The following is a 51718-nucleotide window of genomic DNA, read 5'->3' as shown; positions in this document are numbered from 1 at the left end:
GGTCAAGGACAAGAACTCGGGCGTGCGCCTGATGGGCTTTGGCCACCGCGTGTACAAGAACTACGATCCGCGTGCCAAGCTGATGCGCGAAACCTGCTATGAAGTGCTGAACGAACTGGGCCTGCACAACGACCCGCTGTTCAAGCTCGCCATGGAACTGGAAAAGATCGCGCTGGAAGACGAGTACTTCGTCAGCCGCAAGCTGTACCCGAACGTCGACTTCTACTCGGGCATCGTGCAACGCGCGCTCGGCATCCCGACGTCGCTGTTCACCTGCATCTTCGCCCTGGCACGCACTCCGGGCTGGATCTCGCAGTGGGAAGAAATGATCACCGATCCGGAATACAAGATCGGCCGTCCGCGCCAGCTGTTCAATGGCGCTCCGCGTCGCGACGCATCGGATATCCGCAGGCGCTGAGCGCAGTGTGTCGCTACCGGTGGGCCCGGAACGCGGGAAGCAGCGGCCGATGCGACACCTTGGTGTTCACGATGGGTCGCCGGCTGGCGACCCTAGCCCTCAGCATTCGAAGGAAGACGTCCGATGAGAATTAGCGTCCGCTTCTGCATAGGCATATCGCTCACGCTACTGAGCTCCATACCTATTGCCGCCCGGGCAGACGAGCAAGAGCCGGCAGCGACGACCGACGCTAATCCGCTGCCCGCGGCCGAGGCGAAGGCCCCACCCGCGCTACAACCAGCCAACGCAGTGACGCTGAGCGCCAACCCGGAGCCAGTCAACTTCGATGCAGGCGGCCTTGGCCCGATATACCTGACCGGCGTGCTGAGCGGTCTAGGCCAAGTGCAGAGCAACGCCCTGCCTTCAGATCGCAGCCGGCAGATCGATATTGGCAATGCCCAGGTATTCATCAACAAGCCGGATGGCTTGCTGCAGTTTTTTCTCCAGGCGGGGTACTACTCGATCCCCGTCCTCGGCATGCCTTATATCCGCACTTCGGATGCAACGCCGACGTTCTTCGGCCCCGTCGCACAGGGCTACCTGAAGATCGCGCCGACCGAGAACCTCTCAGTAGTGGTTGGCAAGCTGCCAACACTGATCGGCGCCGAGAGCACGTTCTCGTTCCAGAACATGAACGTCCAGCGCGGTCTGCTGTGGAATCAGGAAAACGCCGTGAACCGGGGGGTGCAGGTGAACTACGCCGCAGGGCCGCTAACGCTCGCGGCCTCGGTGAACGACGGCTTCTACTCGAAGCGATACAGCTGGGTGTCCATGTCGGCTAGCTATGCATTCGACAGCAATAACACGCTGGCCGTTGTCGCGGGCGGCAATACTAACCACACCCATGTATCCACCGCAGCGACACCTCTATTCCAGAACAACCAGCAAATCTACAACCTGATCTACACGCGCACTAACGGCCCATGGACCTTCCAGCCCTACCTGCAATACACCCGCGTGCCAGAGCTTCCGGAGTTCGGCGCCAACGCGTCCGCATCGACCTATGGCGGCGCGCTGCTGATGAGCTACGATTTTGGCTCCGACGCTGCCCCGGCGCCGCTGCGCAAGGCGGGCTTCAAACTGCCGGTGCGCCTGGAGTACATCAGCTCCACGGGTAGCGCCGCCGACGGCGCGCCCAACCTGCTGTATGGTCCTGGGAGCACGGCATGGTCGCTCACCGTGACGCCCACCTACCAATACAAGCGCTTCTTTGGCCGCGCCGAGTTCTCCTACGTCGGCGCGCGAAAGACCGCGCCTGGTCTGGCTTTCGGTTCGGACGGCAACAGCCGCTCGCAAGTGCGGGGGTTGCTCGAGGTCGGCTTGCTGTTGTAAGCCCGACTACGCGACGCACTTGTCGAATCCCGGGGGGAGAGTATTCACGACGCGCTTCGCGGTAGCTGCGCATCACGCAGTCCGGGGGAAAACCCGACAGCGGCGCTCTATTTCCGCCCAATATTAAGGTTGACGTTGCACCGACGCAATTGAATTAACCGAATGACAATAATTCCGAGATGGAATACCGATGGCATGCGCGGCCAGAGCGTCGGGATTACCGACTTTGGATCGGCGCTTCTTTCACGCACTTGGAAGTAGCGTGCTAGCAACTTTCAGATGCCGTGACTCCATCGAATCCAATCCTTCCCCTATTTACCAAAAGATATCGAAATGGAGATCGGACTTGCATTCGCCAGTCTGCAAGGGAGGGGGGTGAGTCATCTTGGAAGCCGTGTAGCGCTTCTTGCAATGAAAGAAATGAATAATTGCTATTTTAGAAAAAATAATAAAAGTTTTTATACAACTATTTACACATCATTGTCATAAAGCTGCCTCATCATGCGCCGTCCATAGCCGTACCGGGTCATGCCTGATCCCTCCGGCATGGCCCCTTCCGAAAGCAAGAAACGACTTGCTAAGCAGAAATTGAAATGACAATGAAAAAGACTCTCCTTGCATTGACAGCAGCCGCCGCGGCTTGGTCCGCGTCCGGCGCCGTATTCGCGCAATCGTCCAGCGTGACGCTCTATGGCATTGCCGATGCCGGTATCAGCTACCAAAGCCATGTGCAAGGCCCGAACGGGGGCGGCGCACTGTATGGCGTAACGTCGGGTGGCCTTTCCGGTTCGCGCTGGGGCATTCGCGGCGTGGAGGATCTCGGCAACAACCTGAAGGGCATCTTCGTGCTGGAGAGCGGCATCAATCTCGACACCGGCACGTCCGCCCAGGGTAACCGCCTGTTCGGCCGCCAAGCTTACGTCGGTCTGCAGAACGACCTTGGCGCCGTCACATTGGGCCGCCAGCAGAACACGTTGTACGACCTGTTCGCCGCCTATGACCCGATGATGGCCGGCAACAGCTACTCGCTCAATTCTGTCGACACCAATGGCTTCAACGGCCGCGCCGACAACGCTGTCAAGTACACCGGCAAATTCGGTGGCCTGATCGCAACCGGCTTCTACAGCTTCGGCCGCGATAGCAACGTCGTCAACGGCAGCGAAGTGCCGGGCAGCTTCCGGGTCGGCAAGAACTTCGGCGGTGGCGTGGCCTACGCCACCGGCCCGGTCTCGGTGGGTGTCGCTTACGACCAATACCAGGGCAGCACCGTTGCCACATCCGGCGCCGCGGCCAAGCGTGCCGCCATTGGCGCGTCGTATGCGCTCGGCGCCGCGAAGCTGTTCGCCGGCTACCGCTGGCTGCGCGATGAACTCAGCAGCGCGACCACCGTCCGTCATGACAATCTGTACTGGCTTGGCGCGCTGTACAACATCACGCCTTCGTTCAGCCTGACCGGCGCTGCTTACTACACCGATGCGCGCAACGACAGCAACGATTCGTGGATGTTCGTGCTGAATGCCGACTATGCCCTGTCCAAGCGTACCGATGCTTATCTGCTGCTCGGCTACGTGAACAACAAGGGACAGGCCACCTACGGCGTCACCAATGCGATGAATACGCTGCCCGGCCAGAACCAGACCGGCGCAATGGTTGGCGTGCGCCACCGCTTCTAATATCACTCGTGATAATGGCCAGCGCGCTGTCTGGGCGCGCTGGAGACAAGTCATATCGACCTTGCCTTGTTCACTAGGTGCAGGGACGCTTGGCCGGCAGATATGCCGGCCTTTTTTTTCGCGCCCTCACATCGCCAGCACGGCGATTCACTCCTGTGCGGGCGGGCTCCCGCTTCCATCAGGAAACTGGCCGCTTCCGGGGCAATCCCCCGGCGCGCAGCGCCAGCCCTTCCCAGCAGGTTCCATCGTTCAGATTCCCCTTCCCGTCGTGACCGGGTCTTCGACGCGCCGACGTCTCGCGCGCATCGCTCACGGTTCCCCCGGGACTATTTAAATAGGACGTACAAAATGAAGCACATCACGCCCCCCTCCCCTCCCTTGCCGCTGCCCTGCTCGCCTCGACACTCGCTTACGCGGCACATGCCGCTGACGTCAGCAAATCGAGCCATTCCTTGACGCGCCAGGAGGTGAGAGCGAACCTGGAGGCTTGGCAGCGTGCGGGCCTCGCGCAAGCGTGGCGGCGAGACGCCACGCCGGACATCTACAGCGAGAAGTATCAGCAACGGCTCGCCAACTATGAACGCCTGAGAGCGATCGCCCGGTAGGCCACGAGTGACTGGCCGAAATCCCCAACGGTCTGCCGAGCGTCATTGCTCAAGGGCCATGCGGCGGCAACATGCCCTCGCAATTCAATATGACTCGGACGCCAGTTGTCTGGCGGGCTGCACGGTCTCGTGTCGATCACGCTGCGCATCGGCCGCGCTGCCGGGCCGGATCCTGAACCAGATCGAGTACATGGCCGGCAGGAACACCAGAGTCAAGATCGTCCCGGCAAGCGTCCCGCCTATCAGCGTGTAGGCGAGCGCGCCCCAGAACACCGAATGGGTCAGCGGAATGAAGGCCAGGATGGCAGCCAACGCGGTAAGGATCACCGGCCGCGCACGCTGGACCGTGGCTTCCACAACCGCCCTGAACGGATCCAACCCTTCGTCTTTGTTGTGCTGAATCTGCCCGATCAGGATCAGCGTGTTGCGCATCAAGATGCCCGACAACGCAATCAGGCCAACCAGCGCGTTGATGCCGAACGGTTGCCCGAACAGAATCAGCGTTGGCACCACGCCAATCAGGCCGAGGGGGCTGGTCAGGAACACCATGACCATCGCCGGAATCGACCGCACCTGGAAGATGAGAATCAGCAGGGTGACTGCCAGCATGATCGGGAACAGCGGCAGCATGGCCTTCGTGGCCTTGCCCGATTCTTCAATGGAACCCGCTTGTTCAATGCGGTATCCGTTGGGCAGTTTCTCGATGATTGGCTGAAGCTGCGCGCTGACGGATGTCGAAACGTCGGGCGGTTGCAGGCCATCGGCAATATCGCCTCGCACCGTGATCGTCGGCATGCGATCGCGCCGCCGAATGATGGGCTCTTCCATGCGCACATCGATCTTGCCCACCTGCGAGAGCGGAATGCGTTGCCCGTTGGCGCCTGCCAGCGTGAAGTCGCCGATCTTGGCCGGATCCAGTCGGATGTCGCCGGCCGAGCGGGCGGTCACCTGCACCGTGCGGATGTCCTCGCGCACCGCCGTCACCGGAATGCCGTTGAGCAGGAATTGCAGTTGTTGCGCGACGGCGCTGGAGGTCAGCCCCACGGCCTGCAAGCGGTCCTGCTGCAAGGTGAAGTGCAGCGTCGGTACGCGCATCCCCCAATCGGTGTTGACCGTGCGCATCATCGGGCTGGCGTCCATGACTTGCCGAACATCGGCCGCGATGCGGCGCAACGTCTGCGCATCGGGGCCGGTCACGCGATAGGCAACCGGGAACGGAGAGTACGGACCGAACACGAGCTGCGTGACCCGTACGCGCGCCTCGGGGGCGAGGCCGTCGGCAATCGCCTGGCGCAGGCGCTGCTTCAATGCGTCACGCTCTTCCTGGCTGTCGGTGCGGATCACGATCTTGGCGAACGACGGATCCGGTAGTTCCGGCCCCATCGCCAGATAAAAGCGCGGCGCACCCTGGCCAACGTAAGCCGTCACAATCTTGGCTTCCTTCTGTTTGGCCAGCCAAGCTTCCAGCTTTGCGGTGGCCGCGCTGGTCTGGCTGATCGATGTTCCATAGGGCATCTGCACCTCGACCAGCACTTCAGGCCGATCCGAAATTGGGAAGAACTGCTTCTTGACCACCGCCATACCGAGGATGGCCAAGGCAAAGAGCCCGACGACCAAACCCGCGACCAGCCATTTGCGCGCAATCACACGCCCAAGCAGCGCACGGAAGCGGTTGTAACGCAGGGTGTCGTAAATCGCATCGTGGCCGCCTTCGACCTTCTTGAAGTCAGGCAGCATCTTTACGCCTAGGTAAGGCGTGAACACCACCGCGACCACCCAGGACGTGATCAGCGCAATGCCGACGATCCAGAACATGTTGCTGGTGTATTCGCCCGCGGTGGATCGCGCAAAGCCATTGGGCATGAAGCCGACGGCGGTCACCAGCGTGCCCGACAGCATGGGCGCCGCAGTGTGGCTCCATGCATATGCCGAAGCGGCGACGCGGCTGTAGCCCTCTTCCATCTTCACCACCATCATTTCAATGGCGATGATGGCGTCGTCCACCAGCAAGCCGAGCGCCAGAATCAAGGATCCAAGTGTGATGCGGTCGAAGTTCTTGCCTGTCGCAGCCATCACCACAAAGACGACCGCCAGTGTCAACGGCACGGCCGCGGCCACCACCAGGCCCGCGCGCCAGCCCATGCTGACGAAGCTCACCAGCATGACCACCAGCAGCGCGGCGAAGAACTTGAGCATGAACTCATCGACGGCAGCGGCGATGTTGACTGCCTGGTCGGTCACCTTGGTCAAGCTCATGCCGAGCGGCATGTCAGCGTTGATGGCGCCCACCTCCTTGTCGAGCGCCTTGCCCAGGTCCCGCCCGTTCCAGCCTTCGCGCATGACGATGCCCAGCAGCAAGGCAGGCTGGCCACCATTGCGCACCATGAACGTGGCAGGATCCTCGTATCCGCGCTTGACCGTGGCAATGTCCGACAGCTTCAACGTTCGGCCCTGCGATACAACCGGCGTATCCCGAATCTTCTGCAGCTCGTCGAACGCGCCGTCCAGACGGATGAATACCTGCGGCCCTTTCGTTTCCACCGAGCCGGCTGCCGTCAGGGCATTCTGGCTGTTGATCGCGGTAAAAACCTCTTGCGGACTCACGCCCAGCGTCGCCAGCCGCTCATGGGAAAACTCGACATAGATGCGCTCCGACTGCTCGCCGATGATGTTGACCTTCTTCACGCCGGGCAAGTGCAGCAAGCGCTGACGCAGCGTCTCCGCATCTCGCACGAGCGCACGTTGCGGTTCGCCCTGCGCCTTGAGCGCAAACAACGCAAAGGTCACGTCCGCATACTCGTCGTTGACCATCGGCCCGATCACGCCGGGCGGGAGGTTGGCCACCTCGTCGCTGACTTTCTTGCGCGCTTGGTAAAACTCCTCCTGTACTTCCGACGGCGGCGTGCTGTCGAGCAGGGTCAACGTGGTGAACGCCAGGCCCGGCCGCGTGTACGTTTCCGTGCGGTCATACCAGCGCAGTTCCTGCATGCGCTTTTCGATCTTCTCGGCCACCTGGTCTTGCATTTCCTGCGCCGTCGCGCCGGGCCACGCGGTGATGATGGTCATCACCTTGACCGTAAAAGCCGGGTCTTCCGCGCGGCCCAGCTTGAAGAAGGAAATGAGACCCGCCAGAGAGATCAGGCAGATAAGGAACAACGTGATGGCGCGCTCGCGCACGGCGAGCGCCGATAGATTGAAACGACCTTGGCTCACAGGCGCACCCCCGCGATGGCAGTGCTGGCACCTTGCCCTGCCACACGGACTTGCTGTCCTTCACGCAGCAGTTGTGCGCCAAGCGCGACGATCCGCTCCCCTTGCTTGACTTGGCCAGCAACCCGAGCGCTTTCGTCACCGAGGCGCACGATGGTGACGGATCGCCACGACACCTTCGCCGGATCACCCTGGATGACCCACACACCCGGGCCCTTGCCGGCATCGAACACGGCACCAAGCGGCACCTGCAGATCGCCTTGCACGGTGGTGAGCCGATCGGGAATCTGGATCGTCACGGTGGCGCCCAGCGGCGCATTGGCCAGTTCCCCATCCAGCACATAGCGCGCTTCGAACGTGCGGGTAAGCCGATCGGCAGCATCCGACAGTTGCCGCAGCTTGGCAGGTGCACCGGCGCTTTCCTTACCGAAAAGCGTGGCTTGTGCGACAGAGTCGATCGCCGGGCGCAACGTTTCCGGCAACTGGACCACCGCTTCACGGCGGCCAGCGTGGGCCAGCCGTACGACGGCTTGCCCTGCGTTGACGACCTGGCCGGGCTCGGCCAGCGTCTCCATGACCACGCCTTCACCATCGGCAACAAGCTCTGCGTAACGGCTGGCGTTACGCGCAACATCGGCCTGCGCTTCGGCGGCGCTCAGCTGGGCTTTGGCGGCATCCGCCGCAGCCTTGGCTTGGTCATAGGCTGAGGCGGAAATGGCGCCAGTTCCGCGCAGATCGCGGTAGCGGGCTTCGTCTTGCGCCGCCTGGTGCGCGCGCGCTCGCGCGGCGCTCACCGCTTCTTGCTGTGCGTGCGCGGCGAGCTTCAGATCGACAGGGTCGATGCGCATGAGCGGTTGCCCGCGCTTGACTGCCTGCCCGGCATCCACAAGCCGCTCCAACACCTTGCCGGGCACGCGGAACCCGAGATCACTCTGCACCCGGGCAGCGACGACCCCTGTGAATGAACGCGACGCGGAATCGACGGGCTGAACGAACGCGGCACGCACCAACGGTGCCTCGGTACGCGGATCGGCAGGGGCCTTTTCGCCGCAAGCGCTCAAAGCGAGCGGCAGCGCACCAATAACGATAGAGGTAACAAAGCAACGAGAAAGCATGAAAGCCCCATCGACAAGATCATCTGGGCTTTCATTCTGGTTCTTGTGACCATTTTAGTCAATGGTCACAATCAAAAAAACTGCGCGTCAGGGGGAAAGACTCCGAAGCACGAGGCTGGAGAGCAGTCCGGGCGCACTTTCCGTGTAATCAAAGCTGTACTGCAAAAGCAACGGATTCATGTACGGGCGCATGACCAGATAGATGGCCGTCGTGGCCTCGTCCAACGGCGTCTTGCGCTCGAAGTCTCCAGTCTGCCGGCCCTCCTGCAGCACATCGCGCAGCAACTCCTGGATGCGGTCCTCATAGGCGATCACCGCTTGCCAGCGTTCCGTCGCTGCCGAGGCCGCGATCTCGTACAGCTTGCGGTCGTGGGAAAACAACCGAAGGCTGGCCTCAGTCAAGGCTTTGAATATGCGCCGGAGCTTCTCCGGCGGGGAGTCGGCCTCGGCCAGGGCGGCATTCACGTCGGCCTCGATGTCGCGCAGGCAGTTGGCGCAGATCATCTCGCCAATGGCCTGCTTGGACTCGAAGAACTTGTAGATGTAAGCCTTGGAAAAACCGATGGCCTTGGCCAGATCGGAAACGGCGGTCTTCTCGTAGCCGTAGCGGCTGAAGTGCTCGGTGGCGGCGGCAACGATCTGGTCTCGCACGTCATGGTCCGCCGGGCCACGGGCGGAAACGGGGTAGGGGGCGGTCTTCATAGGCTCCAGCTTACGCGAGTCGCGATAGTTGAACAACGTGTGACCATTTTGTACTATAGTCACAAAAACCCGCTGGAAGACATCCATGTTGCCAAAACACTCCCTTATGGCCCTCTTCGCTGCCAGCCTGGCGACCGGTTGTGCCGTCGGCCCCGATTATGTGAAGCCCGATGTGCCGGTTCCCCGGCAATTCCAGGGCCAGACAGCAGTGGAGCAGCGGACAGCCAATGCCGGAGCCGATCTGCCCGCGTGGTGGGCTGGCTTTGGCGATCCGCAACTCACGCGGTACGTGCAGCTCGCGCTGGAACAAAACCTGGACCTTGCACAGGCCTTCGCCCGCGTCACGCAAGCCCGCGCGGGGCTTGGTGCTGCCAATGCCGCGTTGCTGCCCTCCGGCAATGTCACGGGCCAGGCCGCGCGTGCATACCAGTCCGTCGAAACCCCTTTGGGCCGCGTCTTGAATTCGCGGCCCGGATTCGACCGCAACGGCAACGCTTTTGAGGCCGATGTCAGCGCAAGCTGGGAGTTGGACGTATTCGGCGGCCTGCGCCGCGGCCGCGAGGGGGCACTTGCCGACTACCAGGCCTCCCAAGCGGGCGCAGTCGCCACACGGCTGGCCGTGGCCGCACAGACTGCCGATATCTACATCACCATCCGCGGCTTACAGACGCGCTTGAAAGTGGCCCGCCACCAGGCACAGACGCAAGAAGAATTGCTCTCCACCATCAACCTGCTGTACGGCAAGGGACTGGCGGCCGAGCTTCAAGTCCGGCAGGCCGAAGGCGCACTCGCTCAGGTTCGCGCTTCCATCCCTCCGCTTGAGGCTGGCCTCGATGCGGCGATGAACGCGCTGGATGTGATGCTCGGCTCGCTGCCGGGCACGCACCGGGCGGAGCTTGCGCAAGGCGGCGACATCCCGGCCGCTCCGCAAATTGCGATCAGCGGATCGCCGGGCGAATTGCTGAGGCGCCGCCCCGACCTCATCGTCGCCGAGCGCCGCCTGGCAGCTTCCAACGCGCGCATCGGTGTCGCCATAGCTGAGTACTATCCGAAGTTCTCGCTCAGCGGCCTGCTCGGCAGCGCTACATCGGTGGGCGCCGGCAGCCTGTTCGGTAGCGGTGCCAGTCAATCTGCCGGCGTGCTCGGTCTGCGCTGGCGCCTGTTCGACTTCGGCCGTATCAACGCGCAGATCGATCAGGCCAAGGGGCAAGAGGCGGAGATGCTGGCCGCGTACCGGCTCGCCGTGCTGCGCGCCACGGAGGATGTGGAAGACGCCTTCTCTGCCCTCGTCAAGCGCGAGGAGCAAGCGGCCGTGCTCGCACAAGGCGTGGATTCGCTTGGCCGCGCGCGAAATGCATCGTTTGCTGCTTATCAAAAAGGCGTCGTCAGCCTGATTGAAGTCCTGCAAGCCGACGAAAGCCTGTTACGTACATCAGACGCGCGCGCGCAGGCGCAAACCGATTCAGCGCGCGCTGCCGTCGCGGCTTTCAAGGCCCTGGGCGGTGGGTGGCAGCCCGACGAATCGACCGCCGTTGCCAGCAAATAGTCACTCCGCGACTGAGGCTGCGCATTCACCACGGCTCATCGCTCGAACCTTTACCGCAGCACCGACCCACTCATACCGAAAATCTGCCATGTCTAGTTCCAAAGTTGTCGTCATTACAGGCGTGTCCTCGGGCATCGGCCGTGCCACCGCCGCGAAGTCTGCGCTGCGGGGCTGCCAGGTATTCGGCACCGTGCGCAGCCTAGCAAAAGCGCGGCCACTACCGGGCGTTGAGCTGGCCGAGATGGATATCCGCGCGAATCGCGGCTGGGGCGGCGTCGAATGGCCGGAACACTGAACTTCGGTCGTCCACAGATGGGTGCGCGAATGACTGTGAGCCAGGCCGTTGCCACCCTTGTAGACCTCGGCGGCCGAGAGCGCGAGCGGGTCGCCTCCTCTTGCGCAGCTTCAAATCGCTCTGCCTGCTGTGTGCTGCCAGGCGCGGGCCGGACCCGTATTGCTCCCCAACCGTCCCGCGCGCCGTTTCGTGCTTTTCCTTCTGCTACTTCAGCTCGATCGCCAGCGTGGCCGTGGCCGGGCTCTGCGACGACGTCATGCGCAATGTCGTCGGTGGCGCACACCAGAAGTTGTTGTTGCCGGTGTTGCTCGGATTAAGGATGCCCGTGGTCGCGGTCAATGCCTGGTCATAGGTCCACGCCCCGGCCGTGACCACGGCCGTCCCCACCACCGTGCCCACGGCGCTGCCCGGGTTCGTGCAACTGCCGTTCTGGCGGAACGTGCCGTTGTCGTACTTGATGGTGATGGTCTGGTTAGCGCTGAGGCTGTCCGTGCCGGTAATGGTCCAGCGGTTCTTGTTCTGCGTGAAGCGCGCCCGCGTGCCGGCAATGGCTTCACCGGCCGATACCGCGACCGACACCGTGGCCGCCGTGGCCGAGGTGGCGCCAGCCCGGTCCACCGCACGGTACGTGAACGTGGCGGTGCCCGTGGCCATCGACGCACTCGGCGTGAAGGTCACGATCCCGCCGTTGAACGTGGCGTCCGCGTTCAGACCGAGGTTGGCATTGCCGGTGACGATCACCGCCGAGGCCAGGTCCGTGGCGCCATCGGGATCGGTATCGTTGGCCAGCACATTGAAGCTGGACTGGATGCCGCGCAGTGCGCTCGTGCTGTCGGCATTGGCCACCGGCGGGTCATTGACCGGCGTGACGGTCACCGCCACGGACCCTTCGTTCGATACCTTGCCGGCGACGGTCACCTTGTAGCCGAAGCGATCGGACCCGTTGGCGTTCAGACGTGGCGTATAGGTGATGGAGCCATCGGCATTGGCCGCCGCCGTGCCCAACGTGGCCGGACTGGAGATGGCCACGGTTCCGCCCGTCACCGCGGTATCGTTGAGCAGCACCTTGATGATGGTGGCGCCCGAATCCTCGAGCACGGTCAGCGTATCGTTATTGGCCACTGGCAACGACGTACCGCCCCCGGCCACTGCACCGGTGCTGACCTGCATCTCGTTGAGGCCATGTCCGCTCGACAGCACCGTCACCTTCGACGGCGGCGACAGCAGTTCGGTGGCCACCATCTGGCCATTGGCATCGAACGGCGCATCGAAGCCTTCCGCCTTGAGCGTTTGCTGCACCACCTGGTCGCTCGATTTGGCCTTGACCGACATGGCCTGGGTATTCGGGTCGTACAGCGCCTCGGTGATGAACACCTGGTCGCCTAGCTGGGCGGGCATGTAGACCGTCGTGGATTGTCCGCCCGAACTGATCGCGTTGGCCTGGACGCAGACCTCGGTAGGAATCGTCGCCGGCCGGCTCTGCCCATAGTAGCGCGTGCCGCTATTCAGCATCTGGTTGGCCACCGCATTCGCCGGCGCGCTGTAAGGCGGCACGAAATTACCCTCGGCATCGACCGAAGGCGTACAGGGCGCGTCGAAGTACGCCAGTTGGGTGGAGACCGTGGCCGACGGTGGCGTGGCCGGCAGCCGTGCCTGCAGCGTCGGCATGGCCGTCGCGTAGACATCGACCTGCCGGTTCGTTGCCGTGCGCTGGTAGCTGGCGCGGTCCACCGTTGCCATGCCAGCGATGGCGCCCTCGAAGACGCGTCCGGCAATCGTGAAGTCAGTGGTTTCGTAGACGAAGCCGTTCGGCCCCTCGATGCGGAAGATGTTCGCGTTGCGCGTGCCGCCACCAGCGATGATGTAGTCCGCCATCGGGCTGCCAGTCACCGGGCCCACGCGCGCCGGATCGGCGATATAGCGCCGGCCGTTACCCGGATAGGCACTGGCCGCGCCCGTGTTCACGAGGATGTCGTGGAACGGGTCCTGTCCCGGCTGCAGGTCCGGGATCGGGGGCACTTCGAGGCCGCCGGCCGTTGCCGACGGCAGCAGGAATGGCCCGATGCGGCCCTTGAGCACTTCAGTAAACGCGCCCGGTGCAATACCGATATCCTCGGTCGAGAACAGCCGCTCGCCGGCCACCTGGTTCGGGAATTCGAATTTGCCGTACGGCGTGTAGAACGTATAGGTGCCGTCGAACGGGATCGGATTGAGGCGCAGGCGCAGCCGCGCAAACACCACCTGGTCACCGGGCACTACCGGCCCGCCGCCGAACGCCCCTTCGATCGCCAGCACCAGTTGCGCCACCGTGGTCTGGGCTGAGCCCGGAATCGGTGCGCGCCGATCCCCCGCGTTGGCCAGCCAGTAGAAGTGCTCGTCGGCAAAGTTGTTCGGGAACGTCTCGGGGCCGCTGCCACCGGGCACATCGGGCGGCAGCAGCACGCACCACCCTCCCGCCAGTTCGGCCGCGCTCTGGTTCTGGCAGAGATCCAGGGTTAGGCCGGTCTTGTCCTGATACCACTGCGGATATCCGTTGGCCCGGTCGATCGGGCCCATGCGGGCCAGTTCGGCGGATGCGCTTCCCGCGCCAAATGCGAGCGCGATGGAACACGCCATTGTGCTGAGTCGAGTCTTCATGCTGTACCTCCTCAAAAACCGCCCCGGGTAGTTGCCTGTCTGGTAACGGATCCTTGTGTCCGGCTGTCAGGGCCTCATGGCCCCAAGGTCCGAAGGTCCGATAACGCGCTGCTCGCCTGGCTGCTCATCGTCTCGTGCCAGTCGCCGGATGCCTTTGTCAGTCAATCCCCGTCTGCATCAAACGATGTCCTGCCGATTTCCTGCCACCCCCGCGCCGCGCTCAACGCATGCGCGTCAGCGGCGTGGGCGGGCTCTCGCCGCCGAGATTCGATCTCACGACCAGTCCCTCGCCCGGACCAGGCTGCGGCACACCAACGATCGTGATCGTGTAGTTGCCGCCGCCGTTGTTGGTAAACGTGTTGCCGACCGACGCGGGATCGAAGACCTTGCCGCTCGTGGTCTTGTAGGGCTGGAGCTTCAGCACCACCTTCGCGTTCGCCACCGAGGACACTGCCGTGATATCGAGCCGTTGCTTGGCCACGCGATACTCGGCCACGGTGATGCGCTCGACGTCGGCCGCCGGCGTGAAAGAGGCCGTGCCCGTGACCGGCTTCGACTTCGCGCCGGTGACGCTGTCGGTGGCCACCACCGTGTACGAGAGCACGTCGGCGGTGGTCTGCCCGATCGGCACCACGTGCGATACCTGCAGGCTCGCGCCTGCGCCCGAGGTCTGGAACGATTGCGTCGGTCCGCCGGTCTGTGTCCAGCTGTAGGTGAGCTTGTTCGGGCTGGTCGCGGGCACGGCCGTCAGCGTTGCCGTGGCGCCCGACGCCACCGATACCGGCGCGATCGGATTGATGAACGGCACGTTCTGCTGCGCCGGCGTCACCGTGACCACCACCGCCGACGTAGCGGTCTGCCCGCCGCAGCCGGTCACCGCCAGCGTGAACAGGTAGGTATTGCCGGCCGTGACCGCGGGTGCCGTGAAACTCGGGTTCAGCACGGTAGCCGATGGGCTCAGCGTGAAGCCCTTCGGTGGTATCCACAGGACCGTCAGCGAACCCGAGCCCGATGCCGTGCCCTTGAGGCTGCCGGTGGCGCCGGACAGCACGGTCATGCTCGCGCCCGCGTCGGCGGTCGGGGCGGTGCAGGTCGATGGGACACCGCCCGATCCGGGCCACGGATTGAGCGGGCCGCTGGCCACCACACCGGTGGCCGAGCTGTAGCCACCGCGCGCCAGAAACGGCATCGTGGCGAAGGCGATAGCCGGCGGTGCCATGCCGGGCAGGCCTTCCTGGAACAGATACTCGCCAATCGGCGCATGGCTTTGACCGGCCACGATGCCGCTCGGCTGCGGCACCGATGATGACGGCGTCCAGGCGCCCTCCACCACTGCACGAACCTCACGCGTGGCGGGCAGGAACGTGTTCTCGTCGAGCGGGCCGAAGCAGAAATTGACGCTGGCCACCTGGCCCGTGCAGGGCGGCCGGAAGCGCCAGCGCCCTTTCTGCGCGCCGGTCGGCGCACCCGGATCGACGCTGACGATGCCCCATTCACGCTCCGAGGTGCTGCCATCGGGCGCGACATCCACGCCGTACAGATGGATATTGCGCGACGGATCGGTCGTGAATCCCTCGAAGCGCGTGCGCACCGTGGCTTCCAGCGCGCCTGGCTCGGTGACGCCGCCGTTGCCCAGCAGCGTGACGTCGATCGCCACATAGGCCGGATCGGTGAACGGCGCCGTGTAGATCGCCACGTTGGCCACGAACGTGTGCGCCGCAATGTAGGTCGATCGGCTTGCATAGGGCCCATGCGGTCCGGCGTCAGACACCAGCGTCCCCGAGTACGTGACACTGTCGCCCACTTCGAACGGCGCCATGATGCGCGGATCGGGCGCGCGTCCGGGCTGCACCGCCGCCGGATCAGGCATCGTGAAGCTGGCGCTGTGCAGGCCGTCCGGATTCTTCGGGCGATTGCCTTCAGGACATGCCGGATCGCTTGCCTGCGCGGTGGGCGCCACGCGCGGCACGCACATCGGATAGCCCGTCACGCTGCGCACCGTGGGGCTCTCGGCATCGACGGCAAAGCGCGGATCGCCGGCCATCTTGCGGCCATAGCGACCCACGGGGTCATTGAGGCGGATGCGCGTGCCGGGCTGCGCGGCATCGAGCACGTTGCGCGGCACACCGTTGCCATCGCGCACGAGCTTGCCGCCCACGCGCAGCTCGCCGGTTGCGTAGTCGATGTAGTTGATCAGGCCGCTGCCCGCATTGAGCGAATGCTGGGCGATGTTGACCAGCCCGGCAATGTACGTTTCGCCGACCTGATTGCCGATCAGGTGCGCCTCGTAGGCGGCCAGCGGGGCCGGCACGTCGGCCAGCGCCAGACCGCTGGTGCCGGCCGCCAGGTAGGTGGCGGGCGCCAGCGTGAACAGCTCTTTCCACGTCAGCGCCGTGCCTGGCAGGATCACGATCGTATTGGCCGGGATCCCAGAAGGCCGGCTGGAACGCCTTGCGCACCAGCTGCGAATAGGTCGGCGCGTTGGCAGCAAAGCCCCCCAGCACGCTGTCCTTGGGCGAGATGGTCTGCGCGCGCAGGATCGTCTCGTCCAGCAGACGCTTGCCGAGGTCGATGAAGGCACGGCCTGCGCAGCTCATTTCCACGTTCGACATCGGCGGGCCCGATGCCTGCGACGCCAGCGACGACGACGAGAGCCGCACCGGCACGTTGCGCAGCACACTGCCTTCCAGCTTCCACACCAGCGGCTGCGGGTTGCGCATGCCGAACGGATCGCCGCCATTGAAGACGTTATTGGCGCGGCCGTCCCAGAAGTTGCGGAAGTTGAATACGGCGTTGATCACACTGGGCGCGTTGCGGCCGGTCACGCGCCGCACGTTTACGCCGCTCACGTCGAAACCGGTGCCGCCGTGCATCAGCGAATCGGAGATGTTGGTGCAGTCGTCTTTCCGGCCATTCGGCTTGATGTCGTCATACGTGGCGGCGAACACGCCCTGCGAGCCCACCACGTCGTTGTTGTCGGCAATGATCGTCCCGGCGTCATCGACATCGCCGTGCCGGACCAGCGGGAAATCGGCGGCACGCAGCTTGTAGTTCGGCCCTGCCTGTTTGGCGCTGCCGGTGTTGAACTGGTTGTCGCCGGCCAGCAACCCAGGGTTGATCTGGTTCGTGATGCGGTTGTCGGCCCCCGCCTGGAAGTGGCAGGACGCACACGCGGTCAGGTTGTCGCTGCCCACGCGCATGTCCCAGAACAGCGCCTTGCCGAGCTGGATGGCCGCCTTCCTGTCGCGCACGAACACTGCCAGCTCCTGTTCGGTGGGCCCTGGCACGGGCACCGTCTTCAACGAGCCCATCGGCCTGGCCGGGGGCAGAAATACGACCGGCGCCGCGGCAATCAGCCGGCCCGCATGCAGCGCCACCAGCGCGGCAGCCGATCCGGCAAGCCCGGCGATGATCCACCGGCTGGTTGTGGCCAGCCGCTTGCGCTGCTTGCGCTCCCCGTTTTGATCCATGGTCCCCTCCCGTCCGAATCGAATCGCCTGGTGCCGCTGCACATCGTTCCGTGTGCATGCGGCGTCCGGGCGTGCCCCTGCCTCACTGCCTTACCGTTTCACCGTTTCTCCGTTTCACCGCTCATGTGAGATTCAGGATCGCGTGGGCGATCTGCCGCGCCGATGTCAGGGCCGGCATCATGCACCAGCGATCCAGCCGTTCATTGCCGATCACCACCATGCCGGTATGGCGCGAGAGCCGGCCATCCTCGGCGGGATCGGTATCGTAGAAACCAAGACGGCGCCGCACCTGCTCCATGTCGGCGCGCTGGCCGGTCAGGAAGGTCCATCCGCTGCCCGTGCCGTACTGGCGCGCATAGGCGAGCAGCGCGGCCGGTGTATCGAGCTCCGGCTGCAGCGTGAGCGACACCATGTGGACATCGCGCCCGACGCGCGCACCCAGCAGGTTGCGCACCGCCATCAGGTTCGCGGTGTTGGGCGGGCAGATGCCCGTGCACGCCGTGTACATCATGTTGAAGACCACCACGCGGCCACGCACCACGTCGTCATAGAAGCGCACCTTTCGGCCGTCGTGCGTATCGAACACCGCGTTGGGGAAATATCCGGCGCGGGGGCCACTGGGGCCACCACGCGGGCCGGGCGCCATACCGCGCGCACCGGCCGCGCCCGGCAGCAGCACTGCGCCACAGAGGGCCAGGAGCATTGTTCGCTTTGCGTGCATGGTCGGACTCCGTTTGCCGTGGGACGATGGCCAGTCAGGGGACGATGTCGAAGCGGACCATCATCGCGTGGTCCTCGTGCATGCCGTTGTGGCAATGCATGAGGTACTTGCCTTCGTAGTCGCGAAAGCGCAGGAAGACGCGGATCTCCTCACCGGGCTTGAGCACGTAGACATCCTTGCGCCCGCGCTCGTGCACCGGTGGCGTCGAGCCGTTGCGCGACAGGATGCGTCCCTCCTCGAGATGGATATGCACCGGGTGATGCCAGTTGCCGGAGCCCCGCAACACCCACACTTCCTCGGCCCCGCGCTTGATCCGCGCGGCCGGCTTTTCGACATCGAAATGGTTGCCGTTGACGGTCCAGCCGCCGTTGGAGCGGTCAAACTCCCACACACGGGTGGGCAGCTTGCGCAGCTGCGCCTCGGTGGGCAGGTCGGGCAGATCGCGCAACCTGGCCGGCACACGGCTGATATCGGGGCGCGCCGGATTGGACCTGACGTCGAAGCGCAGCAGCTGCGTGCCGCTCTTCATCAGCTTGTCGTCGGGGCCGCGGCCGTCGTCCTGTTCCAGCCGGTTGACCAGGAACAGCTGGCTGCCGATCGGGTACTTGCTGAAGTCGATCACGATGTCGGCACGCTCCGCCACGCCCATGCGGATCTTGCGCGTCGTCAGGGGCGCGGGCAGCAGGTTGCCGTCGTTGGCGATGTACGTGAAGTCCTGCTCGGCGTTCTGGTACATCAGGTAGAACTCATAGAAGCGGGCAGGCCCGCCATTGAGCAGGCGGAAGCGGTACTTGCGCCGTTCCACTTCGAACAGTGGCTGGATCTTGCCGTTGACCAGGAATTTGTCGCCCAGGAGACCGTCCGAGTTGAACGAATCGAACGCGAGCATGCCCTTGCGATCGAAGCGCCGGTCCTGGAACACGAGCGGGATGTCGTAGCGGCCCACGCCGCTGGGCAGGCGCAGCGCATTGGGATTGGAGTCTTCCTCGTTGCCCGAATCGAGCTCGTCGAACAGCAGATAGAAGCCCGACAGGCCCCGGTAAACGTTGGGCCCCGTGAAATCGAGGCGGTGATCGTGATACCAGCAGGTGCCGAGCGCCTCGCGCGCGTCGCCATGGGTGCTGCTGAACGCGTCGTAGCCCGCGTAGCAGTTAGGATAGTGATGATCGCGATAGCCGCCAGGGCCGGTCAGCGTCGGGCCGAAGCGCGTGCTGCTGTAGTAGTCGCCGGTAAAGCCATCGCTTTCCGACGCCATGTGCAGGTTGTGCAGGTGCGTGGTGATCTCAGGCGAGCCGAAGCCGATGTGATTGGCGGGCAGTTCGTTGAAGATGCGCACCAGCACCGGCTCGTTGTAGCGCGCGACGAAGGTGGGTCCGGGCAGCATGCCGTCGTAGCCCCACACGCGTTGCGTCGGCAGGTCGCGGTGAAACGAGTGCAGCGCCTCTTTCACATGCAACTCATAGAGCTTGCGCGGTTCGAACTCGCCCCAGCGCTGATGGCTGCCACGGCCACATTCGCCTTCGCCCCGGGTCACGAGCGGCGCTGGGCTGAGTGCCGCCACCGGCGGCTTGACCATCGGCACCGGCAGCACTTCGACGAATGGGCGCGTGGCCGGGCTCGCATCGTCACTGTCCTTGGCCAGTGCCGGGGCGGCCGGCAGCACGCCGCCAGCGAGCACCGCGCCGGCACCTGCCGCGGTGGCTTTGAAAAGGCGTCGGCGTCCCTCGTCGGGAACCGTTTCGTGACCCTGCGCATCCATTATTCACTCCATTTAGTGACACCGCGTAACGTTCTATTAAAAAACGCCATTGAACGTCTTTACGCGATTTTCTGGCGCGAACTCTCCCTGCGCAGGCGCGAATTCGCGCTGCGCATGCACGCCTGCCACGGGCATGAAAATCAACTTTTCATACGGCGCGAGGCGTCAATCGGTCATGAGGCAATGCCCTGGCAAAAGGACATTTGGAAAATGTCCGCGGCGTCTTGTGGGGGACCCGGACGATCTTGGCTTCTTGTGCACGACGCAACTCCCTGCGGCCATTCTTGATACGGCCCGCTGTATTTTTTTCTTCACTCCCGGGAATTTTTTGTAAATCCATGCCGGTTGAACAAAGATTTGTGCATTCAGCGAACGCCCGCCATTGGTCGGAAGGTAGAGCATTGTCTTGACATTGCGACCTGCCCCGCCAGCGTGATCGTGCTGCTGACCGCTTCCGAGGACCATGACACGCTGCTTGCGGCGTTCAAGGCCGGAGTCCGTGCCTATGTGCTGAAGGGAATCTCCGCGCAGAAGCTGCACGCGGTGCTGCTGTCGGCGCTCAGCGGCGAGATCTATGTATCGCCGCCGCTGGCCACGGAAATCCTGGCCTCGCTGACGCGCGAACCCGCGCCCGACCCGCTGCAGGAGCTGACCGATCGCGAAAAGGAAGTCCTCGGCATGATCGGCCTCGGGCTGACCAACCGCGAGATCGGACAACGCATCTGCCTGTCGGAAAAAACCATCAAGCACTACGTGACGAACATCCTGCAGAAGCTGCAGGTACGCAGCCGCGTGGAGGCCGCGCTGCTGTCCCAGCGCGAGCGGCACGCCGTGCTGCGCTAGTTTCGATCCCCACACACCCTCGCTGCATCGGGCGCCGCACGGCGCCCGTTCGCGCTTCTGGCGGCGCAATCTGGTGCAGTTTTGGGAATGCGGCGGGCCATGTCGTGGCTCAGGGCGGTGGGCACCGTGATGTCGTTGTCTCCATTGGCGATCAGGACAGGCATGTGCAGGCAAGTAAGGTCCTGCGGCGCTTGCTGGCCCCAGGCCTTGATCGCCTTGAGCTGGCGAAGCAAGGCACGGGGTGTCGGCCCCTTGTCGCGACCCGCCTTGCGTTCCTTCAGCCTCTTCAGGAATGCGCTTGCCGCCCGCCTGCCGTTGGCGGTGGAAGTGAAGAGAAGATAGGTCTTCGGATCGCGCAGCGTCAGCAGGCCCTTGAGCATCAGTGGCCAAGACATGGCCCCCACGCGATCGATGCCTTGACCGCCCGCGGGACCCGTGCCTGTGAGGATGAGCTTGCGCACCAGGTCTGGCGCTTTTAGCGCCACGTCCTGCGCCACGAAGCCGCCGAGCGAAAAGCCGAGCAGATCGACCTGATCGAAGCCCATCGCCCGGATCAATGCGACTGTGTCGCGCGCCATTTCATCCACGGTCAACGGCGCGATACCGCCGGACGAACCGATTCCCCGGTAGTCGATCGCAATAAAGCGACGCGTCCGGGCCAGGCCATCGACGATACGCGGGTCGAAGTTGTCCAGCACGGCGCCCCAGTGGTTGAGCAGGATCAACGGGATGCCCCCGCGCGGGCCCAGTTCGCGATAAGCGAAGGTGGTTCCACCCGCCCTGACCTGGTTGTTCTGTGCGCGTGCATAGGACGTTGCCGATTGGCTATCTGGGTCATATCTGGTCATGATTGATTCCCTGGGTTCGGCCTTCACGCGTTGACGTCCACGACGGTGCAACCACGCACCTGGCCCAGGAATACCGTATCCGCAAGGCTAGGCACTTCGACCAGGCCGACCATCCGGTCGCGCATGCAAGCTTTCCTGGGTCCAGGTCGGTCGCCAGACGAGCCAATGTCTGCAGCCGCAGGCCCTGCGGTGCGTTGACCGAGTCGATGCCGGCCAGCGTCACGTTGCGCAGGATGAAGGGCAACACGGAGCCGGGCAGGTCGGCGCCCATTGCCTCAATGCGGGTGCGCGGCTGGCCGCCGTAAGAGCTACGCCGCGGCCGTTGTAGAGGATGACTTCGCGGCCTTCGGCAAGTCCGTCCGTTATCAACGGGTCCCAATGATCCATGCCGCCGCGGAAGTGCTGCAGAAGCAGCAAGGGCGGCTGCGAGGGATCGGTGTTACCCCAGCGGCGGTAGGCGAGTCACGTACCCCCAACATCCGCAAAGCGCGTGGGCGCGGTGATATGGGGGGCAGGCATCGGGTTACTGTAGGGCTGAGCGGCGGTGTCGGTCGGTAAAGGATGACGGAAGCCGCCTTGGTCAGGCTTCCGGCCTGTCCTCGGTCGCAATAGTCGCATCATTGAGTTTGGCACCGACGCCATGGCACCAGTCGACCCAGTCAGATAGATCGTAGGCTACCCGACGAGCGGCCAGGTACCGACGCGCTATTTTCCTATCGCCAGCAGTTTCGGGGTGATCCAGGCTAGGAAGCCAATCATGAACAGCAACAGTGGAAGCAGCGCTGACCGGGACACCGCCCCCAAATCTCTCGGACCATTTAGCACAAAAACTCCAGCGACTAGCGACAGTGTCCCCTTGGCCGCGACGTAGCACCGCACAGTCGTCGTCAGGCGGCCCCAATTTAGCGACGGCTCCAGAAATGAACATCCGTCAACCTCGACTCAAAAGGAGAAACGATAGCTGCAATCACCGCCACACGTCCACCCGGAAGACGAATGGGAGTGGTGGATCAGTCTTGGACTCGGTGATAGTCCTCCCTGCGATTGTCGATTCACACGATACGGCCGGACCGTGCGCGGGCGCGGCCATGCGGTTGAATGCGCCCACTCGGAGCGCCGTGTCGCGTCGCGTTCCGCCGCTGGCAATAGTGCAAAATGCGTTCTGGTAAGCCAATCTTCTCCCGAGTTCGCGATGTCAGTCCCACATTCACCCAACGTTGAATCCGCTCTCATCCATTACGTCGAGTCCTGGGTTCGGCTCCTGGCCCGCGGAGATTGGGACGGCGCCATGGCTTTGGTGGAGGTGCCAAACTTCTATGGAGTGCGCTGGACGCCTGCAGATGTTCGCCGAATACTACTCGACTATGGCATGGGCATTGAGCCTGCTGTTACGGACCCCCATGCCCTAAGCGAACTGCCTCGCGCCTCATTAGGTGCGTTTGATGATGGCACCGGCTATTGGGTGGACTTTGACATGCCGCTCGAAGGGGCATGGAGCGACCTTACGGCCCAATTCGAGTTCCGGCGGGCCGGAGATCATTACTTTGCTACCCTACACGACCTGCACGTTCTCTGAGCGAGTGTCTCCCCTTATGCAGCTTCTGGCGGCGCCATAAGCGCCAAGGAAACAATGTCCTGTAGTCATCGACGGTTCCGGCTCGCCGCGGCGCCAATCGACGGCATGGCGGCACTTTCAGAATTCCGAGCCCGTCCATCTCTGGCAGATGGACGATTTGCCGCGGAGATGCTGACGTACAGCGAAATTCCTGTGCAGCCGTTGCGCTGAGCAGGCGATGGGATTGGCGGCCAACCCTGTCGTCATAAGGGAAAACGGGGAGGTCAATCCCCAGGCTGCTGCTCTGCCAACTCCCGAGCCACGGCGTCGGCACCTGCCTGCACGAACACCGCCAACTTGTCCGTGCCCAGATACGCATTCATTTCGCGCACCAAGGCGCCTTTGGCAGCTTCATTGAGCCAGGGCCGTCCACACGCCAGTAGGCGAATTGCCTGGCGGTAGTGCTCAAGGTAGCGCCGCTGCGCAGGTATGGCCATGACCGGCCCTCCGGGCTGCCCGTGGCCTGTGTAGATGCTGTCTTCCGGCATCAGGATGGATTCCAATTGCGCCAGGCTGCGCAGCCGCTGCGTCGAGAGGCCATCGTTCATGAACGAGTGCACGCCATTGAACACGACGTCGCCAACGAAGACTGCCCGCCGGCCGTCTCCGACCAGCCAGCAGGTATCGCAGGCCGATTCGCCCTTGCCAAGTTCCACCAGTTCAAAGCGAAGCCCGTCGACCCACATCGCTTCGCCTGTCGCCATAAACCGGTCTGCGGAGAACTTGTCATCCGGCCACTCGGCGCCGAAGATCGGCTTCCACTTCAGCGCTTTGCTATCGACGCTCCCGTGGATGGCTGCATTGACCGCTCGCGTTGTGATCACGGGGACCGTGCCGGCGGTATCGCGGAGCTGGCCAACGCCGTTGTAGTGATCCGGATGGCCGTGCGTGATCAGGATCGCTGCCAGCGGCTTGCCGATGGACCCGGCATAGGCTTTGAGTCCGCGCGCTTCGGATACGGTCATCATCGTGTCGATGATGACCATTTGCTTCGCGGTTTCGACGATGAAGGCGTTGGTATGGAAGGTATCTGCCCCGGATCCATACTGATGCACCCTGAATCCATCATGCTCAAAGCGCGAGACGGCACATTCAAGATTGAAGGTCATGCTTTAGCTTTGGTCCTCTCTAGTCGCCAGCAAACCACCGAGCGAACGCTGAGGCCTCTCGGCGCACGCGTGTTCCGCTTACCTTTTCCCGCCTGCGCGGTGGCACTGGTACTCCCCATCATGTTCCCCTGGCCCGTCTGGTCGTAGGTCTGCGCGCCGACGCCACCGCGAAGCCTTCCAAAATGCCTGTCAGTGCCTCGGTTAGCATGGTCACAACCTGTGCGCCGTTTCTCGCAGCGGCGTTCCGAACACCATTTTCTTCACGGAAGGACTGAATGGAATATTCCCACGGCCGGAAATTCAATAGCCCCTGCTTCAGTTCATCGACGTTGTACTGCAAGCGTTCGGCTTCGTCGCTGCTTAGCATCTAGACCGGCACGGTGGATCGCGGTGCCCGCACATTACCTTCGTTGACCTACAGAAGCCACTTCCCGCCTCTGCCGTGAGTCAGACAACTTCAGTACGGAAACGGCCCCGGAGAAGGCACCCGATACAGATGAGTGCACTGCGAGCTCAAGACTCGTCAAAACGGGAAACCTCAATAGAACTGCGACCCCCAATACTTTACGCGAATGTCGGTGATTGGGCACGGTAGGCTCTGCAGAACCCACTCAATTAGTCAGGATTTCGCAGGATGTAGGAGGCGTGCCGCACCGATAACAGCTAAGGCGCAGACGACGTTCAATGATTAGGACGTGTCCGATTCCATTGACGGCATGTCCCCAGTAAACTTGCGGCGTACCTTACCGAGGAGTGACATGACGTGAAATGAAGCACGCCGAGCCCTGACGCTGGGAATCGCAGCCATGTCCATGGCCGCAGGCAGCGCCTGGGCTGGCGAGGCCGAGGACCTGTATGCGGCGATGGAGGCTGGCAAGTGCAAGCCGGCCGCCACCACCTTGCAAGCGCGGGCTAAGGCCGGCGCGCAGGGCGACGCGGATGCGCGCAATCAGATTGGCATGATGTATTTGCATGGCGAGGGCGTGCCCAAGGACCCGGCCGAGGCCGTGCGCTGGTTCCGCCTGGCGGCAGAGCAGGGCGACGCAGATGCGCAGGTGTACCTGGGCTCCGCGCTGTTCAACGGCGAAGGCATGCTCCTGAGCAACAAGCGTGAAGGCGTGAAATGGTTTCGGAAGGCCGCCGTGCAGGGCAATGAGTTTGGCCAGCTCGACCTGGCGATAGCCCACGAACATGGCTTGGGCGTGCCGCGCAACAGGGTACTGGCCTATGCCTGGGTGCTGCTGTCGACCCGCGGGGTCAAGCCGGATGCGGAGGGCGTGAAACTGCGCACTGAAATCGAGAAGGACCTGACTGCCAAACAGCGGGCTGAGGCCGAGCGGCTGGCGCGCGAGTGGAAGGTGGGACAGGATCTCACGACAACAATGCAGTGAGCCAGGTGTTGCTGAACCACCAGTTATCAAGAGTCGGCTCCCTCCTCCCGCACGGAGCAATCCGAGCGAGCACGTTATTGCTTCAATGAGAGCTATTCGAAGTGGCCAAGGGCAGGAATGTTATGACTCGGTTCGAGAACGTAGTGGCGCTGTGTCGGGAAAAGACGGCACTATGGAACGGCCAAGAAGAGCGGCATCGGATTTCGTCGCGCTGTGTGCCCCCTTGATGGCCAATATTGACCCAATCCCAACTTCGGAAAAAATAGGAATGAAAAAACAACTGCTGCGCCTGAGTGCTGTCATGCTTGTCATCGCCGGACCCGCGCACGTTCATGCGGCGAAGATGCCGTCGCTGTCCTCCCTTCTCGAATGCAAGGGCGAAGCCAGCGGTGTGGCCGCCTATGTCGACGCGCTGGAAGACGGCGGACTGCCAAGCTGGAGCAAGAATGAAGAATTGAGCGGCTTTGCCTCAGACGTGTATCGCACTCCGAAGCCCGTCAACGTCGCCGGCCTGACCGCCACTAACGTGCGGTTCGGCTCCTACCAACTCGGCAACTACACTGCCTATGGCATCACCAGCACCACCGATCTCGACGCCGTGGCCCGCCAGCTCGGTCTGCGCGGCGTGGCCGGCCGGGGCCTGGCCCGCGAAAGCACACGCGGTGCGTGGATCGTGGCGCGCGAGTATGAGGGGCGGGTAGAGTTGGGCTGCGAGTATCCCAACCCGTTGCTTGGCGGGAAGACGGGAGCGTCAAAGCGCTAATCCCGGTAGGGGCGATGCTTGTCCTGGCACCGCCTCTACCTCTATCCGACCCTCCTGCCAGTGACAGTGATTGACGAGAGCTCATGCGAGCCTGGATCACTGGCATCGGAGGCGACGTTTTAAGTCGGTGTCGAGTTCGCAAGGGCTCGCTTGTGTATCAAGGGCGAGGTCTCACCAGCGATGCTGCGGGCGCTGGTGCGCGAACTGTCGCGCACTCTACCGTATTGAGGAACAGATCCGAGGTAAGCCTTCAAACGAATGCCGGCGGGTACGGCAGGTGCTGGCCGTGCCGTTGCTCGACGACATGAAGCATGTGGTTCGAAGCGACGCTACGCAAGTTGCGCGCTTCGATTTGATCATGACACTGCCTCGTGTCATACGCGCCGTCACCGCCGACGGTGCCAATCGGCACGTCTTCAGGGATCTGATCGAGCAGATCGGGCAACGCGTCGGCATCGGCGACGTCTTGAGGCGTCATCGGTGCCGCGCATACCTGGCCGGTATTCGCATCCATTGCCAGATGCACCTTGCGCCAGATGCGCCGCTTCGAATAGCCGTGTTTGCACACCTTCCATTCGCCTTCGCCATGCAGTTTCACGCCAGTGCTGTCCACCAGCAGGTGCATCGACTCACCGGTGTACATGGCTGGCAACGTCACCGCGAGCTCCCGCGCGCGGCGGCTCAACGTCGTGTCCCACAGGGACTTCCTTCGGTCGAAATTCGGTACCGGCAGTTTGGGGAATGCGAGCTTGCGCAGGCAGCACGCGAAGCCCTGCAGAGCCCGCAGAGGCAGATGGAAGACTTGCTTGAGCCCAAGCAGCATCTGAATCGTCGCGTCCGAGTGGATGTGCGGCCGCCCCAGCCTGGGCAACGTGCCATCGGGAACCGTGCCCAGTACGCTTTCGTCGACCCACATCGTCACGTCACCTCTCGCAATCAAGCCAGCGTGGTAGCTCGCCCAGTTCCTGACACGATAGCCCCCCCCTCCCGCTCGTTTCGCTTGTGCTCGTCCTTGCGCATCTTCCCGGGGAAAAATCGAGAACCTACGCAATTCCCCGGAAAGTTGGCAGACCCGCCGACCCGACTGTTGCGCGCAAACGTCAGCTCGCGCCACCGGATTTATGCAACAACCTTCCTATTTGAGCGAAGAAAGCATGAAATATTCAGCACTTGTATTGGTTGGACTATTTTTGGTAATTGGGGTCTTCGCTAACGCCACATCATGTGGACGTAAGGCGACTGCCGACATTGATTCGATTGACAGTAAGCCTGCTATTTGCCTGCCGAAGGATTCAGGGAAGGCATTTTCAGTCGGCTGGATATCAGTCTATGAGAGCTATGCAATAAATCCCAGCTCTTGGGGGGCAGCACTCGAAGCGGGCGCCAGACCATTAGCGCTAAAGCCTGGCGATTGCATCGTATTTGGCGTTGCGCCAGATGGCTATGAATTAGATAGCCATAAAATAAATAATTTTCCGTTGAAGCTCGAAGCAAATAGGACTTATGTGTTTCGAATTAGTGATGCTTACCATCCAAGAGATAGTTATTCGGCTGTTTTTTGTGTCAGCAAGTCCGCAGATGGAGCTCAGGAATACCGTCAGTACACGCGACTGCCTGATGGAAGTGAAGTCATTCCATCTTGCGATGCCAAGCTCAACGGAAATTTTCAATCGAATTGATGTTGGTTTCTGGGGTAACATCTGACTGGGCTTCCTCGAAACCGGCTGACTCCATGGATGATGAGATAGAGGAGTTTACCAAATGGAAAATCAGTTAGATCAACGGAAACTCCGGTCGGCGCTTTCTAATTTGTTTGTAGATAGCTAGGTCGACTACAATAAAATCGCGGAGGTTGCAAAATATTACTCCATTGAGCAAGTTGAGTTCGCCCTGTTTGAAAGAGTGGCACCCGTTTGCATCAGCAATATGCTGACACCGACGCCATCTATTTGGTGGCACTTCGACGAAGAGCAACTAATAGTGGATATTGAATCACTCAGCCCCGCGCCGATTTCCTCAAGATCGATCGCCCGTTTGTCATGGGCATCAGCAGGGACAGCGTCAACACTATGGTGCTCCACACCATCATCGGCCTGGGTCAGCGGCTGCATTTGGCTTCGACGACTTGCTTGTGGCACGGCGCATCCAGATGCCACGCAAGTCGAAGTGGCGCGGCGGTCCGGCAGGATGCATCAACAACGCGTTCGCGCTGGAGGGATGCGCGAGCTGGCCGCACTGCAGTCCACGGGTAGCCCACGCCACCAGCAAGACGGCGATCCGTGAACGCCTAGGTGAGGCAGCGCGAGGAGGCATTGCGGGACTCAGGGTGAACGATGCAGTGGATATTTTGTCATTGCCATAGTGATAATGGCTAGCTATCTGAATGGCACGCTTTCCTGAGCACCCACTGCGCCAACCTGAAGCCCAGGCCAGAGGCCGATCGTGCCGCGCTAACGTGCTTTAAATTCCGAATTCTGAATAACCCCATAGAACCGCATCATGACAACCGTATCCAACAAGAGCAGGTAACCACGCACATGGATAGCTATAGATCAAAGAAGGTAATACGCGGGCCGCGAGTCTGGATACTGCTTTTCGCACTACTGGCAAGCCGGTCCGCCCTCGCGCTCACGCCACCCACCACGCCGATCCTGGCTCAGCTGAGCATGAGGCATGACGGTCATAACTACAAGCCTGGCATCTATTTTTTGGTGCCGCTTCCCTTTGACAACGTCAAAGCAATGCTTGAAAAGGGCGTCGATGGCGCGGGTCTCAAAGGCTTTCGGTGGAAGGACCGATCCGCAGCGTTGTCAAAAATGGAGTCCTATTGGGTCACCATCAGCCTGGCCAACCAACCCGCCCTGCAGGAAGAGCTCAACCAAGAAGTGTCCCAAAAAGCATCATCGGTGCTGGACAAGGCCTTGGCGGCAGGAACCATTACACCGGACGAGAAGACGCAGTTTCAGCAAGCCATCCAACAACAGCGGGAATACAATTACGACGATCTGAAAGACGTTCCTTTTTTCGTGCAACGCATCAACCGTTGGACGTTCACCCGCAAAACAGGACGCTCCAAGGTTGTCGACGACTTCGGCGTCATCATGGATGTTTCGTCGCCCCTCAATCGCGGCCCCATGACCCTGGTCTGGTTCGGCGGCATGGAAACCGTCACCACCAAAAGACTACGTCTCGTGAGCTGCCTGGTCGGCGTGACCTGCTTTCCCGACCCTCATATCGAGCGTGAGTCACAAGTCAACGACAAAGTAAGTCCGGCGTTCGAACGCGCCATGAGCAAACTGGCGGCCGACCTGCATGCCATGCCACTGGCCGAGGCCGCGAATATCATGCGGACACCGGATCGCAACGAGCCGCTCGACCAGGTACCCAAGGTGGCGAGCAGTATCGCGCCTGTCCAAGAGGCCCCCTCTTTTGACCTGCCCGATGACGAAGCCAACTTTCGCCGCTACGACAACGACAGATGGCGCTTGCTGGCACTGCCCGACGGCAGCGCCGTGATCTCGGGCTGGCCGCAGACGCATCGTCTGGTGCTTAAGGCGAGCAGGTTGGAACGTCAGAGTACGGCCCCCTACTTTCCCGGCGCCGCGGGCCTGAAATTGGATCCGAACGGCACGCTATGGGGCATGAGCCATGGCGACACGATCTTCGCCCCGGTGCTGTTGTCGTGGCGTCTGGACAAAACCAAGGCCGTCGCACACCCGCTGTCCGGTCTTGAGGATCGGCCTATCGAAGATTGGGTAGTCCAGCCGGGGCGTGGCGCGGCGATCCGGGCGAGCGACACGCTCTATAGCCTTTCGGAAAAAAATGGCGTGCTCACCCATCATTTGTGGAACAGCAGTCTGCGCCGCGAGGCCGTCGACACCCAGAAACGTGTCGCGCCCCGGGTCTCTAGCCGTCGCGTCCATTTCAATGACGGGCTGTTCTGGCTTGCCGACCGCGACGGTTACGGCATATCTCCTGATACGGGACATGTCACCAAGACCGTCAAGACCAGCACCGAGAATTTGATCTTCGGCAGCCTGGAGGCAAATTGGGGAATGGCCCCGGTGACGATTTCCGGCGAGCGCTACTATCGTATCGTCGATCTCAAAAGCGGCCTGCCGCGATGGGATCTGAACACGCCCACGGTGCACTACCCCAGCGGCCTTGCTCGCACGGCACACGGCCGCCTGTTGGCCACGAGCAGCGACGCGAGCAACGCACCCATCGCCGTGCTCGACATGCGCAGTGGAACCCCCCTAGCCAACATTCGCGTGCCCGAGGGGTTTCGCGTTGTCACGATCGCATTTTCCTGGAAGGGTGACGCGCTCTGGGCCTACCTTATGGCGCTCGGCACCGACAACCCTAAAGTCATGGTGTGGAATGTTCCCGAGCCTCTGCACGACCCGGCGTCGGACACAGCCATACCCGATCAAGTGCGATGCACGGTGTCTACATGTGAGTAGAAGGCCTCACTCGGAACCTGTTAGTGGCGGTCTAAATCCCACCGCTTTCAAGGTGATTGGACGACACGTCCAGCCGTGATGACACGGGCGGTAAAAACGTGTCGCCGTGCTACGCATCCGGCCACATAGCCTTTCTTCCTCACCGCTTTCGGTCCCCGCGTATGTTTGCGCTTCGCGCGGGGATCAACTGAAAGCTGCCAGTCATCACACGTTGAATTTTCCGGCTGGACTCGTGAAGATGGCGTGCATCTAAATTAGATGGACGTCTATGGACTTCAGAAACTTGCCTCGCCGACGCCACAGTGCCGAAGTTCGGGGTCCGGAGCGAGCAACTCAACGCCAAGCAGAAGGCGCTATTCGAGGGGGCGGTTGACATCGACATCGCGGCGCCGGAAGCACAGCTCGAAGATCTAAAGGCGCCTTCTGCCGCAGGCGAACAGCCAAAGCGCCGCCCCAAGCGCGCACCGCTGCCAGCCCGCCTGCCTCGCGTGGATCACCGCCATGAGCCCGACCGCGGCTGCGCTGTTCCGTCGTGCTGGCCGATGAGACGCCGGTGGCGATGCTGGCGCCGGGCGCCGGAAAAACGCATCGCGCCTATCTCTGGGCCTACGCCCCTGGTGCTTTCTAACCCTTGCGAGCGGCAATTTAGACTTCACCGTGAGCCGTGCCGGAGAGCACACGAGAAGCATCCTCGGCGATTGGAAGGGCAGTCTGGTTTGCGATGACTACGCAGGCTACCAAGCCCTGTGGGCGCAGGGTGTGATCGAAGTTGGTTGCATGGCGCATGCACGTAGGTATTTTATGGAGTTGGTCACGGCCGACAAGAGCACGATCGCCGACACGGCCGTTGAGCTCATCGGCCAGCTCTATGGCATCGAGCGTGAGGTGAAAAACCTGGCGCCCGAGCACCGACTCGAGGAGCGATGGCGGCGCGCCTTACCCATTATGCAGACGCTGCACGCCTGGCTCATTGCGCAACGCGTCAAGTTAACCGATGGCGGGGCCATCGCGAAAGCCATCGACTGCAGCCTGAAGCGCTGGACAGCGTTGATACGCTACCTGGACGATCCGGCTTTGCCGATCGATAACAACTATGACGAGCACCAAATCCGCCCTTGGGCATTGGGCAGAGCCAACTGGCAGTTCGCAGGCAATCTGGTCGCGGGCCGGCGCCCGGTCGCGATCAAGAGTCTGATCCAATCTGCCAGGCTGAACGGGCATGACTCCTACGCGGATCTCAAGGACGTCCTCACGCGTTTGCCCACGCACAAGGCACGAGATATCGACCAACTGCTACCGCATCTCTGGCAGCCAGCACCGACTGCCAGATAGCCGCTCCCGGATCAAAGGGAAGCACTGGATGCGTGTGTTCGCAGCACGCTTACGACGCAACGGGCGAGTGAGATTGCAGAATTGCCGCATCTGTGGACGCCCCGTTTACCCTGAATAGGCTATTAATAGTGATAGCTTCAGCACTTATAGGGCAAGTGCTTATTCTTGATTTAGATGCTTGCGTAGCATCGGACGTATGTCAAAGGATGCAACACAACCATGGCTAGCGGCGGTATCCAGAAAGTCCAAACTACGATGCATTGCCTCGGGGTCGGTGGGGTCTTGTGCTGTTCCCAAAACATATTCAGCTTCTGCACGAAATTGCTCATGTGTCAGCATGACCACCTGAACAGGATCGATTGCAAAGCACTGGCTGGCAAGAGGGAATGGATAGTACTTCGACGCTGGGTCAGCCTGGCCGAGAGATTGGGAAAGCGCCGCGAGCGCCGCTAAATGCTCTGGATTGTTGAATTGAAAGCGGAGATATGCTTTGTCGCACTTTTGAAAATTAAGTACAGCGGCAGCTACGAAACCTTTTTTCGCCCAAGAGTCCAGCAGACCACAGGCTTCGCGGTGGTTGTTGTCTGCACCTGTTGAGCCACTCCCAGGGGCATTCAGCATGAGCTTCGCATGATAGAACGCCGCCGCAGGATGACCGAGTTCAGTTGCCTTAACTAGATTGCTTCTGACGAGTTCGCTGGCTACAACTAAGGCGTTTGCGCGAGCTTTTTCACGACCGGCGAGGAGATGTTCAATCCGATCCATACCGATAAGGGCTTGCTGATAATACTTCTCTGCATCGGATTGAGTGCTATTGGCCGAGGCATTAGGGGCTACAACACCTGTAGCAATGGCGATCAGAAAAGCTGCGAGTTTAAGCATATCGTCCTTTACCTTTTATTGTTTCCCGACCACTCTGCATCACCGGGTCGCGGCTCTTCTCCTTGTTCTTTGTCGACGGTGGCGCCTCGATGATGGTGGCATCCACTATCGTGCCTTCCTTCATCATCAGTCCCCGCTCGCACAGCATGATGCCGATCTCGTCGAACAGCTTTCGCGTCAGTTCATGCTCGACGAGCAGGGAGGCTTCATGCCGAATCGTTCTGCAAAAATGGGAGGGATCCAGCTCAGGCAGCCTGCTATGCAGCCAGCAGTAGCGCCTAGCGCAATGACTGCCATGGTTCCGCGTATTGGTTCCATGGCCGTTCAGTGGTGCACCTTGCTGAACGCCGGCGTCTGTATTGGTTGCCGCGAGGGTGATACCAGTCGAGAGCCGGGCGACGGAGACACCGTCGCCTGCAAGGCATGAAGGTCGACGGGAAGGAAGGCGGCAGCGCAACGCATACCGCCAGTCTAATAGCGGCACGCTGCAAATGATATCGGACACGTCCTAAGCGGCTCTCCCCACCTTGGCACCGTGTGCCATTGCACAGCGCCGAACACCTCGAGCTGCTCCTGAAGGAAGTTCTCTTCAAGGAACGTGTTCCAGCGCATCACCAGATTCGACTCTACCTCCTCTGGCTATCAAATCCCTTTTGGGAGCCCCTGATCAGAAAATCGCTAGTGAGCGTGCACGATGGTTGCTTTGCGGAGCAAATTCGCAAAGCAAGAAATTACTGTATCGCAGTCTTGCTGCGACCTCACAAGATCTCAACCTTCCTCTCGTTGATGAGGCTTGATCGCTCGCGCATTTCGGGCTCTGCCTTACCTATGAAAGCGCGAACAGGACCGAACAATGCGTTGACCTGGTTGTATCCGGCTCAGTCCCGGCTCGGCCATTTCCTGAAAGTCGCCGTTCCATGCTTGCGGATCGCCTTGCCGTCGACGTCGCACGCGTGCAAGTCGGTTATCCATATCCAGCCAAACAGGCCCCGATGTTCCAAAAAACAGACCGTCGTGGCGTCGAAATCCGACGGGTATCCGCCAGCGGCGGCTCTTGCCGTAATCGGCCATCCCAATGTGGATTACCTGAGTCGGGTCATCCTTGCTGCGATAAACAAGAACCCGAGCCACGCCCTGATTATGCCGGTCATATTTGCTTCTCGGGATGCTGTGTACATGGAGTTTGGCCGGCGTATTGCGTCCGACTGCTGGCATGGGCTCCCACGCCGCGTTCAACACTATGGTGGCCATAGGTGCGAACGACATACAGACAGGTAAGACGATGATAAACAGCCACCCCGGGCATGACCAGGTGAACACGGGCTTGCGTTGCCACGATAGTCGCCCGATCCAGAGCTGCACGAAAGGGAGAACCGCCCCTATACCCATTTCGAGCCGATACTCTCGAGTCTGCGAGAACTTCGGACCGTTCACGATTCAAACCAATGTCGCTGCGAGCACGACGAAAATCGGGATCAGCAGCCAGATCTTGAAACCCCACGAATAGACTTCCTCGGTGCCGTTGGAAGCAGATGCGAGCGCCGCGGCGTTGCCATTTCCAGTCTCGCCGATTTTGCACTCCAATTGGTGTGCCGGACCGCTGGGGCGAATGCCCCTGCGATCGTACTCTCCGAGCGTTCCGCGGACGGTGGCGCCATATGAGCTACCGTATTTCAACGCATTGCTCCTACTGCGCTTGCCATTTTTCACCACCATCCAGCCGTGCTCCTCTCGTTGGGATGTCAAAGCGTTAGTAACCACGCAAGCCCCAGCTTTCCGACGCGGCCTGGTCGCCTTGCGGCCGACCTTGTGAAGCTAGCATTACCCCCTCAGCGACGGATTCGACCGCCAAATGCAGGCCACGCCATCATCCAGGTCACACTTACGGTCAAGGGGATATGAAGCGCATAGACGATTGCCAGCGTCCACAACGGATGCTCCTCCGGGAATGTGGCGAAGGCTGGGAGATAGCCCGCCTCATCGATTGCTGTGACCAGAGCCGCCCAGCCGCCGAACATGACGGCAAAGCGCAGGAACTGGATCACCAGCATCGTCCCCAGCCCGAACAGCACGATCCGCCCTGGCCGGGTAGCGGCTAAGTCTCGCCGTGCTACGTAGCGGGCAATGAGGAAAACCGGCAGCGTCGTCCACAGCAAGATCGAGACAGTCGCATAGAGCGGTCGCAACGGCACCTCGTGGGCCCAGATAAAGCGGGTTGGCGTGAGGGTTGGGCTGATTCCCTCCATCAGCAACGACGCCGCGGTAACCACGCACGCAAACATGCCTGCCGCGCGAGTCCGCCGAGCGCTCACAGACACCGCCCTGACCCTTGGACCATTGAAGAAAAGCACCGAGAACTTCCAGGCTGCAAAAACGAACAAAGCCGCAACGACTGGTGCCACGATACGGATCACCGTCATCGCTACCTGATTCCGCTCCCAGGCTCTCGCAAGGTCGCCGCCTGACCAGTGATAAACGACCGCCTCCTGCAAGCCCCTGGCCAGATCGAGAAACAAGTAGCCGCCGAACAATGCGACCAAGGCATAGGCGAAGGCAAACAGCGTGATGAAGCTGCTGTTCTTCGCGTATCCGGCGAGCCTTCCCTTTTCCAGGTGTTGCTGGGCCAGAAAGAAGGCCGTTGCGCCTAACGTCAAGAGATAGGCAAGGAGCTGTGGTATGACGTTGGCCAATTGATCTGTATTAGTGCTGTCGGCGGCCTTGGGCATCAGGAGGCCCAACATGGAGGCAGCCGTTGCAATCGGAACGGTCGCCAGCGCGGCGTACCAAGGCAGTTTTTCAGATACAGACAATGTCATGGCGTTCTACTTTCAGGGAAAATGGATGCGAGCGTCTACCCGCAAGTCAATTGAGCACGGCCAGAGTTTCGTTGACGTGCATCAGCACGGACCGCACGTCGGCGGGTTCCGGAGCACGGCGGTGATTGCCAGTGGCTGCGTGCCCTGCCGCCCGCAGTAGGTATGCATTGATTGGCGTGTTCGCCACTGGCCGGCAACGAGATATCCGTATGCGCTGTTGGGGCACGTCATCCAGCCTCGAAGGTCACAGGGATCATGACAGTGCCGTCGATAAGCTCGCCCTTCCTCACAGCCGGCTGGTAGCGCCATTTCCGGGCGGCCTCGATGGCGGCCCGGCCCAACGCCTCGGGTCCGGCCAGCCGGACCACCGCGATCCGGCTTGGATCGCCGCTGGCATCCACCGTGACCTGCAGATCGACCTTGCCGTCCGCCCCCGAGCCCATCGTGGCCGGATAGATAGCCGGATGGTGCTGCTGCGAGGCCGGGTCCACGCTGGCTTGCCGATCGGCCGGGGGCGGCAGGTTGGCCAGCAGGGCCGCCAACGCCTTGCCGGCCTGCCTGAACGTCTCCCAGCGCTCTGTGTCCGAGACCATGCGAAGGCGAAGGGTGGCAAGGAAGGCGCTCAGCTCGCCGGACTTGCCAGGCGCCTCCGCCTGCAGCCGCTCGGCAATGGCGAAACTGGCAACCGCGTCCTCGTCGCGCTGCTCGTGCAGGGCGACCGCGCCCAGCCCGTACCACGCATTGGGCTCGTCAGCGCGGGCCCAGATCGCCTGCTCGAACAGCAGGCGCGCGGCTACCGGCTCCTTGAGCCGCAGGTGATATTCCCCCAGTTCGTTGGCGGAGTAAAAGGCGCCGGAGTCGCGCGCCAGCAACTCGCGATGCCGGTCATAGTAGGCTTCGAGTTCCGCCTCGGCGGCGCGCGCGCCGCCCTCCGGCCTGGTCGCCACCTTGCGAGCTCGGCGCAGCGTATCACCGTGAGCGCGCTGGATGCGGTCGAACTCCTGCATGCTGTAGTAGCTGTTGTAGCCCTGGGGGAGCCCCATCCGCTTTAATCGCAGCAGGTTGTAGCGGTAAGTGTCGAACTGCCCGGCGGCGATACCAGCGACGGTAGCCCGGATCTCAGCGCGTGTGCTCACCATCCTCAGGAGCGGCGCGGAAGCGCCACTGCCCTTCCATTCGAGCGCTTGACCTTGCCCACCGGTCGTGCCGCTAGCTACGGCTGGCGTCGCGGCTTCGCGATCGCTGTCGCCTCCGCCGGACGACATGAAGGCCGCCGCCAGCACGAGCAGCGTGACCGCAACGACAAAGGCGATCACGGGGGTCCCGCTCTTGCCGCCGCTGGCCGGCATGGTGATGGAGATCGATGCACTGACGGCGGCGGCCTGAGCCGGCGGTTGCAGGAATGGCTGCTGCAAAGGTGGCCGCGCAGTTGCCTGGCGCGTGCGCTTACCCCGGCCGGACTTGCGCTTGCCGCCGGCCCGCGCCACGGGCGCGGCACCTGCCGCCGCTGCGGCACTGACGGCGCCGGCGATCATCGCACTGCGCGCGCAGGCGGCACAGGCCAAGCCTGCAAAGTGCTGGTGCGAGGGATCAGCGGTGCAGATCGCCAGGCGCTGGCTGCTGCGCAGCGCGTATTCGCGCAGCACCCGCGCCCATTCGGCCGGCGCGGGCCGGCTGCCCGGCTGCCCGGCGAAGGCGCTGTCAAACATCTCCCGCAACTCCTGCGGCATCTGCGCGTGGCCGCTCACCGGGTTGGGCGTGATGGTCTTGTGCGCGCACAGGCCATACGCATAGTAGCGACCGCGGATGCGCCCGGGCAGGTCGGTGGGAACCCGCCCATTGGCGGGGCGGCCGCTGAACGGATGAATACCGAAGTTCAACAGCTGGAAGATCACCACCGCCAGCGCGAAGCGGTCCTGCGCCTCCTCGCCGGCAGCAGTCAGCCCCCCATCCTGCAATTCCGGCGCCAGATAGTCTGCGGTGAACTGCTGCGCGGCAAAACGTTCCGACTCGCCCTGGATGCTGAAGCCATCGCAATCGAGCATCGCGATATAGAGCGAATCGCGGTAGAAGCGCAGGTTGACCGGCTTCAGGTCCACCACATAGTGATGCCGCTGGTGCAGGGCCGCGATGACGCCGCTCAGATTGGTGGCTAGCGTGATCTTGGCGCCCAGCCCGGTGGGCAGGCCCGCGGCCCTCGCCTGGCGCTCCTGCAGGACCTCCTCCAGCTCGGCCGTGTGCTGGATGTCCAGCACCGGCATGGCGAAACCGATAAAGCGGCCACGCCCGTTCTGCAGCGGCGCCTGCGGCCAGGCGATCTGCACATAGCACTTGCCGTTCTCGACCTGGTCCGGCAGCTCGGGCGACAGCCGTAGCATCGCGTCGATCTTGCGCTGGTAGCTGGCCAGGTCCATGTGGTCGTGATAGAGCTTGGCCACCTGCGCCGGCGCCTCTGCCAACAGGAATACGCTCCCGGCGCCGCCGCTCTTGACCAGGCGGCCCAGCGTCAGGCTGCGCTGGCGGTCCAGCCAGACTTTCCGTCCACTACGAGCGCTCATGCCCGCAGCGCAACCAACAAGGTCTTGTCGTCGCCGGTGATGTGGTGCGTGCGCGGATCGTCCAGCGTGGCCGCCAGCGCGCAGTTGCCCTCATCGATGTCGGCTACCCCGCGCAGATACCGCTCGAAGTAGGTCTCGTTGGCATACTCGCCATTGGCTGGCAGCGGGATATCCGGCTCGGCCGCGGCGGCGCGAGCCTTGGCCCGTCCGTGCAGGGTGGTGGCGGGCTCGCACTTGCCACCTCTCATCGCCGGGTACAGGTCCTCGGCCTCGTCAGCCCAGGCGCTGCCGGCAGTCACCGAAATAGCGGCGAGTCCCAGCATCGGGGCTCGGCGTGTATTCTGTTGCTTCATGTTGCTCTTCGATAAGGTACGCCGCCAGTGTACTGGCGGCATACCGTTAATGAAATCGGACATGTCCTAAACAGCGAGCTATCGACCGCGCCATACGCCACACCCATCGCCAATCGTTTCCTTCAAGCAGCCGACTGTCGTGCCTGGACCAGTACCACGGTTCCGCCGTTGGTCTTCGCGATCAGCGTCGCTATGTTCGCTGTCTGCGGTGCACTCCTGCGCGTGCCGAGGAAAGTGGCCGCGATGGCGGTCATCGCACGATCATGGCCTCCGGTCTCGTCCCGTCCGTCCTTGGCAACCGTATGGCAAGCGCTATGCCACTGTTGCCAAGGATTCCCATGTACTACTCGTCAAAAACCGACGATTAGTAAGTACGCCGCATTCGCGTCATTTAGGACTTGTCCGATTTCATTGCCGGCATGCCTCCGGTAGACTTGCGGCGTGCCTTCTCTGCCGCCTTTTTTCCTGCGATATGCGCACCTTGCAGGCACCGGGGTTCGCGCGCGGTGGACCCGGCACAATCTCCGCCATGGATGCCATGGTTGGACTCAAGCATCGGCAGCACCACCCTATAGAGCCAGTCGTGGGCATGCTGAACATGCCACGAATATCCTCGCGTTGGCAAGCCAAAGAGGACTCCGTCAGTCCCGGTCTTTCCCAATCGGAAAGGAGGTATTCGAAGCGAATGGGGACCATCAACTCGGTGGCCAGCACCGTCCCAACCAATTGAGTATGCTTGACCATTTCACGGCACGAAGCTACTCCACTCCCAACAGAATCCAGATGGCAGAAGTATGGACAACATCAACAAACTAACCGAAATTCTGGCACTTTGCGTGCCGCAGCTAGATCCATCGCCGCTGCGTGCTGCGCCACCAGCCAGTACCGATAGGTCGGATGTATTGGCGTGGTTCGCCAATCATCTTGAGCAACAGGGTCTCCTCGCCTATGAGGAGTGGAAAGAGTATTTTGGTCACGTACCTGCCCTCCAATCTCTCTGCGGCATCGATTTAGCAGACTATGACGATGACTTCATCATTAGCCTTATCGAGGATGTTGACTTCCCTGACGCTGAGGCCGCCTATACCCTGCAATACGAGTTGCCTTTTTTGGAGCATATCAATTCCATCCTTCAACCCCAAGGCCTGCGCTTGGTTGACCTGTTGCCGTTCGAGAATGCGTATATCTTCTGCGTCAAGGATGACGAAGACCAATTGCGACAGCTTAGCAAGTGCTTGCAGGCATTTGATATGGACATCAATGAACGCAGCGCAATGAATCAGCAACAGGCGATGGCGCATCTTGATGCATTGCTGGGAAATGGCTGAGGATCAATCCTCGTCACGTAGGCTGGAAGCCGCCAGCGCAGGTACCTTGGCGCGCTGTTCAACGGCGAAGACATGCTCCTGAGCAAAAAGGCGTGAAGGCGTGAAATGGTTGGGAAGGCCGCCGTGCAGGACGATGAGTTTGCACGGATGGACATGGCGATAGCCTACGAACATGGCTTGGGCGTGCCGCGCCCCCCTATCAACTGGGTTGACCAACTACTGCCTTGGGCTGTTGGCAGCGATCGAGCCGCACTACCCCAAGAAACGGCGAGGCCGGCCGCCGATCGGGCAGGAATGGATGCTGCGCATCGACATCCTCCAACAGCGGTGTGGACCGCCCGACGAGGCACAGGAAGATGCGCTGTACGACAGCATGGAGATGCGCACGTTCGCGCGAATAGACCTGGCGTTCTCCGCCTTCCGGATCTCGATGCGCATGCGCTCTTCGGGTTGTAGTTGTTGGTATTTCGTTCTTGTCATTCACCCCACCCTTAGCGGATGGCAAGGTGTTGCACTTCAAATTTGAGGCCGCCATGCGTAAACTCTCGGCGTCGGGCAGCTAAGACGACTATGCGAAACCGATTTGGAAAGATGGTGCGTGCGCTCGCCGGACTAGTCATGGCTTTTCCGCTTTTAGCCGGGGCAGATGATGCCCAGGCCCAATCACTGCAAGGCGTTTGGGAAGGCACGTTGGGCACCCAGAACATCGTTGCCTGCTTCAACGGCGATACCACGGGGTCGGGCAGCTACTACTACCTGCATTACCTCAAGCCGATCCAGCTTCAACGGGAAAAGGACGGCACGGGCTGGTTCGAGTCGCGCTACGATTCGAAGGCCGGTAAGGACGTCAAGACTGGATCGTGGTCGCTGCAGACGATGGACAATGGTCGCCTGAAGGGCGAGTGGAAGCACCCGAAGAGAGGTCGCTCGTTGCCGCTTGCGCTCACCCCTATCAGCGATGAGGGCGATGAGTTGCCCTGCGCGAGTAACTCTTATAACGACCGGCTCGAAACCGTGCAGCCGGTGGCAATAGGCAAACAGGAGGTCTTCGAGGGCAAGCCGTTCCGGCGGCTACGTGCGGGCGGAGAAGAAACGCTTGAGTTGCTGGTCGACGGCCCCGGTATCGCCAAGATCAATCGCGTGCTGCGCTCGAAGTTACCGCAGACTAAGGCTGCAATGCAGCACTACTTTGCCACGCGGCGCGAATTTCTCGGTCGCTGGGGGCTGGCCGCTGAGGATGAGACTTACGCCGAACCCACCTATTGGACAGTGGACTGGGTGACGGTGCGCGACTATCGCTGGGCGGCGGGTTACGGAGCCAATGGCATCAGTCAGAGTTTTCGTACATGGGATGCCCGCAGCGGGGAAGAGATCGACCCGTGGACCTGGGTCGGTGCACATTCGAATACAGACACGCCCGGGATCGGCTCGCTGCCAGCAAAGCTGAAGGCTTTTCTGACCAAAGGCTACAAGCCCGATGCAGCTTGCAAAGTGAGCAAAGACATTGAGGACTCATATTTTCTCACTCTGGAAAAAGCCGGCCTACGGTTCTGGGTGATGCCTGACGGTAGTGGCTGCGACAAGGACTTTCTGGTGCCATATGCAGAGCTTTCTCCGTTTCTGACAAAACGGGGGAAGGCCGCGGTGACGAGAATCGTCGGCACACGGTGATGCGGCGCCGTCATCGGACGGAACGCCACGAAAGCGGTGCCAGGCATCGCCGGCCTTAGCCTGCGGGGCGCAAGCCCTGGCAAGCGTGAGCGCGCAGTGCTGGCGACCGCCAGGGCGGCGGCATCTGAGAATGGCTTTAGCGTGACACGCAGCATCGTGCGGGCCTACCCGTGCTGGTGCGCGAATGGAGCGTCTCGAGCGCCCTCGCCGAGGCGGTCGCAGGCTAAGCTCAGATGTCCGCAATGCTGCGCTAGAATAGGCGCATGCTAAAACGTAAAGAAGTCCTGCAAAATTGCCGGCGTCTGGTGTTGCTGGTGGCGGCCTTGACTGCCATGACCTGCGCATCAGTAGCGCGCGCAGACGACACCGTTGTACCTCCCACGCTGGAATGGGGCCAAGTGCCGGAGGGAGATCTCTATGTGTTGATCTCGAGCGCCTCTCACGACAGCGCGGAACTGCTGGCGTTGGCACGCGAGCAGATCGTTCCCGCCTTGGCACATAACACGGTCGTCGCGCAAATCTGGAGTAACACAACTGCTCCAGTACAGTTTTGGCATATTATCGAAGCGGAACGGATGCAGCGTGAAGGCGTCGATATCAAGCAGGTGCTGGCTGCGTTAAGTACGCAGCTCAATACGCCAGCAAAGGAAGTTCGAGGCATCCATCTGCCGCAGGCCTGGGTGCTTGAGGGATTGGCACCGGCCCCCTATAGGGATTTGGCCGCCGCTACGATAGAAGCATCGGGCGGCGGGCAGATATCCGTCGCGCAACTGGCACATTCCCAGTACATGCTGCACCCGCCCGCATGGAAGGAGCGGCGCATCCTGACCCTGCGTATCTGCGGCGTTCAGGGCGTCGACCTGCAGGGGCTTGCCTTCATTGTCGAGAGCGGCCTGACAAAGCTGGCTGGGTCGTTGCCGGAAGATGTGGGAGTGCAACTTGGATTCGTGGGCAAGGAGTATGGGATGTCTGATGGACTGTTCGTGATGATCGAGGAAGCGGCACGCTGAGCCGCGCTCCTGGTACTGTCAGGCTAGGATGGAACGCAGCCCACACGCGACCCGGCAAGCAGAGCCGCGAAGCGGCATCCGGCGGGGCTGCGTGATAAATTGCGCTTCGCACAGGCGATGGCGTCCTGCAGGCTTGGGGCGGCGACATGGACCGTGGCTCGAAACGTTGGCCGTCGCGGCTGCCCCGGCGTGACATCCACTACAAATTACTTCCACGCATTGTCGTGCCAATACGCCTCGGCGTCCTCCTCATCGCCGAACACGATTCTCGTTTGCTGCATGCGGCCTCCTTGCTGGTGCTTGCTCGTACAGGGTGGCACCGCCGCCCTGCCCTCACCGCATCCGTCAGTGGGCCTTGCGCGGGCGCATCGGCTCCGGCGTCCAGTAGTCGGCCATGTCGACCGCCAACGCACCGGCCAGCGTATCGATCGGCGCGCGATGCTTCTCGGTATCACCCACGCCGTTGACATGCGCAGCCACGCAGAAGGCCATCAGCGCCGAAAGGGGCTCCCAATCGAGTCAGCGCCCACGGCGGCAGTTCGGCTTTCCTGTCGAAGCGGATGTCGGTGACGCCGGCGGCCAGGATCGCCAGCTGCTAGAAGCTCTGGAAGGCAGATGAGAAGGGACTCAAATCCCGATGAGGTGAGCTACTTGCGTCGAACGTAGACGCCGTCAAAACGTACATTTGCGCCGCCGCAGTTTGCATTGTCGCTTGCGACCAGGAACCGCCCCACGCGCACAAAGTCAACGACGCAAAACCTTTCATCCTTGCCCATGCTTGCACGCTCACCCCGTGGCTCGATTTCGCCCTAGATCACCCACGTTGATCCGCGGCCCCGAACCGTAGGTCGCTGCACCAGTGACACGCAGAGCGCCATTTGGAACCTTTGAGATCCTGATCCAGTTGGTGCCGAAACGCCACATCCCGACCCAGTCCGCCAACAGCGGCGTAGGAACGTTGACCGTAGCGAGTTTCTCTGCTCTGATCCAACGGACGGTTTCATGCCGCCGTCCCTGATACCAGACGCATGCCCAACCGTTTTGACGCTTGTTGACGATTACCTCATCGCCAGGGACAAGATATGCCTTGTCCCTGCAAGCTTCAGTATCGGCTGGGCAACCTTTCTCGTCGACAAAGAGATCAATCCTGGAGCCTTCCGCGCCATGGACGCGGGCTAGTTCGAGTTCCTTGTTCTTCGAAGGGAAGTATCCATTCCGGCAACTGTAGGTTTCAATCTCAGTCGCGTGGACAGATGTGAATACGGCAAATGCAAGCATTGACGCGCCAACGCAGCGAAGGGTGAAAATAGGGAGCATTAGCATGTCCTCCATGGGATCAATTCCGGGCTTGCCCAACGCCCGCAGCAGGCCTACACCTTCGACCGTGACGCAGGCCGCCGCGCAGAATCGCCACTCTTGGTTCTCTCAAACGGTGGTGTTAGTGGAGGTGGGTTCCCCCTCCTCCATTGCGAGATCTCGCTTACCGGGTCGCCTGCTGAAGCTTATCGGCCAGCGCCATACCGCAACGCTGCGGCTTCAGGTCCACCACATAGTGATGCTGCTGGTGCAGGGCTGCAATGACACCGCTCAGATTGGCGGAAAGCGTGATCTTGGCGCCCAGCCCGGTGGGCAGGCCAGCGGCACGGGCCTGGCGCTCCAGCAGGATCTCCTCCAGTTCGGCCGTCTGCTGGATATCCAGCACCGGCATGGCAAAGCCGATAAAGCGACCACGGGCATCGAGCAGCGGCGCCTGCGGCCAGGCGATCTGCACTTAGCACTTGCCGTTCTCGACCTGGTCCGGCAGCTCGGGCGACAGCCGTAGCATCGCGTCGATCTTGCGCTGGTAGCTGGCCAGGTCCATGTGCGCGTGGTAAAGCTTGGCCACCTGGGCCGGCGCGTCGGCCAGCAGGAATACGCTGCCGGCGCCGCCACTCTTGATCAGGCGCGCGAGCGTCAGGCCGCGCTGGCGATCCAGCCAGACTCTGCCTCCACTGCGAACACTCATGCCCGCAGCGCGACCAACAAGGTCTTGTCATCGCCGGTGATGTGGTGCGTGCGCGGATCGTCCAGCGTGGCCGCCAGCGCGCGGTTGCCCTCATCGATGTCGGCTACCCCGCGCAGATATCGCTCGACCGGCTCCATGAAGGGCGCGTAGAGTCCGGCGTTGCCCTTGCTCATGGCAAACGGCATGGCGCCATCCGACATCAGCGCCACGCCTTGCAGCGGCTGGCGGATCGGCAGCACCCTGAGCCGCTCGCGCCAGTGCGGCCCGGTGATGAAGTAGGTCTCGTTGGCGTACTCGCCATTGGCTGGCAGCGAAATATCCGGCTTCGCCGCGCCGTCGCGCGGCTGGGCCACGCCCACGCCATCGCCGATATGAAAGAAGCTGCCGCGCTCCGGCGTGGCCACCACGCCAACCAGCGTGCTAGCGTAGTCGGCCAGCCCGGCACCCGCCGCACGTGACACCTCCTGCAGCGCGCTGCGCGCCAGCCCGATCACGCTTGCCACGGCCTGCTCGAACAGTTCGCCGGACAGCTCGGGCAACTCCTCGCCCTGCTGCACCCGCGTGGCCAGCGCATGCACCACCGATCTGGCAATGAACTCGGCACCTGCCTGGCTATAGCGCGCCGAACCCGCGCCGTCGCAAACCAGTGCGATCAGCACCTCGCCCACCACGGCATGCGCGAAGGCGTCCTGGCACGGCAAGCCGCGCTCCGCGTGCGACTTACCCGTTGCCGAAGCGGCAAAGATCTTCCAGGCCATCGCTCAGACCGTGACCGCGGACCAGCTGTCGGTGGACGGCAGTTGCGCCCGCCCACCCGGCGTGGACTGCGACACGACCTGCATGCTGGCGCTGAGCCACAGGAACAGCTCACGGAACTGCAGGCCCTTGAGCTGCTTCACGCCGCCCGCGCCGCGGTTGCTGAATTGCTGGAGCACATCGATGCTCGCGCCCTCGCCCACCGCGATCGGGAACACGGCCACCTTGCTGGCCTTCTCGGCCTGGCGGGACTGCGCCGCGCCTTGCTCCCACTGGTCGGTGGGCGCGCCATCCGACATCAGGAACAGCCACGGGCGCGTATAGGCCACGCCCGCCTGGCGGAAACGCAGCTTCTCCTGCTCGATCTCTGCCAGCGCCAGTTCTACCGCCTGCCCCGTTGGCGTGGTACCGTCGGCTCGCAGTTGCGGCGCGCTGAAATCCATTGCATCGCACCAGTCACCGGCCACCTCGGCATGGTCGTAACCGCCGTACTGCACCACCAGGATACGGACCCGCTTGCTGGCGATGACGTCCGCCTTGAGCTCCTGCTCCAGCAGTGCCAGCCCTTCATTGAGCTGCCGGATGGGTTCGCCGTCCATGCTGCCCGAGCAGTCCAGCACCAGGACCAGCGGGGTACGCTGTTCGGTGTTGTCGATCAGAGCGACATCGGGAATGAGGGATTTCGTCATTGAGTTATTTGATGCATTGTTAGCATGATTCATAGATTAATATTCGCATCGGCGAGCGAATCGTGCGCTTGCATGTAATGCGCAAGCACCTTTTCCTACTATGCCCCCCCACCTGGAGGGCTCCTGTGGCATCGGTTCGGTCGCGCATCAATTTCCCATCAAACTTGTTTGATACTTCTTACCAAAAGACCGAAGCCATGCACCGCCGCCTCGTCGCCGTACTGCTCGTAATCAGCGCCTTCCCCGCACTCGCCCAACGGCCGGTTGCGCAAGACTTCCGCTGCCTGTCCTCGGGGACAAGGGGTATCCAGCTCGAATTCCGGATGTTCTCCGATCCGGAGTCACACTGGACAGGTGGCTACGTCAAGTATCGCAAGTCCGCACTGGCTATCCCGCTGGTACTCAAGTCGTCGAATGGCGTCGAGATGACCAAGGGGCGGCCCTGGGAATACACCGACGTCTGGCTGGAGGTGTCGGGCGGAAAAATCGGCGGGGAATACGTGGTGATTCGCCAGGGTGCGAACATCTATGGCTTTACCTATCAGAATCGCAAGACAGCCAAACGAACTGATTTCATTCAGGACAATGGGGCGATGGGCGAGGAAGGCTGCGTCTGGCCGCAAGTGCGGTAATGCCACCGAGGTCTACGATTTAATTTTGGCTCCGCCGCCTTGCATCGCCAATGGACCGCCTCGTGATCGTCCACCGCCCCGCCTCGTCCTTGGGCACGCCGTAGCCCTGCGAATACGCATGGCCAACCGCACCGCGCAGATCCGCCTCGCCCTGTTCGGCGGCTGTGCGCAGCCGACCGAAGCACGCTAGCATGTCCCTCTTTTCGCAGGTGCCATAGAGATAGGCCATGGCCGGGGCCGCCTGGGTTGCGACCGCACCGGCCTTGTTGCGCGCTTGCAAGACCGTGGCGGGCTCGCACATGCCATCCTGCATCGCCGCGTACAGGTCATCGGCCTCCCCGGCCCGGGCACTGCCGCCGGCCATGGAAATGGCAGCGAGTCCCAGCATCAGGGCCCGACGCGTTTCATTTTGCTTCATGTCGCTCCTCGGTGAGGTGTACCGCAAGTGTACTGGCAGCGTGCTGCAAATGAAATCGGACACGTCCTAAGCAGCGAGCATTGCCCAGCCGTGAGCCGTGCGCCGCACCCGTCGCCACTCGCTCCCTTCGAGCTGCACACGCCCCGATGGTCACCCCTGCTGCGGCGCTTTCCCCTGTAGTCCTACCGTGTTTATCCCGGCAGGCATCGCCCATGCATCAACATCGATGCGCCCGACTACGGCCACTTGCACGGCAGGTGCTGCCCAGAGAACTTGGACTTCGCATCGGGCAACGTCGGCGGCAAGATTGGCGACCGCATGGGAAGCGCATGCCCGCAATTCGAACATGCCGCCCGCAGCTCCTCGGAAAGCGCCGTAGTCAAAAACCGAAAATTGGTACATCGGCCCCGCGTCATTTAGGACGTGTCCGATTTCATTGAGACCACGCCGCCAGTAAACTGGCGGCATGCCTTCTCTGCCGCCTCCTTGAGCTCTCCACGTTGCCCGCTTGTCCGGCCTCCTCGGCGCCGCGGTATTGGCAGGTGATGTTGAGTGCGTTTCAGATTCATGGAGCCAACTAGGATGAGCTTGGACAATCGACCATCGATCCCGCAAAAAGAACGGCTGCAACCTGCCACGATAGAAGGGCAATCTTCGACCAAGAAAGGGCTCTGGCTGATATCGCTGGCCCTGGTGGCAACGGCTGTCATATATATAGCCGTCTTGTGCGTCATGCTCCTGCCCTTCATCGCTAGCGTGATATTTACAGAGCTCACCGAGAATCCCTATCAGTACTCTCCGACTCCAAGCTGGCTTTGGCGATGCATGAGCGTCCTCTGCCTGACGCACGTGGCGTACGCCGTCTATCTGATGCTGAAGTGGCCGGTACGAAATTCACCCCCTTGCTTTCTGCCGTGGACGTGCATTTGATCCTGGTGTTCTTGGGTTGCTTGATGACTGGCCGCATCATTGAAGGGCACGCCTTGAACGTCGTCAACGCGTATGCGGGAAATTTGAGCGAGGTGGATGCGGTCATGGAACGCTCAGCTATCAGTTGCACCGGTTTTAGCCCGAGTCGCCATATCGGCCGCCAAGCAACGAGCTGCGAGCGACACATATACTTCAAGACGCCGAACGGCGAACTGGCGGCTTCCGGCCCAGCGGATGACCGAGCTGTCCGGACCTTGTCGCCCGGAACATCCGTTCGCCTGGTATTGTGCAAGAGCGTCTTCGGCACATCTCTAACCCAAGTCAAGCCGGAGGCTCCTTGGCGGCGCCCCCCAACCTTGCAGGGGCCATGTCAGGGCAAGCAATCGATCCCCTCCTTGATGAACTCCATCATGGGTTACCTGCCGGCTCCTCCGCCCGGTGGCTCATCCCTCCTCATCGTTCAGCGCGAGTCCCCCGCTCATCATGCGTGAAGATTCCATCTATTCCATCTATCGACATCCGAGAGGTCACCTAACGGCAGTCAAGGCAGGCTGGAGTTGGACTGCCTTTCTGTATGGTGTGTTTTGGGCCCTGTACGGGAGGCACTGGCGCGTGGCAGGCGGCTGCATAGCCTTGCTCCTGACTTGGGCCCTGCTGGAGTCGCAAAATGTTGGGTTCCGCTTTTGGTTCTCCAGCATCGCATTCATGATGTCCATCGCACTGGGGATTACGGGCAACGAACTGCGACGCAGACAACTTCAGCACATGGGCTACAAGAAAATCCGCGACTACGTGAGTGCCGACACAGTGAAAGGTGCGCTGCACGCGTTCCAGATCGCGCAGAAGGCACGGAAGGAGAAACGACGAAACCGCCGCCGGGCCGCGAATAGCGAAAAGCTCACCAGATCTTCGTGATGGCGCACCAACGGCACGACGAAGTCTGGTGTTGCGGCATTGCCCATCGAGGTGTGACGATCATATGCGCCGTCTGCAAACAGAGGCTCCAGTCCGGACAGCGCATCTTTGCGGCCTGCAGAATCCCCAACACGCCCCTTGCTGCCACATGCGCCCGAGGTCTTTCTTTCCCGCGTCATCGTCGCGTTCTTTCGCCGCCGGAGTCTTCGCCGATTGGCTATCCGCCACGCGGGTGCTTGGGCGTTGGGCGTTGGGCGTTGGGCGTTGGGCGATTCACGGACAGCTTGGCACGGGCTGGGCCATAGCAATCCCGGGAGAAGTCGGTGACTTCCTGCTCCAGCACCGGGTCGGCGATGCGCGCGCTGTTAATCTCCAATGATGTTCGCCGTGAATGCCAGCAGGATCAGCAGCGCCGTCCATAGCGCAACCGCATGGATCAGGGGCTTATGTGGGGTCCCGGGGCGGCGGGGAGGTATCGGCATGGTGAACTCTGAGGCTTGCCGCCCCAAGCCATGGCCCGGATTGTTGTTAAGGGAAAGGACGAGCTAAAAAGAAAAAGCATAGGACAACGCTGATTTCAGACTTGTCCTATGGACGGTTGCATCCCCAAGCGCTAACCTCGCAAGGCTCCGTTCCTCACCCGCCGCAATGGTAGATCGCTTGCATCGACCTGGTGCAGGGAAGCGCGGAAGCGCAGGTCTATCTGCGTTATCGCCGCGTGTATCCGGATACCGGCAAACCGGTGACACCGGCGTCGCTCACCGAGAAGCAAGGAGGCGGCGCAGCATGAGTGCGAAGCCCAGCGGCGCCTGAGGCGGCAGCACAACGCCGATATGAGCAAGCTGTTCAAAGCTCCCGCGGCAAGAGGCGCAGCGGTGCCGGTCGGAACGCGAACACCGAAATTTCTAGCTTTTTAAAGGAGCTCCACATGGGCCTGGCCATCGCCGGCGTTATCGCAAACACTATTTTCACGCTGTTTTTTCTCTCCAGTGAATATGTCGAAGAAGGTGGCACCGTCATGGATGTCATCGCGGCCATTCTAGGAACGCTACTGGCCATCTCCGTGCTTGGGCTCATCCTTGCTGGCACGGGCAAGAAGAAGCTCGGCGGCGCCCTGGTCATGATCGGATCGATACCATTCGTTCCACTGGGCCTGATTGGCGTTATCGGCGGGCGAAAGATGATTCAGCCCGACACCCACGCCCATGATCTTGATGCCCGACGTCAAGCAGCTGCAGCTCTTGCGTCATCCTCGGCAGATTCGTCGCGGGGGGAGTGATGACTGACAACGTCTCGTCGTCCGTCTCGACGGTGCTCGCGTTTCATGCCGACCGTCGGGCCAATTTTGTGATCGCGTTGGGCTGCGTGCTTATGGTGGTGGCGCTTGTCCTAGCGGCCAATCATGGCGGATCCCGCATAGGCGGTGTTTTCATGGCACCCATCATGCTCATCGTGATTGGCATCTTCAAGCGGTCAAGCGTGTATCTTCGGTTTGACGCAGACCATTTCGAAACGAAGCTGGCGCTCGCTGGCGGGTGGCACACGGTGCTTTACAGCGAAGTCACCCGCTGTGAAGTGAGCGACAAGCTGGTCGTCGTTCACTATCGAAAGCACGGCCAACCCGCCGATTCGAAAGTGCGGCGAATCCGCATCCACCTTGGCGAACTTCGCCCCGACGATCTTCCCGTATGCATCGATGCGTTTCGTACGCGTTTGCCGTCGGCGTCAGTGGCCTGACGTGAAGAACGCCATCATTCTGAAACGGGCCTCGATGTCCATCAACGAAAGAGACGCCGACCATGCAACGACTTGTTCGGCAAAGGCGGGCCGGCCGTTACAAGATTGACCTGCCGCGCCCGAGCCTGCCGGAAAAGGAAAACGGCATCTACTTCATCCTGCCAAAAGCGGGAGGACCGGCCCAGACAGGCGCCGAGCGAGATGCTTGGAAGAGAGTAGCCCACATCAATCCGGCCTACTTGGAGTTCGGCAAGACTGCTAGAACGAGTTTTAGTCCAATGGCTGTGACATGGACCGTCCGCCGACCTAGGCACCCCTATGGATACCACTCCCGGAAGGCCGGGAGCACGGCATTCACAGGCGCATGAACCGCGACATGATGGCTGGCCCGCTGAACAAGGAGCATCGGCTGAAACCCACCGTATTCTGGCATGAACGCCACGCCTGGCCTCTTAAAGACACAGAATAGGGAATTACTGAATCTCTAATGAAATTCAATCTTTACGCCATTTTGGCATCGCCCTTACCATCGGCTCAGCGTCGGCGCGCGCCGGCTCTTCCGTCCAGTCGATCACATTTCGATCACATTTCTGAGGAAAAAAAACAATGAACTTCTACAAAGGCAAGGATTCGGTGCGAACGATCTCTGCATTGCTGGTTATCGTTGGCGCATCGCTCTGTGTAGCGCCGGCCAGTGCGCAGTCCACGGAAAATATGGGCGGGTCGGAGCAGATCTCCGTTGGCACGCTGTCGATCCTGGCCGCGCCTGTCGTCAGTGTGGCCGGCAGCACCGGTGGCGCGGGCCCGGTGGAGGGTTCCTTGCTGGCGGGCATGGGCAGCGCCTTTGTCGTGTCCGGCATTGCGCAGGGCGGGAAGGATACCGTCGAGGTGATCCTCGACTCGGTCAGCACCGCGGGCAAGGCCTCGGTCAAGGTCGCCAAGAGCGCGTTCGAGAAGCTGGGCGTCTCGGTCGGCGCCACCGTGAACGCCGTGGCCGATTCGACCGGCACCGTGCTGGTGGTGTCAGGCAAGGTGCTCGCCTTTATTCCCAATACGATCGGTGAGGCGTTGCTTTATCGCGAGCGGGTTCCCACGGCCGCGAAACCGTGAAGGGGCGCGCCATGATCTTGAA

Annotated in this window: 43 protein-coding genes and 5 pseudogenes; 23 read left to right on the top strand and 25 right to left on the bottom strand. The window is 61.8% G+C overall.

Annotated features, from left to right (window positions below):
• The 4 genes from A9975_RS25635 to A9975_RS38625 all read left to right on the top strand — a co-directional run.
• Positions 1-418 (top strand): citrate/2-methylcitrate synthase (locus tag A9975_RS25635; protein WP_304523944.1); only part of this gene is annotated, 418 nt, incomplete at its 5' end.
• Between the two features lie 123 nt (positions 419-541).
• Complete coding sequence (locus A9975_RS25630) at positions 542-1789, top strand: outer membrane beta-barrel protein (RefSeq protein ID WP_255503446.1); 1248 nt, start codon at positions 542-544, stop codon at positions 1787-1789.
• Positions 1790-2388: 599 nt separating this feature from the next.
• Entirely contained in the window at positions 2389-3462 is a 1074-nt protein-coding gene (locus tag A9975_RS25625) for a porin (RefSeq protein WP_183035217.1), read from the top strand.
• A 389-nt stretch (positions 3463-3851) separates the two neighbouring features.
• Complete coding sequence (locus tag A9975_RS38625; protein ID WP_183035218.1) at positions 3852-4067, top strand: DUF4148 domain-containing protein; 216 nt, start codon at positions 3852-3854, stop codon at positions 4065-4067.
• A gap of 84 nt (positions 4068-4151) precedes the next feature.
• On the opposite strand, the gene A9975_RS25615 is transcribed toward A9975_RS38625, so the two are convergent.
• From A9975_RS25615 to A9975_RS25605, 3 genes are all read right to left on the bottom strand, one after another.
• Positions 4152-7280 (bottom strand): efflux RND transporter permease subunit, encoded by a 3129-nt coding sequence (locus A9975_RS25615; protein ID WP_183035216.1) that lies wholly within the window; start codon positions 7278-7280, stop codon positions 4152-4154.
• On the bottom strand, positions 7277-8392 hold the full coding sequence (locus A9975_RS25610; RefSeq protein WP_183035215.1) for an efflux RND transporter periplasmic adaptor subunit: 1116 nt from the start codon (positions 8390-8392) through the stop codon (positions 7277-7279). Before A9975_RS25610 ends, A9975_RS25615 begins: the two co-directional genes overlap by 4 nt.
• A gap of 87 nt (positions 8393-8479) precedes the next feature.
• Positions 8480-9094 (bottom strand): TetR/AcrR family transcriptional regulator, encoded by a 615-nt coding sequence (locus A9975_RS25605; protein WP_183035214.1) that lies wholly within the window; start codon positions 9092-9094, stop codon positions 8480-8482.
• 85 nt (positions 9095-9179) lie between these two features.
• On the opposite strand from A9975_RS25605, the gene A9975_RS25600 reads away from it, so the two are divergent.
• On the top strand, positions 9180-10640 hold the full coding sequence (locus A9975_RS25600) for an efflux transporter outer membrane subunit (protein ID WP_183035213.1): 1461 nt from the start codon (positions 9180-9182) through the stop codon (positions 10638-10640).
• Positions 10641-10728: 88 nt separating this feature from the next.
• Positions 10729-10893, top strand: a pseudogene (locus A9975_RS25595) (SDR family NAD(P)-dependent oxidoreductase); the annotation flags it as partial.
• A gap of 246 nt (positions 10894-11139) precedes the next feature.
• Here the strand turns inward: A9975_RS25595 and A9975_RS25590 are convergent.
• The 4 genes from A9975_RS25590 to A9975_RS25575 form a co-directional block, all read right to left on the bottom strand.
• Positions 11140-13572 carry a cadherin-like domain-containing protein gene (locus A9975_RS25590; RefSeq protein WP_183035212.1) on the bottom strand — a complete coding sequence of 811 codons (2433 nt, stop codon included), beginning with the start codon at positions 13570-13572 and terminating at the stop codon, positions 11140-11142.
• 2069 nt (positions 13573-15641) lie between these two features.
• The gene (locus tag A9975_RS38620; RefSeq protein ID WP_183035211.1) at positions 15642-17084 is read right to left on the bottom strand and encodes a cytochrome c peroxidase; all 1443 of its coding nucleotides are present in this window, start codon (positions 17082-17084) and stop codon (positions 15642-15644) included.
• 79 nt (positions 17085-17163) lie between these two features.
• Positions 17164-17745: an SCO family protein gene (locus A9975_RS25580; protein ID WP_255503444.1), complete on the bottom strand. Its 582-nt coding sequence runs from the start codon at positions 17743-17745 to the stop codon at positions 17164-17166.
• A gap of 52 nt (positions 17746-17797) precedes the next feature.
• Positions 17798-19522 carry a multicopper oxidase family protein gene (locus A9975_RS25575; protein ID WP_183035209.1) on the bottom strand — a complete coding sequence of 575 codons (1725 nt, stop codon included), beginning with the start codon at positions 19520-19522 and terminating at the stop codon, positions 17798-17800.
• Between the two features lie 438 nt (positions 19523-19960).
• On the opposite strand from A9975_RS25575, the gene A9975_RS25570 reads away from it, so the two are divergent.
• The gene (locus A9975_RS25570) at positions 19961-20365 is read left to right on the top strand and encodes a response regulator transcription factor (RefSeq protein WP_183035208.1); all 405 of its coding nucleotides are present in this window, start codon (positions 19961-19963) and stop codon (positions 20363-20365) included.
• Here the strand turns inward: A9975_RS25570 and A9975_RS25565 are convergent.
• From A9975_RS25565 to A9975_RS25550, 3 genes are all read right to left on the bottom strand, one after another.
• On the bottom strand, positions 20362-21213 hold the full coding sequence (locus A9975_RS25565; RefSeq protein ID WP_255503443.1) for an alpha/beta fold hydrolase: 852 nt from the start codon (positions 21211-21213) through the stop codon (positions 20362-20364). The two genes, A9975_RS25570 and A9975_RS25565, sit on opposite strands and share 4 nt — an antisense overlap.
• 1839 nt (positions 21214-23052) lie before the next feature.
• Complete coding sequence (locus A9975_RS25555) at positions 23053-23937, bottom strand: MBL fold metallo-hydrolase (protein WP_183035207.1); 885 nt, start codon at positions 23935-23937, stop codon at positions 23053-23055.
• A gap of 118 nt (positions 23938-24055) precedes the next feature.
• Positions 24056-24304, bottom strand: coding sequence for a hypothetical protein (locus A9975_RS25550; RefSeq protein WP_183035206.1), 249 nt, complete (start codon positions 24302-24304; stop codon positions 24056-24058).
• A gap of 439 nt (positions 24305-24743) precedes the next feature.
• Between A9975_RS25550 and A9975_RS25545 the strand changes: the two genes are divergently transcribed.
• Both A9975_RS25545 and A9975_RS25540 read left to right on the top strand, forming a co-directional pair.
• Entirely contained in the window at positions 24744-25328 is a 585-nt protein-coding gene (locus A9975_RS25545) for a tetratricopeptide repeat protein (RefSeq protein WP_183035205.1), read from the top strand.
• Between the two features lie 268 nt (positions 25329-25596).
• Positions 25597-26091 (top strand): hypothetical protein, encoded by a 495-nt coding sequence (locus A9975_RS25540; protein ID WP_183035204.1) that lies wholly within the window; start codon positions 25597-25599, stop codon positions 26089-26091.
• Between the two features lie 337 nt (positions 26092-26428).
• On the opposite strand, the pseudogene A9975_RS25535 reads toward A9975_RS25540, so the two are convergent.
• Positions 26429-27111 (bottom strand): annotated as a pseudogene (locus A9975_RS25535) (IS5 family transposase); the annotation flags it as partial.
• Between the two features lie 134 nt (positions 27112-27245).
• Here A9975_RS25535 and A9975_RS25530 point away from each other — a divergent pair.
• The 5 genes and pseudogenes from A9975_RS25530 to A9975_RS25510 all read left to right on the top strand — a co-directional run bounded on the left by A9975_RS25530 (position 27246) and on the right by A9975_RS25510 (position 31886).
• A complete protein-coding gene (locus A9975_RS25530) occupies positions 27246-27770 on the top strand; it encodes a hypothetical protein (RefSeq protein ID WP_183035203.1) in 525 nt (174 codons plus the stop codon).
• An 858-nt stretch (positions 27771-28628) separates the two neighbouring features.
• A complete protein-coding gene (locus A9975_RS25525; RefSeq protein ID WP_183035202.1) occupies positions 28629-30554 on the top strand; it encodes a hypothetical protein in 1926 nt (641 codons plus the stop codon).
• A gap of 302 nt (positions 30555-30856) precedes the next feature.
• Positions 30857-30988, top strand: a pseudogene (locus A9975_RS38615) (hypothetical protein); the annotation flags it as partial.
• Between the two features lie 125 nt (positions 30989-31113).
• Entirely contained in the window at positions 31114-31182 is a 69-nt protein-coding gene (locus A9975_RS25515; RefSeq protein ID WP_255503448.1) for an IS66 family transposase, read from the top strand.
• 29 nt (positions 31183-31211) lie between these two features.
• The gene (locus A9975_RS25510) at positions 31212-31886 is read left to right on the top strand and encodes an IS66 family transposase (RefSeq protein WP_183035200.1); all 675 of its coding nucleotides are present in this window, start codon (positions 31212-31214) and stop codon (positions 31884-31886) included.
• 159 nt (positions 31887-32045) lie between these two features.
• Here A9975_RS25510 and A9975_RS25505 read toward each other — a convergent pair whose 3' ends face one another.
• The 6 genes and pseudogenes from A9975_RS25505 to A9975_RS25480 form a co-directional block, all read right to left on the bottom strand.
• Positions 32046-32768, bottom strand: a complete 723-nt coding sequence (locus tag A9975_RS25505; protein ID WP_183035199.1) for a hypothetical protein — start codon at positions 32766-32768, stop codon at positions 32046-32048.
• Positions 32769-32790: 22 nt separating this feature from the next.
• A pseudogene (locus A9975_RS25500) lies at positions 32791-32967 on the bottom strand (IS5/IS1182 family transposase); the annotation flags it as partial.
• Positions 32968-34205: 1238 nt separating this feature from the next.
• Positions 34206-34484: a hypothetical protein gene (locus tag A9975_RS25495; protein ID WP_183035198.1), complete on the bottom strand. Its 279-nt coding sequence runs from the start codon at positions 34482-34484 to the stop codon at positions 34206-34208.
• A 113-nt stretch (positions 34485-34597) separates the two neighbouring features.
• Positions 34598-35584 carry a hypothetical protein gene (locus tag A9975_RS25490; protein ID WP_183035197.1) on the bottom strand — a complete coding sequence of 329 codons (987 nt, stop codon included), beginning with the start codon at positions 35582-35584 and terminating at the stop codon, positions 34598-34600.
• A gap of 227 nt (positions 35585-35811) precedes the next feature.
• A complete protein-coding gene (locus A9975_RS25485; RefSeq protein WP_183035196.1) occupies positions 35812-38142 on the bottom strand; it encodes a TonB family protein in 2331 nt (776 codons plus the stop codon).
• Positions 38139-38495, bottom strand: coding sequence for a hypothetical protein (locus A9975_RS25480; protein ID WP_183035195.1), 357 nt, complete (start codon positions 38493-38495; stop codon positions 38139-38141). The genes A9975_RS25485 and A9975_RS25480 overlap by 4 nt, the downstream gene beginning before the upstream one ends.
• A 794-nt stretch (positions 38496-39289) precedes the next feature.
• On the opposite strand from A9975_RS25480, the gene A9975_RS25475 reads away from it, so the two are divergent.
• Complete coding sequence (locus A9975_RS25475) at positions 39290-39823, top strand: hypothetical protein (protein WP_183035194.1); 534 nt, start codon at positions 39290-39292, stop codon at positions 39821-39823.
• 3 nt (positions 39824-39826) lie between these two features.
• On the opposite strand, the gene A9975_RS25470 is transcribed toward A9975_RS25475, so the two are convergent.
• Entirely contained in the window at positions 39827-39997 is a 171-nt protein-coding gene (locus A9975_RS25470; protein WP_183035193.1) for a hypothetical protein, read from the bottom strand.
• Positions 39998-40052: 55 nt separating this feature from the next.
• Between A9975_RS25470 and A9975_RS25465 the strand changes: the two are divergent.
• From A9975_RS25465 to A9975_RS25455, 3 genes and pseudogenes are all read left to right on the top strand, one after another.
• Positions 40053-40232 (top strand): annotated as a pseudogene (locus A9975_RS25465) (transposase); the annotation flags it as partial.
• 209 nt (positions 40233-40441) lie between these two features.
• Entirely contained in the window at positions 40442-41494 is a 1053-nt protein-coding gene (locus A9975_RS25460; protein WP_183035192.1) for a hypothetical protein, read from the top strand.
• 263 nt (positions 41495-41757) lie between these two features.
• A complete protein-coding gene (locus A9975_RS25455; RefSeq protein ID WP_183035191.1) occupies positions 41758-42504 on the top strand; it encodes a hypothetical protein in 747 nt (248 codons plus the stop codon).
• 345 nt (positions 42505-42849) lie between these two features.
• Here the strand turns inward: A9975_RS25455 and A9975_RS38215 are convergent, their stop codons facing one another.
• The 6 genes from A9975_RS38215 to A9975_RS25430 all read right to left on the bottom strand — a co-directional run bounded on the left by A9975_RS38215 (position 42850) and on the right by A9975_RS25430 (position 45954).
• Positions 42850-42984, bottom strand: a complete 135-nt coding sequence (locus A9975_RS38215) for a hypothetical protein (RefSeq protein WP_255503442.1) — start codon at positions 42982-42984, stop codon at positions 42850-42852.
• Positions 42985-43290: 306 nt separating this feature from the next.
• Positions 43291-43836 carry a hypothetical protein gene (locus A9975_RS25450; RefSeq protein ID WP_183035190.1) on the bottom strand — a complete coding sequence of 182 codons (546 nt, stop codon included), beginning with the start codon at positions 43834-43836 and terminating at the stop codon, positions 43291-43293.
• Between the two features lie 148 nt (positions 43837-43984).
• Positions 43985-44275 carry a hypothetical protein gene (locus A9975_RS25445; protein WP_183035189.1) on the bottom strand — a complete coding sequence of 97 codons (291 nt, stop codon included), beginning with the start codon at positions 44273-44275 and terminating at the stop codon, positions 43985-43987.
• Positions 44276-44509, bottom strand: coding sequence for a hypothetical protein (locus tag A9975_RS25440; protein ID WP_183035188.1), 234 nt, complete (start codon positions 44507-44509; stop codon positions 44276-44278).
• On the bottom strand, positions 44506-45267 hold the full coding sequence (locus A9975_RS25435; protein ID WP_183035187.1) for a PP2C family serine/threonine-protein phosphatase: 762 nt from the start codon (positions 45265-45267) through the stop codon (positions 44506-44508). Before A9975_RS25435 ends, A9975_RS25440 begins: the two co-directional genes overlap by 4 nt.
• A 3-nt stretch (positions 45268-45270) precedes the next feature.
• Positions 45271-45954 carry a VWA domain-containing protein gene (locus tag A9975_RS25430; RefSeq protein ID WP_183035186.1) on the bottom strand — a complete coding sequence of 228 codons (684 nt, stop codon included), beginning with the start codon at positions 45952-45954 and terminating at the stop codon, positions 45271-45273.
• 197 nt (positions 45955-46151) lie between these two features.
• On the opposite strand from A9975_RS25430, the gene A9975_RS25425 reads away from it, so the two are divergent.
• Positions 46152-46586 (top strand): hypothetical protein, encoded by a 435-nt coding sequence (locus tag A9975_RS25425; RefSeq protein WP_183035185.1) that lies wholly within the window; start codon positions 46152-46154, stop codon positions 46584-46586.
• Positions 46587-46605: 19 nt separating this feature from the next.
• On the opposite strand, the gene A9975_RS25420 is transcribed toward A9975_RS25425, so the two are convergent.
• Positions 46606-47004 carry a hypothetical protein gene (locus A9975_RS25420; protein WP_183035184.1) on the bottom strand — a complete coding sequence of 133 codons (399 nt, stop codon included), beginning with the start codon at positions 47002-47004 and terminating at the stop codon, positions 46606-46608.
• A gap of 1413 nt (positions 47005-48417) precedes the next feature.
• Here A9975_RS25420 and A9975_RS38610 point away from each other — a divergent pair.
• The 4 genes from A9975_RS38610 to A9975_RS25400 all read left to right on the top strand — a co-directional run bounded on the left by A9975_RS38610 (position 48418) and on the right by A9975_RS25400 (position 51696).
• Positions 48418-48849 carry a DUF2628 domain-containing protein gene (locus tag A9975_RS38610; RefSeq protein WP_370565480.1) on the top strand — a complete coding sequence of 144 codons (432 nt, stop codon included), beginning with the start codon at positions 48418-48420 and terminating at the stop codon, positions 48847-48849.
• Between the two features lie 928 nt (positions 48850-49777).
• Positions 49778-50128 (top strand): hypothetical protein, encoded by a 351-nt coding sequence (locus A9975_RS25410; protein ID WP_183035182.1) that lies wholly within the window; start codon positions 49778-49780, stop codon positions 50126-50128.
• On the top strand, positions 50128-50586 hold the full coding sequence (locus A9975_RS25405; protein WP_183035181.1) for a hypothetical protein: 459 nt from the start codon (positions 50128-50130) through the stop codon (positions 50584-50586). The genes A9975_RS25410 and A9975_RS25405 overlap by 1 nt, the downstream gene beginning before the upstream one ends.
• Before the next feature lie 606 nt (positions 50587-51192).
• Entirely contained in the window at positions 51193-51696 is a 504-nt protein-coding gene (locus A9975_RS25400) for a hypothetical protein (RefSeq protein WP_183035180.1), read from the top strand.
• Positions 51697-51718 lie beyond the last annotated feature (22 nt).

The sequence above is a fragment of the Cupriavidus sp. UME77 genome, from assembly GCF_014170355.1.
Lineage (GTDB): Bacteria > Pseudomonadota > Gammaproteobacteria > Burkholderiales > Burkholderiaceae > Cupriavidus > Cupriavidus basilensis.
The sequence above is the reverse complement of the archived record's forward strand: the minus strand, read 5'-3'. Positions and strand labels throughout refer to the sequence as shown.

What these genes read in the sequence shown, in the direction of transcription:
- A9975_RS25630 (WP_255503446.1), top strand. Translation starts at nt 542, where the DNA reads ATGAGAATTAGCGTCCGCTTCTGCATAGGCATATCGCTCACGCTACTG.
- A9975_RS25625 (WP_183035217.1), top strand. Translation starts at nt 2,389, where the DNA reads ATGAAAAAGACTCTCCTTGCATTGACAGCAGCCGCCGCGGCTTGGTCC.
- A9975_RS25610 (WP_183035215.1), bottom strand. Translation starts at nt 8,392, where the DNA reads ATGCTTTCTCGTTGCTTTGTTACCTCTATCGTTATTGGTGCGCTGCCG.
- A9975_RS25605 (WP_183035214.1), bottom strand. Translation starts at nt 9,094, where the DNA reads ATGAAGACCGCCCCCTACCCCGTTTCCGCCCGTGGCCCGGCGGACCAT.
- A9975_RS25600 (WP_183035213.1), top strand. Translation starts at nt 9,180, where the DNA reads ATGTTGCCAAAACACTCCCTTATGGCCCTCTTCGCTGCCAGCCTGGCG.
- A9975_RS25590 (WP_183035212.1), bottom strand. Translation starts at nt 13,572, where the DNA reads ATGAAGACTCGACTCAGCACAATGGCGTGTTCCATCGCGCTCGCATTT.
- A9975_RS25580 (WP_255503444.1), bottom strand. Translation starts at nt 17,745, where the DNA reads ATGCTCCTGGCCCTCTGTGGCGCAGTGCTGCTGCCGGGCGCGGCCGGT.
- A9975_RS25575 (WP_183035209.1), bottom strand. Translation starts at nt 19,522, where the DNA reads ATGGATGCGCAGGGTCACGAAACGGTTCCCGACGAGGGACGCCGACGC.
- A9975_RS25565 (WP_255503443.1), bottom strand. Translation starts at nt 21,213, where the DNA reads ATGACCAGATATGACCCAGATAGCCAATCGGCAACGTCCTATGCACGC.
- A9975_RS25555 (WP_183035207.1), bottom strand. Translation starts at nt 23,937, where the DNA reads ATGACCTTCAATCTTGAATGTGCCGTCTCGCGCTTTGAGCATGATGGA.
- A9975_RS25550 (WP_183035206.1), bottom strand. Translation starts at nt 24,304, where the DNA reads ATGCTAAGCAGCGACGAAGCCGAACGCTTGCAGTACAACGTCGATGAA.
- A9975_RS25545 (WP_183035205.1), top strand. Translation starts at nt 24,744, where the DNA reads ATGTCCATGGCCGCAGGCAGCGCCTGGGCTGGCGAGGCCGAGGACCTG.
- A9975_RS25540 (WP_183035204.1), top strand. Translation starts at nt 25,597, where the DNA reads ATGAAAAAACAACTGCTGCGCCTGAGTGCTGTCATGCTTGTCATCGCC.
- A9975_RS25530 (WP_183035203.1), top strand. Translation starts at nt 27,246, where the DNA reads ATGAAATATTCAGCACTTGTATTGGTTGGACTATTTTTGGTAATTGGG.
- A9975_RS25525 (WP_183035202.1), top strand. Translation starts at nt 28,629, where the DNA reads ATGGATAGCTATAGATCAAAGAAGGTAATACGCGGGCCGCGAGTCTGG.
- A9975_RS25505 (WP_183035199.1), bottom strand. Translation starts at nt 32,768, where the DNA reads ATGCTTAAACTCGCAGCTTTTCTGATCGCCATTGCTACAGGTGTTGTA.
- A9975_RS25495 (WP_183035198.1), bottom strand. Translation starts at nt 34,484, where the DNA reads ATGGTGGTGAAAAATGGCAAGCGCAGTAGGAGCAATGCGTTGAAATAC.
- A9975_RS25490 (WP_183035197.1), bottom strand. Translation starts at nt 35,584, where the DNA reads ATGACATTGTCTGTATCTGAAAAACTGCCTTGGTACGCCGCGCTGGCG.
- A9975_RS25485 (WP_183035196.1), bottom strand. Translation starts at nt 38,142, where the DNA reads ATGAGCGCTCGTAGTGGACGGAAAGTCTGGCTGGACCGCCAGCGCAGC.
- A9975_RS25480 (WP_183035195.1), bottom strand. Translation starts at nt 38,495, where the DNA reads ATGAAGCAACAGAATACACGCCGAGCCCCGATGCTGGGACTCGCCGCT.
- A9975_RS25475 (WP_183035194.1), top strand. Translation starts at nt 39,290, where the DNA reads ATGGACAACATCAACAAACTAACCGAAATTCTGGCACTTTGCGTGCCG.
- A9975_RS25470 (WP_183035193.1), bottom strand. Translation starts at nt 39,997, where the DNA reads ATGTTCGTAGGCTATCGCCATGTCCATCCGTGCAAACTCATCGTCCTG.
- A9975_RS25460 (WP_183035192.1), top strand. Translation starts at nt 40,442, where the DNA reads ATGGCTTTTCCGCTTTTAGCCGGGGCAGATGATGCCCAGGCCCAATCA.
- A9975_RS25455 (WP_183035191.1), top strand. Translation starts at nt 41,758, where the DNA reads ATGCTAAAACGTAAAGAAGTCCTGCAAAATTGCCGGCGTCTGGTGTTG.
- A9975_RS25450 (WP_183035190.1), bottom strand. Translation starts at nt 43,836, where the DNA reads ATGGAGGACATGCTAATGCTCCCTATTTTCACCCTTCGCTGCGTTGGC.
- A9975_RS25440 (WP_183035188.1), bottom strand. Translation starts at nt 44,509, where the DNA reads ATGAGTGTTCGCAGTGGAGGCAGAGTCTGGCTGGATCGCCAGCGCGGC.
- A9975_RS25435 (WP_183035187.1), bottom strand. Translation starts at nt 45,267, where the DNA reads ATGGCCTGGAAGATCTTTGCCGCTTCGGCAACGGGTAAGTCGCACGCG.
- A9975_RS25430 (WP_183035186.1), bottom strand. Translation starts at nt 45,954, where the DNA reads ATGACGAAATCCCTCATTCCCGATGTCGCTCTGATCGACAACACCGAA.
- A9975_RS25425 (WP_183035185.1), top strand. Translation starts at nt 46,152, where the DNA reads ATGCACCGCCGCCTCGTCGCCGTACTGCTCGTAATCAGCGCCTTCCCC.
- A9975_RS25420 (WP_183035184.1), bottom strand. Translation starts at nt 47,004, where the DNA reads ATGAAGCAAAATGAAACGCGTCGGGCCCTGATGCTGGGACTCGCTGCC.
- A9975_RS38610 (WP_370565480.1), top strand. Translation starts at nt 48,418, where the DNA reads ATGCGTGAAGATTCCATCTATTCCATCTATCGACATCCGAGAGGTCAC.
- A9975_RS25410 (WP_183035182.1), top strand. Translation starts at nt 49,778, where the DNA reads ATGGGCCTGGCCATCGCCGGCGTTATCGCAAACACTATTTTCACGCTG.
- A9975_RS25405 (WP_183035181.1), top strand. Translation starts at nt 50,128, where the DNA reads ATGACTGACAACGTCTCGTCGTCCGTCTCGACGGTGCTCGCGTTTCAT.
- A9975_RS25400 (WP_183035180.1), top strand. Translation starts at nt 51,193, where the DNA reads ATGAACTTCTACAAAGGCAAGGATTCGGTGCGAACGATCTCTGCATTG.